This window comes from Salinisphaera shabanensis E1L3A, from assembly GCF_000215955.2.
Taxonomy (GTDB): domain Bacteria; phylum Pseudomonadota; class Gammaproteobacteria; order Nevskiales; family Salinisphaeraceae; genus Salinisphaera; species Salinisphaera shabanensis.
In genome coordinates this window covers 1-57,671 of the sequence record NZ_AFNV02000007.1, presented here as the reverse complement: position 1 = coordinate 57,671, position 57,671 = coordinate 1, and the positions used below count along the sequence as shown (strand labels likewise).

Below are 57,671 nucleotides of genomic sequence, written 5' to 3'. Positions count from 1 at the left end.
CGCGCAACCGCGATACCGACGAGATCGGCCAGATAGAGGCCGGCGCCGAATGTCGCCAGCTGTACCGCCCCGACGAAGCCGAGAACCGCACCGATGAGCAGATTCACCACGGTAACGACCGGCAACGAGGCGGCGCCAGTTTCGCGAATGAGCGCCATGAAATCGACCCAGCGCGCCTGTGCCTTGCCGACGGCAAGCTTGGGCGTGGCCGCAAAGGCGTTGCCGATCAGCTCGGCCGTATCCGCAACCGACGCGACGCGCCGACCGCCGCGTTTGCCCAGCCTATTAAGCCAGTGGGTGCGCGCAGGCGTGCGTTCCTCGGCCTGCGCCGGGCGTGCCAGCGTAACCAGGGCGTGCACACTCTCGGGCAGACCTTCGTAATGAACATCCACGGCACGCGTGCGCAACTGCTCGTTGACGCCATACACGACCGCGGCGACCCGCGGGTGCGCACTCGCCAGTTCCGTCCCATCGATGACCACGGGTGCGGCGTCGTGCGTGCGCGCACCAAGCACTTCCGCAACGATCCGCTGCGTGGTCGGCAGCTGCGCCGACGCGCCCCAGTCGCCCGCGAGTACGAGCGCGACCCCGTCGGGGCGCGCTTCAATACGATACAAAGTCGAGATGGGCGACGCGGGTTGCGGCACGAAGGCTCGATAGCGAAACGAAGAGGTTTCCTATTCTGACACGTTGCGCGCGTCAGGTTGCGCGCTATCGTTTTTCTGCGGTGCGTAAGAGTCACGCACCGCTTCCAAACCATCGTTCAAGGAATCGCTGTTTTCGGTCCAACCGCCGCCGAGGGCCTTGAAAAGGTCCGCCGTCGCGGTAAAGCGATCACGAATCGCCTCGGCCAGATCCAGTTGCGCGGTAAACAGCTGACGCTGCGCATCGAGAACGTCGAAAAACGCGGTCCGGCCGACGTCGTAACGAATCTGAGCCAGTTCCACGGTTTCGCCATATGCATCAACCTGGCGTTGCACCGACTCCACGCGCTCATCCGTGAGGTTCACGGCAACCAGTGCATCGCGCACCTCGGAAAACGCCTGCCGCAGGGTCTGACGGTACTGGATTTCGGCTGCGTCCTTCTGCGCGATCGCGGTTTCGTAGTTCGCCTGCCGGCGTCCGAAGTCCAGAATCGGCGCGGAAATCGTGCCGGCGATGCTCTGGGTTTCTGAATACGGCTCGAACAGGTCGTCCACATCGATCGCCTCGGTGCCGATCATGGCGGTGAGGTCAAAGGTCGGGAAGAACTGCGCCTTCGCCACGCCGATACTCGCGTTCGCCGCGATTAGCTGCGCCTCGGCGGCCCGGATATCCGGCCGTCGCTCGACCAGCAGCGATGGAATCACCACCGGCAGGTCGTTGGGCAGATGCATATCCTCGAACGAACCGTCGTTGATTTCGGGGCCGGCCAGAATCTCGCTGGGCGTGCGACCGGTCAGAATCGCCAGCGCCGAACGCAGTTCGCTGGCTTGCTGCCTAAGTGGCGGCATCTGCGATCGTGCGGTTTCGAGCAACGACCGTGTCTGTAGCAGCGTGAGCTTGTCGATCGCGCCGTATTTGTAGCGTTGCTGATCAAGTTCGAGGCCGCGCTCGCGCGTGGCAATGGTTTCCTGCGTGACCCGAATCTGGCGCTCGAGCGCGCGTAGCGACATGTAGTTGGTCACCACGTCACTGACCACGCCCAGACGAATCGAGTCCTGGGTATAGGCCGAAGAGAGCAGTGCGGCGCGGGCCTGCTCGCTGGCACGACGCAGGCCGCCGAACACGTCGAGCTCATAGCTCAGCGTCGCGGCGACCGAGAAATAGTCCGAGCGCCGACCGGCGCTCGGTGTACCCGAAGAGCCGCCGGCGCCCGCGCCGACGCCGCTACTGCCGGAACCCGCGCCCCCCTGGCCGATGTAGCTGCTTTTCTGACGGGCGGCCTGGGCCTGTGCCGAGATACTCGGGTAGAGGTCGGCGTTGGTCAGCCCCAGCTGTGCACGCGCCTCGCGAAAGCGTGCGGCCTGCAGCGCAACGTCGAGGTTGTCGTCCAGCGCGTCGTCGATCAGCTCGTTGAGCACCGGATCGCGATACCGCGTCCACCAGTACGCCAGTTCCTGGCGCTGGCTCTTGCTCAGCAGCGTCGAGTCGAACGCCGAATCCGGCAGGTCGATATCAGGGCGCTGATAATCCGGGCCGAGCGTACAGGCCGACAGGCCCGCCACCGCGAGCAGCAGAAGGGCCTTACGCATGGGGATTGCCTTCATCATCTTTTCTTTTGTTGAGCAAACGTCCGGCCCGCGCCGAGCCGCGCTCGACCAGATCATAGAACAGCGGCACGAATAGAATGGCAAAGAACGTAGCCGCCAGCATGCCACCAACCACAGCCGTACCGATGGCATTACGGCTATTCGCCGACGCGCCAGTGGCCAGCGCCAGCGGTACACAGCCGAGAATGAAGGCCAGCGACGTCATCACGATTGGGCGAAAACGCAATTTGGCTGCTTCAAAGGCAGCGGCCGCAGGCGACTTGCCCTCTTCGCGCGACATAACCGCGAACTCCACGATCAGAATCGCGTTCTTGGCGGCCAGACCGATCAGCACCAGCAAACCCACCGAGAAGTAGAGGTTGTTATCGATACCCCGAAACCAGACAGCCACGAAGGCGCCCAGTGCGGCGAATGGCACCGCGGTGATCACCGCCAGCGGCAGCGTCCATTTCTCGTACTGGGCCGCCAGAATCAGGAACACCATGATCATGCCGAACAGCACGGCGATCCCGCCCGATCCGGCTGCGGTTTCTTCCTGATAGGCGGTGCCCGTGAAACTCAGCTGGTAATTGTTGCCGCCGAGCACATCGGCCACGACCTGCTGGATGGCCGCGTTCGCCTGGCCCGAACTATAGCCCGGCGCCGGCGAGCCCATGATCTTGGCCGCCGGGAAGATATTGAAACGCTCTACCACGTCGGCTGCAAGCCTGCGTTCATGGCTCACTAGCGAGCTCACTGGAATCATGTCGCCGGTGGTATCCGAACGGACGAATACCTTGGCCAGATCCTCCGGCTTTTCGCGATACGGCGCATCAGACTGGATATTGACCTGCCAGTTCCGCCCCAGATAGGTGAACTGGTTCACGTACAGCGAACCGAAAGTCGCCTGGAGGGTGGCAAACAGATCGTTGATCGGCACGCCCAGCGTCTTGGCTTTTTCGCGATCCACATCCAGTCGGTAGCGCGGCACGTTGGTCGTGAGGGTGGTGCGCACCTGCGACAGCTCGGGGCGTTTATTGGCCTCGGCCACCACCTTGCCGGCGGCCTCACGAATTTCGTTGAAGCTGTCGCCGGATTTGCTCTGCAAGTAGCCCTCAAAACCACCGGTCGTCGACAAGCCGATGATGGGCGGCGGGTTGAAGGCTATGATCTGGGCATCCGGGATCTGCGCGCCAAGGCCGAATGTCTGGCCTACGAGCGAAAATGAATCCTGTCCTTGGCCACCGCGCTCGTCCCAGTCCTTGAGCGTCAGGAAGGCGATACCGGCATAGGTACGTTGAGCGCCAGCCAGAAAGTCGTAACCGGCGACACCGACGATATCCTCGACCGCCGGCATGGCCTTGAGACTTTTGCTAATCACCTCATCGCGGACTTCTTCGGTACGTTGCAATGAAGCCGCCGGCGGCAGGGTATAGGTCGTGAAGATATAGCCCTGATCCTCCTGCGGCAGCAGACCGCCCGGCACCTGGGTGGACATGAACCAGGTCGCTACCAGCACGCCCACGAACAGCACCAGACCGAGAATCGCCCGGCGCAGCAGCAGATCGACGCCCCATAGATAGGCACCGGTCGCCTTTTTGAACATCTGGTTGAACTTGCGAAAGAACCAGTTGGGCGTTTTCTTGCGCGGCTTGAGAAACACCGCACACAGGGCCGGGGTCAGCGTGAGTGCGACCAGCCCCGAGAAGGCCACCGACACCGCGATGGTAATCGCGAACTGTCGATACATCTGGCCAGACAAACCGCCCAGAAAGCCGACCGGCACGAATACGGCCGCCAGTACCAGCACCACCGCGATCACCGGGCCACTGACCTCCTCCATGGCCTTGATCGCCGCATCCTTGGGCGACTTGCCCTCCTCCTCCATGATGCGTTCGACGTTCTCGATCACGATGATGGCGTCGTCCACGACAATACCGATCGCGAGAATCAGGCCGAACAGCGTGAGCAGGTTGATGGAAAAGCCGAGCGCATACATGCCCGCGAAGGTGCCGATCACCGACACCGGAATTGCGAGCAAGGGAATCAGCGTGGCGCGTACGTTCTGCAGGAACAGGAATACCACGAGCACGACCAGGATGATCGCCTCGATGAACGTCTGTTCCACGTCCGAAATGGAGGCATCGACGAATTTGGTCGTATCGAATGGAATCTCGTATTCCATGCCGTTGGGCAGATCCTTGCCCAACTCTTTCATCCGCGCGCGGATACGCTCCACGGTCGCCAGCGAGTTGGCGCCCGGCGCCAGATACACCAAGAACGGAACCGCCGGATTGCCCGAGAACGAACCACTGGTGCTATAACTCTGCGCGCCCAGTTCGACGCGTGAGACATCACCCAGGCGCAGCACCTGGCCGTTATCCTCGGTCCGCAGGATGATGTTCTTGAACTGCTCCGCGTTGGAGAAACGCCCCTCGGTACTGGCGGTGTATGTGAACGCGATTTCGTTGTCGTTGGGCATGGCACCGAAGCTGCCCGCCGCAAACTGCGAGTTCTGCTCCTGAAGCGCTGCCTGCACATCAGCCGGAGTGAGCTGATAACGCGCCATCTTGCTCGGATTGAGCCAGATGCGCATGGAATAATCCTGCGAACCGAACAGCCGCGCATCGCCCACGCCTTCGACACGCTTGAGTGCGTCGATGACGTTAACCAGCGCATAGTTACTGATATACGTGGTATCGAAGGTCTGATCGGGCGAGAACAGCGTGAGCACGGTGAGAATGTTGCTCGAGCGCTTGTCGACCTGCACGCCGGTGTTGCGCACCGTCTGCGGCAGCTGGGACAGCGCCGACTGCACGCGGTTGTTGACGTTGATGGTGTTCTGATCGGGATCGGTACCGATCGCGAACGATACCGAGATCTGCAGCGTGCCCGCGTCCGACGCCGTCGACGTCATGTAGAGCATGTCCTGGACGCCGTTGATCTCCTGCTCGAGCGGCGCGGCCACGGTCTCCGCGATATCCTCGGCACTGGCGCCCGGATAGGTCGCCTGGACCACCACTTCGGGTGGTACGACGTCCGGATACTGGGCAATGGGCAGCCCGCGCATGGCCATCAGGCCCGCGAGCGTGATCACGATCGAGAGAACGGTGGCGAATACCGGCCGTTCGATAAAGAAACGAGAAATCATGGTTAGCTGCCCCGACCGACGTTGGCGGCGTAGGCGTCATCGGTGCGATACGTCGGGCGCGTGCGCGTGTGCGAGCGCGGTTTGTCGATCTGCTGCAACGGCTCGCGCGGGCTCAGACGAAGTGCGCGCCCCTCGACCCCGGCCACCGCCTTGTCGGACGGCTGGCTCTCGGCCGAGGCCGATTCGCCGACCGGTTCCTGTTGCGCGTTGTTGCCATCGGCGCCGGCCTCGTTCTTGCCACCCGCGCTTTCATTGCCCTGGTCGGACTTGACCTTGACCGCCGCACCCGGCTTGAGCTGTCCCAGACCCGAGACGATGACCTGCTCGCCGCCGGACAGGCCGGATTCCACGAGCCGGCCTTCCTCGACGGAGGGACCCAGTTTCACTTTCACCGCCTTGGCCTTGCCGTCGTCACCCACGATGAAGACCTGGGTCTGCTGCTCGCCGTCGGACACCGCCACATTCGGCACGACGACGGCGTTATGACGTGTATCCAGGCGGATGCGCGCGCGCACGTAACGGCCCGGCATCAACCCGTTGTTCGTGTTCTCGACCACCGCGCGCAGCTGCACCGTACCGGTTTCCGGATTGATCGTGCTCTGGGTGAAATCCACCACGCCCTTGGCCGGGAACTCGTCACCGTTGGGCAGGATGATCGTGGCTTCGCGGGTTCGTTCGCTCGTACTCTGCGCCCCCATGGCCGCCATCGCCTTGTTACGTGCGATGGCGTCGTCTTCGGGCAGTGCGAACAGCACCTGCACCGGATCCAGCTGGGTGATGGTCGTAAGCTGAGTCCCATTGCTGACCAGTGCACCCTCGTCCACATCGCGCAGACTGGTCACACCCGTCAGCGGCGCCTTCACCTTGGTATAGCCCAGGTCGATCTGCGCGGCATCGAGATTGGCTTCAGCCTGCTGGACCGACGCCCTCGCGGTTTCGAGCTGCGAGAGCGAATCATCGCGCTCGGCCTCGCTGACCGCGTCGACATCATAGAGACGACGTACACGGCCCCAATTACGCTGCGCCTGGTTCAAGCTTGCCTTGGCGCTCGACAGTTCAGCCTTGCGCTGGTTGACCACGGCCTGGAACGGGCGTGGGTCAATCGTGAACAGCATGTCGCCTTCGTTGACGATTTCGCCTTCGTTATAGAAGCGTTTTTCCAGAATGCCCTCGACCCGCGCACGTACTTCGACCGTACGCCGCCCGCGTACGCGGCCCGGATACTCCGACATGATATCCACGCTATGCGGAATCACGGTGTGTACGTCCACCGGCATCGGGGGCTGTTGCTGCTGGCCCTGTTGGCCTTGCTGCCCGCCGGCACCATCGCCACCGCCGCCACAGGCAGAAAGTGCGACTGCGAATACGACCATCAAAGAGACACGCAAGCCGTTTGAGACACGGCGCGCATGCGCGGGGAAAGGGTGGTGCATAGAACTATTCCCGAGGAGGTCGGAAGAAATAGGTGAATCTACCATTAACTATACATACATTCGCGTATGTATGTAACCGAATTTTCCGGTATGCTTTCGATACCAGCACGAGCGAATGACCAGGCGATGGCACGACGCACCAAAAATGAATCCGCGCAGACGCGAGAGACTATACTCGACGCCGCGGAGATCGAGATGCAGGCACGCGGCGTGTCCCAAACCTCGCTCGATAGAATCGCGCGTCGTGCCCAGGTCACCCGGGGCGCAATCTACTGGCATTTCTCCGACAAACGCGCCCTGCTCGAGGCCATGGTCTCGCGCACTCATCTGCCGCTGCGCGATCTGCGCCAGTGCCTGAGCCAGCATATTCCGGGCAACGAGCCGCTATGGCTGGTTCGAGAAATGATGCGTCATGGCCTGGAACGCCTGGGTCATGATGCCCGCCATCGCCGCGTATGCCATATCGTGATGCATCGCTGTGAAGTCACCGATCATGGTCACCCGGCAGACGAACTCATGCGCGCGATGTTCGAGGATGCACGAGACGTGCTGCTCTCGCTATGTAACGAGATCGACCAACTCGGCCACCTGCACCCGCAATTGTCGGTACGCGATGCCACCGATGTCGTCATGGCTTTTATGGCCGGTCATTATGAATGCGTGTTGCGTCATCCGGAGACCTACGCGGCAGATCGCGACTGGGCGCCCCTGGTCGATGCCGCGCTCCGGGGTCTGATCGACGAAGCCGCCAGCGCGACGCTACAGCGGCACGCTGCCATGGCCAGGCCGGATACGGCGATCGTCGAATAATCCGGCGTTAAAATAGCTGACTATGCGGGCTGTTCTTCAGCACCGCACCCGATGATGGCCGGCACACGCCGTCCTTCATTCGATAAGGCTCAGCGGCTGACAGCTACGGCGAATACGCGCGGCGCGCATTCCGTTCTATTAAGCCGCGTGGTCAACGATTTTCATGCCGGGCTAAGTCGTTCAGCGGTGGTTCGTTGTGCGTGATTCCATCGCATTGCGCCGTGTTTGATCCGGGTACGCCAGTGGCGGCCTCGGAGCAACCGGCACGCTCGGCGCTCGCCGAGGCACGACATAGACCGGCGCAATCGGCCGATCGCGTACGAAGAAACCGTACGTTGTTTCGGGCTCGATCACGATACGCCGCTGCGGCCCCAGAAAGCGCGGACCTTTGGACAACAGGAACAGATCGATCACGGCCTTGAAGCGGGCCAGATACTCGCGCGTCTCGGCACGCAGCGGCTGACGCCGATCTTCCTGCGGTCGGATATAGGCCACGGCCTCGGCACCGTTGTAACGGGCAATGAAAAGCGCGCGGTAGTCATGATAGCGCTGCGAAATGATCACGAACCGATCAAGTCCGAACACGCGCTGTGCGCGCACGACCGAATCGAGCGTACGGAAACCCGCGAAATCGAAGGTCAGCGCATCGTCCGGCACGCCCAGACGACGCAGCGCCTGATACATCTTGCGCGGCTCGTTGTATGTGCGATCCGGGTTGGCGCCAGACAGCAGCAAATGACGCACGTGGCCGGCAGCGTAGAGTTCGGCCGCGGCCATCATCCGATGGGTGAACAGCAGATTGCGATTGCCATAACGCGTAAACGGGCTCGTGCCCAACACAACGCCGACATCGTGCACGCCCAGCCGGCCCATATCGTCCACGATGAGTTCGCGCGTGGCTGATACTACCCAGGCATTGGCCCCCATGATCAGCAACAGCACGCAGCCGGTCGCACTTAAAGCGAGCTTGAGGATACGACGAGCAACGCCGCGGCTGAACAATGGCGATAGAGATAAAACGGTCATCACGGCGATGGCGGCGCAGGACGCTGGGCAGGATAGCGTGAAAACGATACGGGCATCGCAGCTGAACCGCGACGACCGAGATCACGTCTCAGTCCGCCAGCCGGTCGATCGCCGTCTCGAGCCCATCCAGGGTCATCGTATACATACGATCATCCATGAGTTCACGCGTCATCTGAATCGACGGCGTGTAATCCCAGCGCTGGCGCGGCTCCGGATTGAGCCACACCGCGTTGGGAAAGCTATCGAGCAGCCGCTGCAGCCATACCGCGCCGGCTTCGGCGTTCCAATGCTCGACCGAACCGCCGGGATAGGCAATTTCGTAAGGGCTCATGGTCGCGTCGCCGACAAAGATGGCTTTGTAATCGGACGTGTAGGTATGACACACATCCCAGGTCGAGTGCTGCTGGGTGCGCCGGCGCCGGTTATCGCGCCACAGCCCCTCGTAGGGAAAATTGTGGAAGTAGTAGTACTCGAGATGTTTGAACTCGGCGCGTGCAGCCGAGAACAGCGACTCCACGGTCGCGACATGATCGTCCATTGACCCGCCGACATCGAAGAAGATCAGCAGCTTCACGGCGTTGCGCCGCTCGGGGCGCATATGCAGATCCAGATGGCCGGCGTTCTTGGCGGTCGCACGAATCGTGCGCTCCATATCGAGTTCTTCGTCCGCGCCTTCGCGGGCGAAACGACGTAGCTTGCGTAGCGCCATCTTGATATTGCGGGTGCCGATTTCCTGGGCGCCGTCGAGGTTCGCGAACTCGCGCTTGTCCCATACCTTGACGGCACGGCGATGCCGCGAACCGTCCTGGCCGATACGAATGCCTTCCGGGTTGTAACCATAGGCGCCGAACGGCGAGGTGCCGGCCGTACCGATCCACTTGCTTCCGCCTTCGTGGCGCTCACCCTGCTCTTCGAGCCGCTTCTTGAGCGTCTCCATGAGCTTGTCCCAGCCACCCATGGCCTCGATCTGTGCCTTCTGTTCGTCGGACAGCTCGAGCTGCTTCATCTTCTCGAGCCATTCGTCCGGAATATCGGTGGTCAGATCCTCTGTCGCCGCCTGGATACCGTCGAAGTAGTGGCCGAAGACCTGATCGAAGCGATCGAACTTGGTTTCGTCCTTGATCAGCGTCGCCCGCGACAGGTAATAGAAGTTCTCAACGCTCATGCCGCCGACGTGATGATCCAGCGCCTCCAACAGCGTCAGATACTCCGTCACCGACGGCTTGAGCCCGGCGTCGCGTAGTTCGTAGAAAAATTCGATCAGCATGGCAGTGCGCGAATTGCGACGCGCGCAGCTGTTAACCGCGACGCGTCATGAACGCGAGGCGCTCGAACAGGTGGACGTCCTGTTCGTTCTTGAGCAGCGCGCCGTGAAGCGGCGGCAACGCATCGCGGGCATTCTTGGAATGCAGCGCTTCGGCCGGAATATCTTCGGCCAGCAGCAGTTTCAACCAGTCCAGCAGCTCCGATGTCGACGGCTTTTTCTTGATGCCGGGTACGTCGCGCACGTCGAAGAACAGATCCATCGCGTCGGATAGCAGGTTCTTCTTGATATCCGGGAAATGGACATCGACGATGTCGCGCATCGTGTCCTTGTCCGGAAACGAGATGAAGTGAAAGAAGCAGCGGCGCAGAAAAGCGTCCGGCAGTTCCTTTTCATTGTTCGAGGTGATGATGATGATCGGGCGGTGCGCCGCTTCGATCGTCTGATGCGTTTCGTAGACATCGAAGGCCATGCGATCGATCTCACGCAACAAATCGTTCGGGAACTCGATATCGGCCTTGTCGATTTCGTCGATCAACAGCACCGGCTGCGTATCGCAGGTGAAGCATTCCCATAGCGGGCCGGGCACGATGTAATTGCCGATATCGTGGACCTTCTCGTCGCCGAGCTGCGAATCACGCAAACGTGACACCGCGTCGTACTCGTACAGGCCTTGCTGGGCCTTCGTGGTCGACTTGATATGCCACTGGAAGAACGGCTTGTCGAGTGCGACCGCAACTTCTTCGGCCAGCATCGTCTTGCCGGTGCCGGGTTCGCCCTTGATCAGCAACGGGCGCTGCAGTGTGGCCGCCGCATTGACGGCGAGCTTGAGGTCGTCCGTGGCGACGTAGCGGTCGGTCCCGGTGAATTGGGTGGTCATAGGCGTGGGTCGCGAGTTGGAGTTCGTATCGATCGCCGGGGCGGCGAAAACGCCAGTGTCGTGGAAATGAAACGGCTTTTCAATTCCGCACGACCGCCATAGCGCTGCCGTGTCGCCGGGCGACAGTGCCCGGCCACCTGTTCCGAACGCGGGCTAGCCGGCAGCGCGTTGTTCGAGCACGGCGATCGCCGGCAAGGTCTTGCCTTCGAGAAATTCGAGGAAGGCACCCCCACCAGTGGAGATATAGGAAACATCGTCTTCAATACGATATTTCTCGATCGCCGCGAGCGTATCGCCGCCGCCGGCGATCGAAAACGCCTTGCTGCGCGCAATCGCTCGCGCGAGCACATGGGTGCCGCCCCCGAACTGATCGATTTCGAAAACGCCGATCGGGCCGTTCCATACGATGGTGCCGGCATTCTCCATGATCGCCGCGATCCGGTCGCGGCTCTCCGGGCCGAAATCGAGAATCATCTCGTCGTTTTCGAGTTCGGTCACGGGGCGAACTTCCGGATGGGCCTCGGGCGAGACTTCCGTCGCGGCCACCACGTCCGTCGGCAACGGAATTTCACCACCTCGGCTGCGAATCTCGCGGTCAATCAGACGTGCAGCGCTCACCAGATCCGGCTCGTGCAGCGATGCGCCGACATTATGGCCGGCGGCTGCCAGGAACGTATTGGCAATGCCGCCACCGACGATCAGCTGATCCGCCACGTTGGCCAGGCTTTCAAGCAGCTCCAGCTTGGTCGATACCTTCGACCCGCCGACGATCACCACCAGCGGGCGTGCGGGATCACCCAGAGCGGCCTGAAGCGCCTCGACTTCGGCCGACAGCAACGGCCCGGCACAGGCAACCGGGGCGTAGCGGGCCACGCCTTCGGTCGATGCCTGCGCGCGATGGGCCGTACCGAACGCGTCCATGACGAAGACATCGCACAGAGCGGCCATCTTGCGCGAAAGCGTCTCGTCGTTGGCTTTTTCGCCTACGTTGAAACGCACGTTCTCGCACATGACGATCTCGCCCTCGCCGACCTCCACGCCGTCGAGCCAATCGGTTGCCAACGGCACATCGCGACGCAACAGATCCGACAGATAACGGGCCACCGGCTCGAGACTGTGCTCGCTGTCAGGCTGACCTTCCTTGGGACGGCCGAGGTGCGACATGACCATCACCCGCGCACCGGCATCGAGTGCCGCCTGGATAGTCGGCACCGACGCTTTCAAGCGGCCGGCCGAACTGACCTCGCCGTTGGCGAACGGCACGTTCAGATCCTGACGGATCAGCACGCGCTTGCCGGCGAGATCGACGTCTTGCATCTTGAGCATGTCGGTCATATGCGCTCCTCGGTCTCGTCGCCCTGCTTAACCGGCTTTGGCCAGCGCCAATGCGGTGTCGAGCATACGGTTGGAGAAGCCCCACTCGTTGTCGTACCACGCGCAGACCTTCACGAGCTTGCCACCGGCAACCTTGGTCAACGGCGCATCCACCGTGGACGAAGCCGGATCATGGTTGAAGTCCTGCGAGACCAGCGGCGCTTCACTGTAGGCGAGCACGCCCTTGAGCGGGCCTTCGGCGGCCTTCTTGAGTACGGCGTTGACTTCTTCGACCGTGGTGTCCTTCGATACCTGGGCGGTCAGATCGACCATCGAGACATTGATCGTGGGCACGCGCACGGCAAAGCCGTCGAGCTTGCCGTTGAGTTCCGGCAGAACCAGGCCAACGGCCTTGGCGGCACCGGTGGCGGTCGGGATCATGCTCTGGGTGGCACTGCGCGCACGACGCAGGTCCTTGTGATAGACGTCGGTGAGCACCTGGTCGTTGGTGTACGAGTGGATGGTGTTCATCAGCCCGTATTCGATGCCGAAGGCTTCGTGCAGCGGTTTGACCAGCGGCGCCAGGCAATTGGTGGTACACGAGGCGTTCGAGATGACCTTGTCATCGGCGGAGATGGTGTCGTGGTTGACGCCGTAGACCACCGTGGTGATATCACCGGCCGGGGCCGAGATCAGCACTTTCTTGGCGCCGCCATCGAGATGGGCGCTGGCCTTTTCCTTGCTGGCGAACAGGCCGGTGCATTCCATGACGATATCCACGTCGAGCTCGCCCCAGGGCAGATCGGCCGGGTTACGCTCGGCGAGCACCTTGATCTTGTCGCCGTTGACGACCATGTACTCGCCTTCGATGGAAACCTCGCCCGGGAAACGCCCGTGCGCGGTGTCGTACTGGGTGAGATGCGCATTCGCCTCGGCGTCGCCCAGATCGTTGATCGCCACGATCTCGATCTCGCCGTTGCGGCCGGATTCATACAGCGCACGCAGCACGTTGCGCCCGATACGACCGTAACCGTTGATCCCGACTTTGACTGCCATAGCTACCTCTTTTCTATCGTTCTGGCCGATTTACTGCGGCCAGGAAATACACAAGTTTGAATATAATTTGGTGACTAACCCAACTGGCTGCGCACAGCATCGACCACGCCGTCGACGGTGACGCCCATTTCGGCATAGACCTCGCCCGCCGGCGCGGACGAGCCGAAATCGTTCACGCCAACGACGTGACCGGTCGCGCCCACGAATCGGTACCAGCTATCGCTCACACCGGCTTCGACCGCCACGCGTGCGGTGATCGTTGAAGGCAGAACCGATTCGCGATAGTCCATGCTCTGGGCATTGAAGGCTTCGATACAGGGCATGGACACAACGCGTACACCCACGCCCTCTTCGGCCAGCCGATCGGCAGCCGCGACTGCCAACTCCAGTTCCGAGCCGGTACCGATAACCAGCGCCTTGGCCTCGCCTTCGGGCTCGCGCAACACGTAGCCGCCGCGTGCAATAGCTGCAACCTGGCCCGCATCCCGCGGCTGGTGGTCGACGTCCTGACGCGACAGCGCCAACGCGGTCGGGCCATTTTCGCGCTCGATCGCCGCCTGCCATGCCACCGCAGTCTCGACATCGTCGCCCGGACGCCACACATGCAGATTCGGTATCAAACGCAGGCTGGCGATATGTTCGACCGACTGATGGGTCGGGCCGTCTTCGCCCAGGCCGATCGAGTCGTGGGTATAGACCAGCACGTTGCGCGAACGCATGAGCGCGGCCATACGCACCGCGTTGCGGGCATAGTCCGAAAACGTCAGGAACGTTGCACCGAAAGGCGTGAAACCGCCGTGCAGGCTCAGCCCGTTGGTGATCGCGGTCATGGCGAACTCGCGTACGCCGTAATAGACATAGTTGCCGCTGTAGTCGTTCGCGGTAATCGGCACGTGACCTTTGAAGTCGGTGCCGTTGGAGCCGGACAGATCGGCCGAGCCGCCGATGAGTTCGGGCAACAGCGCAGCATAGGCTTCGATCGCTGCCTTGGACGACTTACGCGTGGCTGTACGCTTGCCTTCAGCCTGTACCTTTTCGATGAAAGCGCGACACTGGGCCGGCCAGTCACGTGGCATCTGCCCGGCCAGGCGGCGCTCGAACTCTGCCATATCGTCGGCATGTTTCGATGCATAGGCCGCGCGGGCGTCCTGCCAGTTCTTCTCGGCGGTGGCGCCCTTGTCGTGCTTGTCCCAGGCGGCATAGATGTCGTCCGGCACGGCAAAGCGTGTTTCATCGCTCCAGCCGATCTGCTTGCGCGCCGCGGCGATTTCTTCATCGCCGAGTGCCGCGCCGTGCACGCCGGCAGTGCCCTGCTTGTTGGGCGAACCCCAGCCGATCACCGTCTTGCAGCAGATCAAGGTGGGCTTGCCGGTTTCCTGGCGGGCGGTTTCGATCGCGGTCTTGATCTCGTCGGCTTCGTGGCCGTCGACGTTACGGATGACCTGCCAACCGTAGGCTTCGAAACGCGCCGGGGTATCGTCGGTGAACCAGCCACGGGTTTCGCCGTCGATCGAGATACCGTTGTCGTCGTAGAACACCACGAGCTTGCCCAGCCCCAGCGTGCCGGCGAGCGAACAGGCTTCGTGAGAGATGCCTTCCATGAGGCAGCCGTCGCCTGCGAAACACCAGGTGTAGTGATCCACAAGCGTGGCGTCGGCATGATTGAAACGCGCGGCGAGCGCGGCTTCGCCGAGCGCCATGCCGACCGCATTGGCCAGACCCTGGCCCAGCGGCCCAGTCGTGGTTTCCACGCCCGGGGTCATGAAGTTCTCTGGATGGCCCGGCGTCTTCGAATGCAGCTGACGAAAATTCTTGATGTCGTCCAGCGATAGGTCATAGCCGGTCAAATGCAGCACTGCATACTGCAACATCGAGCCATGGCCGTTGGACAGAATAAAGCGGTCGCGATCGACCCAATCCGGATTGCCCGGATTGATCTTTATATAGTCGTTGAACAGGACTTCGGCGATATCGGCCATGCCCATCGGCATGCCGGGATGGCCAGAGTTTGCCTGCTGGACGGCGTCCATCGACAGAATACGGATGGCATTGGCGAGATCACGGCGTGCAGGCATCGATAATCCTATGACGCGGCTTGACAAAGGCCGTGCATTGTCTATTAAAGCGCTCAAGCGGGCAACACGCGATTAGTTCATAGCAGCCCTCCCTCGCCGCCGCGACATCACCGCTTCGCATGAGCACAGCATGCGCAAATCGCGCGTGCTCACGCGCCGACGACGCTTGTCATGGTCCGTTGATGAACAGATCGGCGAAAGCGAAATCCGGGCAAACCGTCATCCATAAAAACTATTATTATCATTATTTTGGGCCATTTTTCCCAATTAAAAGCTCGACCGATACGAAGAATTTCCCCTGGATAAAAGACAAGAACGAGTCGTCATACACACGGGCCGGCCTATTCGTTGTGCTCGCGTCAAATCCAAGGGTATCGAAATTACCGTGCCATTCCGCCCGTGCTGGACCGGCGGAATAACGCACGCCGACGATGCCCTCTTTTATCGGTCGTGCGACCGGTGCAACGAAAATTGGAGGGATAAGGGTCATGTCAGATCAAAGCGAAGAAACAAAACAGAACGGCTCGGTCGAGATCATCAGCGGTACGACCGGCGAGCCCATCAGCAATTCACGGCGACGCTTTCTTGCCAATGCCGGCATGTTTTCTGCAGGCCTGGTCGGCAGCTCGCTGCTCGCCGCCTGCAGCGACAACGACGGCTTTGCCAACGCTCAGGACGATAGCGATGACGGCATCAGCGATGCTGCCGTGCTGCAGTTCGCGCTCAACCTCGAATATCTGGAAGCCGAATATTATCTGCGTGCCGTAACCGGCAACGGCCTGATGGATGACGATATCAATGGCGGCAACATGGCCGTGGGATCGGTGACTGGCGGTCGAGCAGTCACCTTCACGACAGAGCCTCTGATCGGGCGTTATGCTGCAGAAATTGCGTCCGACGAACTCGATCATGTCCAATTCCTGCGTGGCGGGCTCGGAGACGGCGTAATTGCACGCCCGCCGATCAATTTCACCGATGCATTCAACTCGGCCGCACAAGCAGCCGGCCTGAGTGCTTTCGACCCCTTTGCCGACCCGGTCAGCTTCCTCATCGGCGCGTTCATCTTCGAAGACGTAGGCGTGACGGCTTACAAGGGCGGCGCCCGCTTTCTGAGCAACCCGGATTTCCTGACCGCCGCCGCCGGCATCCTGTCGGTGGAGGGCTATCACGCCGGACTGGTCCGCACGATCCTTACACAGCGCCAGGACGAGCCCTATCTCGATACCGGCCTCACCGTGGGCCAGGTGGTCAACGCAATTTCCGGGGCGCGCGACGACCTGGACGGCAGCGAGGCCCTGGATCAGGGCATCGGCAACACCCAGACCACGGTGTCGATCTACGGCACGTCGTACTCGGCGTCCAATATCGTGCCCACCGACGATAATGGCATCACCTTCAGCCGCACCCCGCAGCAGGTCCATAACATCGTATACCTCACGCCAATGGCGCAGCCCGGCGGCGGCACGGTCGGCAGCAGCAACGGCGGCGGTTTCTTCCCGGATGGCACGCGAGGCACGCTGACCGCGAGCGCGGCGAGTGCTGATAACTCGAGTGACGATGGGTAAGCAACAGCCTCGTTAGCTCAGACACAGAAACCCCGGCAATCGTCGGGGTTTCTTTTGTATGAGATACGCACAAGCCGAACACACTTGCGCCGCGCACAAACCCGCGACCATGTCTCGGCTCATCGTACTCGAGGTCATAAGGGTCAGCGCGGATACGGATAGTACTTACCGCTCATATCGATACCATCACGCGACTGCGATTCGAACACTACGCGCGCGTTTAATGATTGAAAGCCACCCCATTGCAGCCGTGCTCGGCGCGCTGTTTGTATTGATCGTCGCTTATGACGGTGCGCGTACGACGTTGTCGGCCTCTACATCCGGGCCGCTCACCCGTCGCCTGAGTGCTGCCTTATGGCGCGTGCTGCTGTTCGTGCATAGGCTCAGCCCTCGCCACGGCATGCTCGAACGCGCCGGCACCTGGATTACGCTGACCCTGATTCTGAGCTGGGTGCTGATCGCCTGGCTGGGCTGGGGGTTGTTATTCCTTGCCAGCCCCGATGCCGTACTGAACTCCACGACGAAAATTCCCGCCAGCCTGATAGAACGGATCTACTTCGCCGGCTTTACACTGACTACGCTCGGCGTCGGCGATTTCGTGCCAGGTAACGGGTGGGCTCGTATTCTGACAGTGGTGGCATCAGCCAACGGCCTGCTGCTGTTCACGATGTCGATCACCTATGCGATTCCGATCATCTCGGCGGCGACCGAAAAGCGCCAACTCGCCCTTACCATAAACACCCTGGGTGAAAGTCCGTTCGATATCTGTCGGACCACCGTCGGCAGTGGCGACTTCGCCACGCTCGCGTCACAACTCGAACAGATCGGCTCCGCGATTGCCGACGCCGGGCAAAAGCATCTGGCGTACCCAATCCTCCACTACTTTCACAGCGCCGACACCATGACGGCGCTACCGCTTGCCCTTGCGCGTCTGGATCAGACGCTGACGATCATCGATAGCGCCCATCAGAGCCTACCCGACGACACGCGTGCGCGTATCGCCATTACACGGCGCAACATCGCGCATTTTCTCGGTACGCTGGAAAGCGCGTTCATTCGGCCCAGCGCCCGGAATCCGCACATACCGGCACTCGACGATTTCATCGCCTTCGACTTCTTTGGCGCCCCCGCGCAAGCCGTACGCGAGCAACTCATGCATACGGACCATCAGAAACTTCTGCATGCCTACGTGCGCGACGACGGCTGGCGCTGGGAAGCGGTCTGGCACGCCGATAACGCCGACGAAGCAGCGACTGGCGACCCCGACGAACGGCGTTAAACGGGCTTGAGTTCAGCCAGACGTTCGGCGCCGGCCACAAGCGTGGCGTCGCTCTTGGCAAAACACAGACGCAATAAGCGTATATCCGGCGAGGTTTCGAAGAACGGGCTCAGCGGCACACCGGCCACGCCTACTTCTCGTACAAGCCACTGAGAAAATGTCGCATCGTCGACATCCCGAATCGGCGAGTAGTCGACAAGCTGAAAATAGCCGCCCGGAACGTCGCGTAATATCAGCGGCGTATCAGCCAGAAGCGCACGAAAACGATCACGCTTGGCCTGATAGAAATCCGCCAGCTGCAGGTGGTGTTGTGGTTCGCTCGCAAGCATCTCGGCCAGCGCCCATTGGGCCGGCGCGAAGGTGGCAAACGTCAGGTATTGGTGCACCTTGCGCAGCTCGGCGGTCAACGGCGGCGGCGCCACGCAATAGCCAATCTTCCAGCCGGTGCAATGATAGGTTTTGCCGAACGAGCTGATCACGAAGCTGCGCGCGGCCAGTTCGTCGTGCCGTGCCACGCTTTGATGCGCGTGGCCGTCGAAAACGATGTGTTCGTAGACCTCATCCGACAACACGATGATCGGCGTATCGCGCAGCAACTCCGCCAGGCGATCGAGATCTACCGCATCTAGAACGGCGCCGGTCGGGTTGTGTGGCGAGTTGACGATCAGCATGCGTGTACGCGGGCTGATGGCTTCGGCAACACGTTGCCAGTCGACAGCAAAATCCGGCTGCCGAAGCGGCACGCGAATGGCGGTCGCGTTCTGCAACTCGATGGCAGGCACATAACAGTCGTACGCCGGATCGAGCACGATGACCTCATCGCCCGCGCTTACGGTGGCCGCGATCGCGGCGAATATCGCCTCAGTGGCCCCTGAGGTGACCGTGACTTCGGTGTCCGGATTGGTGTTCCGCCCGTACATGGCAGCGGTCTTGTGCGCGATCTGCTCGCGCAGCGCGCCGACGCCGATACCGGGTGGATACTGGTTTCGACCATCGGCAACCGCGCGTGCCAGCGCGTCGCGCAATTGCGCCGGCGGTTCGAAGTCGGGAAACCCCTGCCCCAGATTCACGGCGTTGTGTTTCGCCGCGAGTTCGCTCATCACGCTGAAGATGGTGGTGCCCACGGCAGGCAGTTTGCTGGCGAGTTGCATGCGCATGATCGAGGTCTTTCAAACAAGGCGGAATAGTAGGGCCTGTGGCGACTTCCTGCGAACCAATGGCGAACCGATCTGACGGGACCTGCGTGATCGGCTATACTCGCCACCGTCTTCAGGGCGGGGTGTAATTCCCCACCGGCGGTATGTCGTACTCGACGAGCCCGCGAGCGCCTCGATTCATCGTCGAGGGTCAGCAGATCTGGTGCGATGCCAGAGCCGACGGTTAGAGTCCGGATGAAAGAAGACGCACGGCGGCCACCGCATAGGTGCACGCCTTTCGCGCCTGTCGCCCTGAAACGTTGACTCAGCCAAGAGGACGTTTCATGCCCCAACACGATTTCAACAACCACCCGCGCCTGGCCGCAGCGATCGCCGCGTTCCAGGCAGGCGACCCGGTGCTGCTGCTCGACGACGCGGATCGCGAAAACGAAGCCGACATCGTTGCCGCCGCCGACAATCTCAAGACCGAAACCATGGTCCGCATGATCCGTAACGGCAGCGGCATCGTCTGCCTGTGCCTGGATCAGGCCAGCGCCGATGCGCTCGAACTCGAGCCCATGGTGCGCGACAACCAGGCACGCCACGGCACCGGCTTCACGGTTTCGATCGAAGCCGCCGAGGGCGTGACCACCGGAGTCTCGGCTATCGATCGCGTACGCACGATCCAGGCCGCGCTTGAGTCAGTCGACGGGCCGCGCCGTATCGTCAGTCCCGGGCATGTGTTTCCGCTGCGCGCACGCGCCGGTGGCGTGCTGGAGCGCCGTGGTCATACCGAAGGCTCGCTCGACCTGGCCATTCTGGCCGGTCTGCGCCCGGCATCGGTTCTGTGCGAATTGATGAACGATGACGGCACAATGGCAGGAAACGACGATATCCAGCGCTATGCAGAGGCCCATAACCTGCCGGTTCTGACCATCGAGGAAATAGCGGCTTACCGCGCGACGCGCACTGCGCGCTGCGCCTAAGGAAGTTCCTCTGCGATCTGCTCAGATGACGACAACAGCGCGCCGGGCTATCCTTTGACCATGACTAGTGCTCCCAAGACATCCGACGACGGCGCCGATACCGATACAGCGCCCCAGGAATTCTCGATCGATGCGCTGGCGCGCGAGACCGGCAGCACGGTGCGCAACATCCGCGCCTACCAGGATCGCGGGTTGCTGCCACCGCCAGAACGCCGGGGTCGCAAAGGCATTTATAACGATGCGCATCTGTCACGTCTTCGCATCATCAATCGCCTGCTCGAGCGCGGCTATACGCTGGCCAACATCGGCGAGCTGATTGGAAGCTGGGAGCGCGGCAACGATATCGGCAGCCTGTTGGGGCTCGAAACGGCCGTCGCCAGCCCCTGGACAGACGAAGTCCCCGACTACGTCACGATGCCGCAGTTGCTCAAGAAGTTTGGCGGCCAGTTCTCGCGTTCGGCGCTTAAAAAAGCGATCGAACTGGATGTGATTCGTCCCGAGGGCATGCGCTATCGCGTGCCCAGTCCGCGCATGCTGCATGCAGGCGCAGAACTGGTTGCGGTCGGCATTCCACTCGAAGAAATGCTCGACGTCGTGGCCTACCTGCGCCGCAACGTCGAACAGGCCGCCGATGAAATGGTGCGCCTGGTCGCCATGCATGTATTCGATCGCTATGGCGAAGGGCAACTGCCCCCGAAAGAGGACATGCCGGAACTCGCCGATATCGTGTGGCGCTTTCGTCCACTCGTGGAAATGGCAGTACTGCCGGAAGTCGCGCGTGCAATGGGCCAGGCAGCCGACCGCCACCTGGGCGACCGTCTCGCCTTGCTGATGGAACATCTGCACGACGCGCGCTAACGCTCGCGCGCCGCGCTTGAAGCGCGGTAGTCGATTGGCACCGGCTTGCCAATTCGGTCGATCGATAATCCTGTCCCAATAGCACGCCAAGCGAACCGATAAAACGGCGCCGACGGTTTCGCCGTGTGCGTTCGTGCCGTCATTGCGGCACCGCAACATCAAAGTTGCGCTTCCTTGATCTTTGTGACACCGTTTGATGTAACGATTACATCGAATATGGCCAATGACCAATCACGACAACAACGCCGAGCACTCTGGGGCGCCTGCCCTGGTGCGTGGTGACGGCGTCGATCTGGCCTGTTACGCCGACGGGCCTACCGATGCGCCTGTACTCGTATTCGTGCATGGCTACCCTGACAACCACGGCGTGTGGGACCGCATCGTCGCCAAACTCGCTACAGATTATCGCTGTATACGCTACGACGTACGCGGTGCCGGTCGTTCGAGCCGGCCGTCAAGCACAAGCGCCTATACGCTCGATCATCTAGCGGCCGATCTCGCGGCGGTGATCGACTGGGCCAGCCCGGCCGCGCCTGTTCACCTGATCGGCCACGACTGGGGCTCGATCCAGAGCTGGGAAGCGGCAACCGATCCAGCGCTGTCGGACCGTATCGACAGCTTCACTTCCATTTCCGGGCCGTGCCTGGACCACGTCGGCTACTGGCTTCGTCAGCAGTGGCATACCGATCGCGCCGGCCTGCTCAAGCAGCTGCGCAAGTCCTGGTACGTGTTTGCGTTCCATCTGCCGGGGCTGCCCTCGCTGCTTTGGTACGCAGGCCTCGGCCGCCGCTGGCCGTCGATCGTGGCACGCATGGAAGGCATGACACTGCCCGAAAACCCGAGCCAGGCGCGCGACGGCGCAACCGGCATCGCGCTGTATCGCGCCAACATCGTCGCTCGGCTACGCGCACCGCGTAAGCGCCGCGCACAGATGCCAGTACAGGTGATCGTGCCCGCGCGCGATCCGTTCGTCGGGCCCGGCTTCGTGGCCGGCCTCGACCGGTGGGTAAAGACGCTCACCGTGAAAAAGATCGACGCAGCGCACTGGGCGATCCAGAGCGAGGCCGAGACGATCGCAACGCATTGCCGCCATTTCGTCGATGCCATTCACGCCGAAACGGCACCACAGCGCACCCGGAATCCGTCTTCTCCGGAACCCGCGCAAACCAGCGCTTGAGGAGGTTCTCATGAGCCAGACCACAGCCGACCTGCAGCAGCAATTCAGTGGCTATAGCGGCCCGGTCATGCCCGAGCGGCGCGATCTGCATTTCCTGCCGCCGGGCGATCGTATCTGCGACTGGCATCAGGCCGGGCCCAACGTGACCCAGTTCATGAATGCGCTGAGCCTGTTCTTTCCCGCCGGCGAGCGCATGTTCATCGATGCCGTACGCGCCTATCGCGACGAGATTCCCGACCCCGATCTGCGCAAGGCCGCGACCGCGTTCATCGGTCAGGAAGCGATGCATTCGCGCGAACATATCGAATACAACCAGCTCATGGACGCGGCCGGTCTGCCGGCCAGCGAGCTGGATGCCCAGGTATGGGCGCATACCGAATACGTAAAAAAGCACAGCTCGAAAGTCACGCCGCTGCTGATGACGATCGCGCTCGAACATTTCACCGCGCTCATGGGCGATACGTTGCTGCGCTATCCCGAACAGATGGCCGGCTCACAGGAAGACTACGAGCGCATGTGGCGCTGGCACGCGCTTGAAGAAGTCGAGCACAAGGCCGTGGCGTATGACGTTTACGAAAAATGCGTCGGCCGCGGGCCCAAGGCGTATGCCATGCGCAGCGCCATCATGCTCACTACCACGGCCACCTTCTGGCCGCATGTGATGCTGTTCTATCGCCGCTTGGCTGCGGCCGACCCGGCATGCGTGAAAGCCGGCTGGCGCGGACATCTGCACTTGGCGAACTTCATGCTCGGCCGCCCCGGCTATCTACGCAAGCTCTTGCCCGAGTATCTCGCCTATTTCAAATACAGCTTCCACCCCTGGCAGCAGAACAACGCCGATCTGCTGGCTGAAATCGACCAATTGGTAGACGACGCCGAAGCCGCTTACGCGAGCCACACCGCTTAATCGATTGCTTTGAATACGCCGTTTTGCACGGCATACCGACCCCGATCACGGAGGACACCATGAGCAAGAACGCATCTGATGTCGTAAAGAACAAACCGAGTGCTGCAGAACGCGAGTTCCCGCATAGCGAGAACGTCGCGGTCATGCCCGAGCGTCGCGACCTGCATTTCCTGCCGCCTGGCGACCGCATCAACGACTGGCACAAGGAAGGCCCGAACGTGACCCAGTTCATGAACGCGTTGAGCCTGCTGTTCCCGGCCGGCGAGCGTATGTTCATCGATGCGATACGCAGCTATCGCGACGAGATTCCGGACCCGGATCTCAAGAAGGCAGCAACGGCCTTCATCGGCCAGGAAGCGATGCACTCACGCGAGCACATCGAATACAACGAACTGATGGAACAAGCCGGCCTGCCCGCGCACAAGCTCGATCAGTTCACCTGGAACCTGCTCGACTGGATCAAGCAGAACACGCCGAAATCGCTACCGCTGGCGGCGACCATCGCGCTTGAGCACTACACTGCGTTGATGGGCGACATGCTTCTACGCTATCCGGAAATGATGCAGGGCTCGCAGGAAGATTTCGAACGCATGTGGCGCTGGCACGCGCTCGAGGAAGTTGAGCACAAGGCCGTGGCGTATGACGTTTACGAAAAATGCATCGGTCGTGGTCCGCGCAACTGGGCAGAACGCACATTCGCGATGACGCTCGCCACCACCCTCTTCTGGCCGATTTTGCTCAGCTTCTACTGGCAGATGAGCCGGGCCGACGAAAACTGCCGCAAGCAGGGCTGGAAAGGCCACTTGAAGTTGCTCAACTTCACCCTGGGCAAGCCCGGCTTCATTCGGCGCATGATCCCGGAATGGCTAAGCTATTTTCAGTACAGCTTCCACCCGTGGCAGCAGAACAACGCCGATCTGCTGGCCGAGCTCGACGAACTGGTCGACGACGCGGAGGCAGCCTACGCGACACATCACTGATTACGAAACAGTCGATGACGTACAACGGCGCGGTCACGACCGCGCCGTTTTTTTATCTGCCAGTCAAACGTTTTCGGCGCCCTGCTGCGCTTGCCTCGCCATGGCCACATACAACGCGAGGCTGGATTCCACGACGACATCGAGCGGCTCGCGATAACGATTGAGCGTCCAGTACATCGCGATATGAATCGTCGAGCCCACAAGGCCGGTCGACAGGACCCCGGCATCGGTACCGCTGTCTTGACCGAGCACGAAGATGTTGCTCACCAGTGTCTGCAGCGTCCGCGTGAAATTCTGTGTGGTTTCGCGGTAGAGCCGATCGATCTCGCCACTGATGCCGAAAATCTCGATCAAGAGTATTCGGGCGGTACCCGGCTGGTGATACATGGTTTCGAAAAAAACCCGCAGCCCGGCGCGGGCGGTGGCGTCCGCGTCGCTCGGCGCGCTATCGATTGCCGCGACGACTTCTTCTTCGAGCCGTTGCACGAGCGTTCGATAGACCTCGGCGAAAAGCGCTTCGCTGTTTCTAAACGACTCATAGAAGTAGCGTTCGGTCAGCCCGGCCTCGCGACAAAGCGACTTGACCGTCGCGCCGCGAAAACCCTCGCGGCCATAGACCGCGATGCCCGCATCGATGAGTTGCGCGCGTCGTTTGCTACGGCGTTCGTCGAGACTGCGACCGCCATACGCCCGCCCGTTAGGGCTGGCGCGGGATGAAGAAGATTCGTCGCTCATCTGTGCATATTGACATTATTTATTGTCAAACGTAATCTGACATTACATATTGTCAGTTCTGCTGGCAACACGACAGTGCGCCCCAGCCGCCCCGAGATCGATCGCGGCACGCTACTTGGAGAGGCGGGAAAAGACCGTCACCGGCCGCTACGCAAAGGAAACCGCATGAAGGATTTGAACAACAAGGTCGTCGTCATCACCGGCGCAGGTTCCGGAATCGGGCGCAGCTTGGCCAAACTCTGTGCGAAGCGTGGCGCAAGACTCGCCCTGTGCGACGTCGATACGGCCGGCCTGGAACAAACCCGCAGCGAATGCGCGAATGCGAAGGTGCTAACCGGCGTTGTGGACGTGTCCGATCGTGCGGCGGTCGAGACGTTTCGCGACGAGGTCGTTGCCGAATACGGCCAGGTGGATCTGGTCGTCAACAACGCAGGCGTCGCCCATTCGCAAACCATCGAAGACACGACTTACGACGATTTCGAATGGATCATGGGGATCAACTTCTGGGGCGTGGTGCACGGCACCAAGGCCTTTTTGCCCGAACTCAAGAAGCACAGTGGTAGCGCGCTGGTGAACGTGTCGAGCGTATTCGGCCTGATCAGCGTGCCCACCCAGGGCACATACAACGCAACCAAGTTCGCCGTGCGCGGGTTTACCGAGGCGCTTCGTCACGAAACCGCGGATAGCGACCTGCACGTGATGTGCGTACATCCGGGCGGCATCAAGACGGGCATTGCCCATTCCGCCCGTTTTTATGTGGGCCCGGACGGCGGCAACGACCAGGGCAAGGCCGCCGGGGATTTCGTCAACAAGATGGCGCGCACGACGCCCGATCAGGCTGCAAGCAAGATTTTGAGCGACCTGGGCAAACGCAAGGGCCGATGCCTGATCGGCGTTGATGCCCAGGTTATCTCGGCAATCTCACGGCTGGTACCGGTCAACTACTGGCGGGTAATGGGCCGGCTGCTGCCCAGCTGAACAAAGCCGGGGGATAAAAAAGGCCGCACAACCATCTTGTGCGGCCTTTTTCGTGCGCGAACGCCGGCTGCGATCAGATCGCGGCCGTGGTCACGAAACGCGTTTCCAGATAAGACTCGATCGCTTCGCTGCCGCCTTCCGAGCCGTAGCCGGAATCCTTCACGCCGCCGAACGGTGTTTCCGGCAAGGCCAGGCCCAGATGGTTGATCGAGATCATACCGGCCTCGATTTCCTGACCGATCCGATGCGCTGTCTTCATGGATGAGGTGAAGGCATAAGCCGCCAGGCCGTAAGGCAACCGGTTGGCCTCGGCAATCGCCTCGTCGGTGTCCTTGAAGGTATTGATGACCGCGACCGGCCCGAACGGCTCTTCGTTCATGATCTTCATGTCATGGGTGAGCCCACTCAGCACCGTCGGCTCGAAGAAGTACCCCGGCCGGTCCGCCGTCTTGCCGCCGAGATGGACTTCGGCGCCGCGCTGCTTGGCATCGTCGATCATATCGCCCACGGCCGTCGGACGCCGGTCGTGTACCAGCGGACCCATGCGGGTATCTTCTTCCAGACCGTTGCCGATCTTGATCGCCTTGGCCGCGGCCACGAACTGCTCGACAAACTGTTCATAGGCGCCCTCCTGAACCAGAAAACGCGTCGGCGAGATACACACCTGGCCTGCGTTCATGAACTTGCCGATGCTCGACATCTTCACCGCGGTTTTCATGTCGGCATCGTCGAACACGAGCGTCGGCGCGTGGCCACCCAGCTCCATGGTGTTGCGTTTCATATGCGCGCCAGCCAGTGCGGCCAGCTGCTTGCCCACGGCGGTCGAACCGGTAAACGAGATCTTGCGGATGACCGGATGCGGAATCAGGTATTCCGAGATTTCCGACGGCACACCATAGACCAGATTGACCACGCCCGCGGGTACGCCGGCATCCACATAGCACCGCAGTAACTCGGCCACCGAAGCCGGTGTGTCTTCCGGGCCCTTCAGAATGATCGAACAACCCGCGGCCAGCGCGATGGACACCTTGCGCACAGCCTGATTCAGCGGGAAATTCCACGGCGTGAAGGCAGCTACCGGGCCGACCGGATGCTTGGCTGCAATCTGCTGCACATTATCGGCCCGTGCCGGAATCACCCGGCCGTAAATACGCTTGGCTTCTTCGGCGAACCAGTCGAGCGTGCCTGCCGCACCGAGGGTTTCGCCGCGCGCTTCGCCCAGCGGCTTGCCCTGCTCGATAGTCATCAGGCGGGCGATATCGTCAGCGCGCTCGCGCAGCAGATTGGCCGCTTTGTTGAGTATGGCCGCGCGCTTGACCGCGGGCACCGTACGCCAGTGTTTGAAGCCGGCGTCCGCGGCTTCAAGCGCTGCATCCAGATCGGCCTGTCGCGCATGCGCGTGTTCGCCGATGACCTCGCCGGTAGCCGGGTTGATCACGGGCAGCGTTTCGCCGCCCGCGGCCGCACGCCACTCGCCGTTGATCAGCAGCGATACGGTGGGATAGGCCTTCTCGTTATCAGACATCAGTACTCCTCTTTTTCATTATCGAACGCCGCAAACCATATACCGAGTAAACCGTTGTTGTCGCTCATGGTGGCCGTGCATGGGCGGGCAAACGCGTCTTGCCAATACCGCGCGCAAAAAAAACGCCGGTCGCTATGCGAACCGGCGTTCTTTCAACTGCCAATCGAACGGGCCAAGGGCTCGATCGATTCATGGCCAAGCCGCTATCGAATCAGGCGGCTTTCCATTTGATGCTGCAGCCCTGGCTGGGCACCTGAACGTCTTCAGGAATCATGTCGCCTTCGAGCAGCGCATCAAGCGAGGCGCGCAGTTCAGCACCGGTGATGGCCACGCCGTTTTTCGGACGCGACTCGTCGAACTGGCCGCGATAGGCACATTTGCCATCGCTATCGAATACGAAGAAATCGGGCGTGCAAACCGCATCGTAGGCCTTGGCTACGCCTTGGCTTTCATCATAGAGATACGGGAACGCGAACTCGCGGCTCTCGGCAAACACCTGCATCTGCTCGGGGCCATCTTCCGGGCGCTCGGCGATATCGTTTGACGAGATGGCGACGAAGCCAATGCCTTGCGGCTGGTAGTGGTTGGCCACCGCCACGATCTCATCAATGATATGCAGCACGTACGGGCAATGATTACAGATGAACATCACCACTGTGCCTTGCTCGCCGGCGACGTCGTTAAACGAAACCGTCTGGCCGGAAACCGTATCCGGCAGCGAAAAATCGGGCGCCTTCTTGCCCAGCGGCATCATCGTCGAGTCAGTAAGCGACATGAGCGATCCTTGTTTGTAAATGCTGGTTGGCAGTTTATCCACTGTGTCCGGGCAACCCAAACCAGGCGCTCGCTATACACCGCTTTCACGCCCCCGATGTCAGTTGCGCCTAGAGCAATCGCTCGTTATCCGCGCCAAGCGTCGGACTGGGCGAAAGCGCCTCGCGGGGCGCGTCGTCGAAACGCAACGGGCACCCCAGCGCTTCGCCCTGCTGCATCGCGCGTGCCTGCACCTGGGGATGCGCGAGTGCTTCTTCGAGCGTCAGCACCGGTGTGGTACAGGCATCCGCATCGGCTAGCAGCGCCACCCATGAATCGCGACTGCGCGTGCGAAACAGGGCTGCCAGGCCCCAGTGAACCGGCCGCGTCAGATAGCGTGCGCGACGGGGATCGGCCAAGGCGGCATTGATGCGATCGGCCCATCCCGACGTCTTATTGGCGCGCGCGGTTTTGGGCTTGCTTGAACCGGGCGGTTTCGGCGACCGGGATTTTGGGCTGCCGACCGGGGACAATCGTTCAAGCAACCGTGCGAAGAACTTCGGCTCAAGCGCCCCGACCGCCAGGTAACGCCCGTCGCGGCACTTATAGACGCGGTAGTTGGGCAACGCGCCGGTGAGCGTATCGGCCCCGCGCGGTTGCGTCTGCCCGAACTGCTGGCGCGTAGCCATCGCCACCGATTGCAACGCGAGCGAACCATCGAGCATGGCGGCATCAACAAAGCTGCCCTGGCCGCTGGCGCGTGCCCCAATGACCGCCGATAGCACGCCCACCGCGCAGGTCAGCGCCCCACCCGCCAGATCGGCGATCTGGACATTCGATATCGCCGGCGCCGCACCCGCGTTGCCGACCTGATCGAGCACGCCCGACAACGACAGATAATTCAGATCATGCCCGGCCGCCTGCGCTAATGGTCCCGTCTGGCCATAACCGGTCAGCGCGGCATAAACGAGTTTGGGATTAAGCGCGCGCAATGTTTCATAACCACAGCCGAGCCGCTCCATCACGCCGGGCCGAAACGACTCGATCACCACGTCCGCATCGGCCACCAGGCGCTTGAACGCTGCCACGTCGCCCGGGTCGCGCAAATCCAGCGTGACCGATGCCTTGCCGCGGTTGACCTGCTCGAACAACGCCGGCGAGAGCGTGCGCGCATAGTCGCCGCCGTTCGGCTCTTCGATCTTGATGACCTCGGCGCCGAGTTGTGCCAGCAACTGCGTGGCATGCGGCCCCGGCAGCAACCGGGTCAGATCGAGCACCCGTACGCCGGCCAGTAGCGAGTTGCCCGATTGGCTCATGTCAGCGTCTTCCGTCATGGCTGGTGCGCTCTGTCTATGGGATCAAGTCAGCCGCTCGGCTTTTGCATCACCTCAAGCGGCATGCCGGCGATCGTCTCGGGTGGCCTGAACGGCCCGGTCGAAGAATTCGCTTTCGCTGAACACGTCGACATCGATCGCAGCCATGCGAGACTGGCGTGCCGCAGCGACCTGGTTGGCCTCATCGGCATTCAGCACACCGGCCTTTCGTGCGGCGTCGGTCAGGCTGTCGGGATCGCCCGCCGGCAGACGACCGTCCTTCTGTGCCGCCTTGATGCGATCGACCAGCGGTGCGGCTTCGCTGACACGATGAAAGGCCTCGAAAAGACGTCCGACGCCGGAGTCGGTGTTCTCCGGCATGAAGATATCGGCATTGAGTCGTTCGCTCTGGGCATCCATGCGCTGTGAAACCGCCGCACAGGCGACGGCCATACGATCGTCCGGCAAACGCGCCAGGCGATTCACGCGCAGCAGGGGCAATGCGACCCAGCGCAGCAGTTTGCCGAGTGGCCCTTCGAAGTTTTCGTAAATGCCTTCGAACGCGTCCTGCACCTTGGCCAGACTCAGCCGCAGCGCATAGTCGACGAGCACACGATCTTCCGCCTGGCGGCCTTCGGCCTCAAAGCGCTTGAGCGTGGAAAAGCCCATGAGCATCCACGCCAGTGCATCCGCATAGCGGCCGGTGAGATTGCCGCGCATCTTGAGCTTCCCGCCCACGAAGAACAGCGCCAGATCGGTAAACAGCGCAAAACGCGATGCCGCCCAGCCGAGTTTCTTGTAGTAGCGCCGGGTGTGCTTGTCGACATCCGGCACGCGCACGAACAAGCCGCGAGTCAGACCGTGACCGAGCGTACGGCCCATGTTGGCGACAAAGTGGCCGATCCAGCCGCGCATGCCCTTCGAAAATGCGGCTGAATCATCGTTTTCGACGGCGCGCACCACTTCCAGCGCATGCGGATGACAACGAATCGCCCCCTGGCCGAAGACCATGAGGGTGCGCGTCATGATGTTGGCGCCTTCGACCGTGATTGCGACCGGCGCGCTGCAATAACCGCGGCCGATGATGTTTTTCGGCCCCTGCATGACGCCCGCGCCCGAAAACACATCCATGGCATCGGTCGCACACTGGCGTGCCAGCTCGGTGGTATAGGCCTTGAGCACGCCCGACACCACGGGCGGGTTGATGCCGTCATCGACCGCGCTACAGCCGAGCACACGCGTGCCCTCGGTCATATAAGCCAACGCGTTGAGACGGCCGATAGGCGTTGCCACACCTTCCATACGACCAATCGCCAAACCGAACTGCTGGCGTACCATCGAGTACGCGCCGGTGGCCGCAGCAATCGTGCGCATGCCGCCAATCGCCGAAGCCGGCAACGACACCATGCGCCCGCCCGCGAGGCTTTCCATGAGCATGCGCCAGCCCCCGCCTGCCTGGTCGCGCCCACCGAGAATATTGTCGGCATTGACCACCACGTTCTCGCCAATCAGCGGGCCATTTGGGAACGCTTCGCCGATAGGCTCGTGGCGATCGCCCTGCTTGAGGCCGGGCGTGCCGGCATGGATGAGCACCACGGTAATGCCCGGCGCTTCGCCCTTGCCCAGCAGGTTGTCCGGGTCACGCAGCCGGCAGGCCAGCGATATGAGATTGGCGACCGGCCCCAGGGTGATATAGCGCTTGGCGAAATTCAGCCGTAGCGATACGTCGCCGTTGTCGTCGCGAAATGCCTCGGCGTCGGCCGTGATCGAGGCGGCATCCGAACCGGCGGTGGGTTCGGTCAGCCCGAAACACGGCAGATAGTCGCCGCGCGCGAGCCGCGGCAGATAATGCTCCTTCTGATCGTCGGTGCCGTACTCGACCAGCAGTTCAGCCGCGCCCAGTGTGTTGGGAATGACCACATAGGTCGACAGAATCGCGGAGTGCGGCGTGACCTTGGCCATGACCGCCGAGCGCGCCAGCGTCGAGAAACCCTTGCCGCCGTACGCCTTGGGGATGATCAGCCCGAAAAAGCCCTGTTCGGCCATGAAGTCGAGGATGTCGTCCGGCACGCGCCGGCTCAGGGCAATCTCATTGCAGTCGGCCCGCGAGAGCAGCTCGTTGACCGGCCCGTCCATGAACGCCTGTTCTTCGGCGCTGAGCCGGCCGTAGCGGGCGTCCAGCATGCGCTTGAAATCCGGATGCCCGGAAAAGAATTCGCCGTCGATCCACACATCGCCGGCTTCCAACGCCTGGCGCTCTGTATCGGAAATACGCGGCAAAACGTTGTTGGCCTGCATCCAGTGCATGAGTTTTTCGAACATGGCTTGGCTCCGGGTCGGTATTGAGCAACAAATCGCGCACGGGGCGCAGGCTCGTTATTCAGGGTGTCTCATTGACGGACGAGGCCGCCCGCCGAGAGACGTAGGGGAAAATGACGAACAGGCGATCTTCACGGGTAGAACCGTCGATGCGATTCGGCTTGTGCCTTCGCCATGGTCTTGAGCAACGGCGCCGGTTCGAACCGGGCGCCATGGCGCTCGGCAAGCGCTTGCAAACGGTCGACGACCCGGCCCACGCCGAAGGTATCGACATAGCGAAACGGTCCGCCGGTAAATGGCAGAAAACCAAGGCCGAAGATCGCGCCGATATCACCTTGCATGGGGTCATCGATTATTTGTTCGGACAGGCAATGGGCCGCCTCGTTGACGAACAACAGCGTGCAACGCTCGACGATCTCGGCCGCGCTCGGCGCCCGCACGCCTTGGCGGTCATCCGCGAGCAGCGTGGCCAGCTCCGGATTGACTGGCCGCTTCGCGCCCTTCTTGCGCTTGGCCGTGTAATCGTAGAAACCCTTGCCGGATTTACGGCCGAGATAGCCCGCATCGATCATCTTGGCCGACGCATCAGGTGCGGCCATGCGCGGACCAAACGCGGCTTCGAGAATCGGACCGACCTTCACACCGACATCCACGCCCACTTCATCGAGCAATGTCAGCGGGCCAACCGGGAAACCGTAGTCCACCAACGCTTCGTCGATGGCTCGAACACTGGCGCCCTCGGCCAGCAAACGGGCGGCCTCGTTCAGATACGGTGACAGCGCGCGCGTCGTATAAAAGCCAGGTCCGTCGCGGACCACGATTACCGTCTTGCCTTGAGCCTTGCCGAAGGCGACCGCTGTGGCGATCGTTTCCTTCGATGTCTTGTCGGTTGCGATGATTTCGAGCAGCGGCATCTTCTCGACCGGCGAGAAATAATGCAGGCCGATCACGTTCTCGGGCCGTTTGGCGCGCGCGGCGATATCCGAAATCGGTAGCGACGATGTATTGGTCGCGAAAATGCAATCGGGGTTGCCCTGCGCATCGGCTGCGGCTTCCACGTCGGCGAGCATGGCCTGCTTGAGTTCGAGGTCTTCGAACACCGCTTCGATGACGATATCGGCAGCGCCGATGCCGCTGTAGTCGGTCGTCGCGGTCACCTGATACAGATAGCGATCGGCGGCCGCGCGCGTCATCGCCTTGTTGTGCACACGCTTGTCGTAAAAGGCCCGCACATGCTGCATGCCGCGGGCGAGCCCCTCGTTGCTGACATCCTTCAGACGAACCGGCAAGCCGGCCTTGTCGACGGTCACCGTTGCGATACCTGCGCCCATCAGACCCGCGCCCAGCACCCCAACCTGATGCACGTCGCGCGGCTTTACATTCCTGCCTACGAAGGTCGCTTTCTTCAGCGATTCCGTGGCGTGATAGACATGACGCAACGCTTTCGACACGGGCCCCATGGCCAGCTCGCCAAACGCCTTGGCTTCAACCGCGAAGCCGGCTTTCACGCCTTGCGCGTAACCCGTCGCGACGACCCCGATAATGCGCTCCGGCGCCGGGTAATGCCCGTGCGTCTTGGCACGCAGGGTCTTGCGCGCCTGGTCGAACAGCACACGGCGCCCGGCGGGGTTGTCCTCGAGTGCCGCGTTCGTGAGCCCGCCCACACCGGCGCGCATACGGCCTTGCGCACGCTGAATCAGCGAAGCCGATGCGGTGGACGAACGCTTGCCCGCGATTCGGGCCTGGCGAATGGCTTCCATGAGCAACGCTTCGGGCGCCACGACCTGATCGATGAGCCCGATCTTCTTCGCTTGCGCTGGGCGCAGCTTTCGCCCGGTGAGCATGAGATCGAGGCCAGTGGCGATACCCACAAGCCGTGGCAGACGCTGGGTGCCACCGGCCGCGGGTAGCAGACCAAGCATCACCTCCGGCAGGCCGAGCGCGGTCGCCGGCGTTTCGGCTGCGATACGCACATCACAGGCCAACGCCATTTCCAGACCACCACCGAGACAGCTGCCCTCGATCGCGGCGACCACCGGCACATGCAGTTTTGACAAACGAGAGAAGCCCGCCTGCCCCCGCAAAGACAACGCCTCGACCTCGCCGGCACTCTTAACCTGCTCGAAGAGGCCGATGTCCGCGCCCGCCAGAAACGAGCCCGGCTTGTTCGAGATCAGTACTACGCCAATCACTTCGGTGTCGTGCTCGATGGTTTCCAGCACATGATCGAAGGCATCCGCGAAATCGGCCTGGATCGTGTTCTGGCGTGCGCCGGGCACGCCGAAACGCAGGACAACGATGCCGTCCTCGCGTTTTTCCAGTTGGAAAAGTTCGTCGCGCCCTTGAGTAGGCGCCGCTGGCCGGGCTGTCGTGGTGTTATTACTCATAGGACCTGTGCTTGAAATCGGATCGGTTCGGGGGTGGCCGTAGCGCTCAGTCGCGTTCCAGAATCATGGCCGCGCCAATGCCGCCGGCCGCGCAGGCGGTGGTCATCGCCAGACCGCCGCCGCGGCGTTTGAGCTCGTGGGCGGTCTGAATAAGGATGCGTGCGCCGGTCGCGCCAAACGGGTGGCCGAATGCGATCGAGCCGCCGTTCACATTAAGAATGTCGCGATCGATCGTGCCCAGCGGCGCCTGCCCGGTCATGTCCGGAAGATAGGTCTTCGATTCCATGCCGCGAATATTGGCTTCGACCTGTGCCGCAAACGCCTCGTGCATATCGATCAACGTGAGATCGGATAACGACAGCCCGGCCCGCTCCAGCGCTAGCGGGGCCGCCAGAACCGGCCCCATCAACAGATCGCGCTCCGGCGTTTTCGCGGCAAAGGCATAGCCGCGGATATAGGCCAGCGGCTCGTAGCCGAGCGCCTTGGCACGCTCTTCGCTCATCAGAATCATCGCGGCCGCGCCATCGGTGAGTGGGCTCGAGTTAGCCGCGGTCACACTGCCATTGGCGCGATCGAATATAGGCTTGAGCCGGTCGTAGCCGGTGCGTTCGCTATTCGTTCGTACCAGGTTGTCGTCGCTCACCGGCACGGTTTTGCCGTTGTTGGCGACGAACGCAGTCATACGTTGCGCGTCCAGTCGGCCGTCGGCCAGCGCAGCGGCGGCGTTGGTATGCGAGGCATGCGCCAGGTCATCCTGCTCGGCGCGGGTGACGCCCCAGGTCTTGGCCATCTGCTCGGCCGACTCGCCCATGGTCTTGCCGGTTGAATATTCGGTAATCGAGGGCTTGCGCGGGATCAGGTCTTTCGGACGCAGCCGTGTGAGTATCTTCAGGCGGTCGCCGTTGGTCTTGGCCTGCGATGCGTCGCGCAGGGCATCGGCCAGACGCTTGGATAGCGGCACGGAGATATCCGACGTCGAATCCGTACCGCCGGTCATCACCACGTTTGCGTTACCCAACGCGATGGCCTCGGCGCCACTGGCCGCGGTCTGAAAGCTGGTGGCACAGGCTCGGGTGATCGAATAGGCGTCGGTACGCGCATCCATGCCCGAGGCGAGCACGATTTCACGGGCAATGAACGGCGCCTCCGGCTTCATGACGGTCATACCGAAGATGGCCTGCTCGATGTCGCCGGCAGCCAGACCGGTACGCGCCAACACTTCGGCCGCCGCCATCGCGCCTAGATCCACTGCGTCCTGATCGCGGAACGCAGTAGCGATACGCGTGAACGGAGTCCGCACTCCCGCCACGACGGCAATGCGGCCGTTCGGGCCGTTCAGACCCGCCGATCGCTTGCTCGCTACAGAGGTTTTCTTGCGCGCCTTGGTGGCTACCGCGCCGTTTTGTTCTGCCATGAATTCATCTCGATAACGCGAAACTGTAAATTTGGTTACACTCTAAGAGTGACGGATACGTTGCTGCTACGAGCGTTATTCTTAGTCGCTTACATTGAATGATGTCAATTAAACCGAGGCACGATAGCCGATTACATTTATATGTGTAATTTAATGTTCACTCTCAAACCGGCCTTTTTATGAGCATTTCTCCTTTGCCGACCGGCTCTTCGCGGCAAAAACCCAGCGCGGCTGCCCGCGCACGCATCGAGAATGCCGCGCTGGATCTGTTTGCCGAACGCCCATTTCACGAGGTGCGGCTTGACGAGATCGCGCGGGCTGCACGTGCTTCGCTACAGACCATCTATCGCCACTACGGCGATAAGCAGGCCTTGCTCGATGCCTGTGTACTTCATTGGGCGAACGCACTGGCCGCACGCATGACCGATCATCTTGCCGGCATAGAGACGTACAAGGATCGGCTGCGCAAAGTGTTCTGGGTGGTACTCGACTTTTTCGAACAGCATCAGAAGGTCGCACGCATGATTCTCGGCTCGGTGTACCCGGGTGCCATGCGCTATGACGTGACCGACCAGCAGCGACGGCTGACCAATCTGTTTCTCGAAGTGCTCGCCGAAGGGCGCGAACGCGGCATTCTCAACGATCAGGTCAGCGAAGCGATCCTGCTCGACTACTTCTATGGCGTATTGGCACGCCTGATTCAGATGCAGAGCATGCGACGACAGGAACCGCCGCTCAGCGCCCAAGTCAACGTGCTGTTTGAGATGCTCTGGCGGGCGATTGCGAAGCCCTGAGCGGCTTTTGGAGAGAATAACGCCTGTTCGGCTAGCGGTTGCGCTCAGTTGCCGGCGTAAGAACGGCGGTGGACTGCGGCGCTTGGATGGGCAACAAACCAAGACTCGCCATCCCAATAACCCACACCTGCTTCTTTATTGGCGATTACCGAGAATGTTCGCGCACCCGGCGCATCCGACGGTGTATTTAATTCAGGGCTCCAGAAAGCGATTGGCAAAAGGCTTCTTAGCCCTTATCACGAATTCCGTATACGTTGCCCCGATCACGTATTGGCTGCACATGCCCGCAAGGCTTCAATATCGCCTGACACGATTTTCGCCAAATGCTCACTGATCCTCTCGACGGGCCAATCCCACCACGCGATTTCGTTCAGGATGTCGACTGTCTCTGCTGGGAAACGCCGCTTGACGGGCGTTGCAGGATTACCGCCAACATGGTGTATGGCGGCACATCAGACACCACGACAGCACGTGAGGACACGATAGCGCCATTGCCGATCTTTACTCCGGGCATGATGAGCGATTCGTAGCCGAGCCAGACATCATTGCCGATGACAGTGTCGCCTTTGTAAGGCAGATCATCTGCTGCAACTGCCGACGATGGGCATTTTGATCGCTGACAGCCAGGTTGCAAGCAGCAACCTGCCCCAGCCGCGGCATCAGTCGCGAGAACGCGACCGTTTAGTCATTACGCATCCACCGTTCGTGAAATTCAGGCTCATAGCGAATTGCTCGATAATCCTCGTTCACGAAGCGGGCCATCTGTTTCTTGTACTGCGTGGCGAAGCCCGGATACATGGTGGCGTTGAAGCCGTCTTCGGTGAGATACCAGCTCGCGCAACCCGAGTTCCAGTTGGTTTTGGCCAGGCGTTTCTGCAGTTGGGCGTTGTGTTTGGCCTGGGCGTCTTCTCTTACATCGAGCGCGCGCAGGTCGTATTCGAGGATCGTCTGGATGCCCTGCACGATGTAGTCGATCTGCGGCTCCATATAAGAGAGCGCAGAATTGTGGCCGGGCCCGGAGTTGGGGCCGAGCGCCATGAACAGGTTCGGGTAGCCCGCAACGTTCACGCTTTTATAGGCCATGGCGCCACGCGACCATTCGTCGTCGAGCCGGCGACCGTCCACGCCGGTAATCGGAAACGGCGCGGCCGCCTTGGACACGGCGAAGCCGGTGGCGAAGACGATACAGTCCACCTGATGCTCGATGCCTTCAACGCTGCGGATCCCCTTTTCGCAAATCTTGTCGATCGGCCAGGTATAGAGCTTGACGTTGTCGCGCATGAGCGCGGGGTAATAGTCGTTGGAGACGAGCAGACGCTTGCAGCCGATACGGTATTGCGGCGTGAGCTGGCGGCGCACCCAGGCATCCGGCACCTGATGACGCAGAAACGCCTTGGCCACGCCTTCGAGTAGGCGTGTGACCGGCGTGTTCCATATCACGCCCGTGGCCATCGCCTCATGCGCATAGAACAAGGCGTTTCGAAACGCGGTCTGGCTGGCGGGCAGCTTTTCGAAGAGTGTTTTGTTCCAGTCGGGCGCGGCGTAGCCCGGCCGGGGCAGAATCCAGGCCGGCGTGCGCTGAAAGACTTTTAGGAAATCCACCCGCTCGGCCAGTGCCGGTACGATCTGGATCGCGCTGGCGCCGGTGCCGATTACGGCAACGCGCTTGCCGGCGAAATCGTAGCTGTGCTCCCAACGCGCGCTGTGGATCGTCTTGCCGCCGAAGGTGTCGATGCCCGGGATATTGGGCAGCGCCGGATTGGCCAGCGGGCCCTGGGCCGACACCACACAACGGGCATGGACGTTCTTCTTGCCGGCCACGCGAATCGTCCAGACGCCGCGGGCCTCGTCGAACGTCATGCCGGTCACGGTGTGCCGGAAACGCATCAAGGCACGCAGCTCGAAACGGTCGACCAAGTGGTGGATATAGTCGAGTATCTCGGCGCTGCCGGAATAGCCGCGCGACCAGTTCGGGTTCTGGGCGAACGAGAACGAATACAGGTTGGAGGGAATATCGCAGGCAGCGCCGGGATAGGTGTTGTCCCGCCAGGTGCCGCCGACGTCGTCGCCGCGTTCGAGGATGGCGATATCGCTAATGCCCTGCTCGCGAAGACGGATCGCCGTACCGAGGCCGGAAAAACCGGCGCCAATGATCGCGACATCCAGCACGGGCGCTTGGCGCGCTGCCGGTGTCTTGCGCGCGCGCCGAGACGCTGATGCGGCCTGTTTCGACGCCGCATGACCGTTGACCGCGCTCATGCCGCGGTCTTGTAGGTGAGTTCCTTCACCCAGGTCGGCACCGGCCGCAGCAGCGCGCGCGGGTAGTAGTCGGTGAGCTTGACCATGGCATCGACCGGCACGTGATAGAGCTTGTTGCCGCGGTCGGCAACGAGGCGGCCGTGGCGGCTGATCAACTGGAACCAGGGATTGCGGCGCCCATCCGCCGTGCGCCCGCCGATACGCTCGTACTTGTTCATGGCCTTGTAGAGCTTTTCTTCCGGCAGGCCCATGGCAGCAACGTTGTCGCGCATACGTGACAACAACGGTAGATACGTGGCAATACCGACGATCAGACGGGGATTGAGCACCGTGCCCATGAAATTGAGACCCAGCCGATAGGCCTTGCCGTGGCCCTGCATCTCCAGCACGTGAAAACCCACGCCCAGATGGCGCGATTCGTCGTCGTTGATGCGTTTGAAAGCATCGTGACAAACCGGGTCGTCGACCTGTTCCAGAAGGAACGTGCAGAGCGCGCCGTCCAACGCGACCTCGAGCATGGGGATCACCGAGCCGAGGACCTCGAGCGGCATCCGGTCCGACTGCGTATCCAGCCAGTCGATCACCAGTCGTAAATTGATATTCGGCAACGGAATTTCGTCTTCCTCGAGCATGCCCCAGCGACGCATCAGCGCCATCTCGGCATTGGCGTGGCGCTGCTCCTCGGCATGGAAGTAGGTATACATTTCTTTCAGCATCGGGTCTTCAGCCTTGCGCGCCATGGCGGCAAAGCCGCGCGCGCCCACGTGCTCGATCCACATCAGATCGGACATGAAGGCCTTGAGCTTGGGCCATTGTTCGTCGGTGATCAGTTCGGCGCCGGGGGCATCCCAGTCGATGTCGGCCAGCGCCCACTGGCTGGCCTTGACCTTGGCCAGCATTTTTTCCAGATCGATGTCCATGAGAATCTCCTCTCAGCCCGGGTTATTCGGAAGCGGACGCGCGGGCCTTGCCCGATGCGTCGTTGGCGGCAAAACGATTGATGAAACCCAGGCCCTTCGTGTAGCCGGCGGGTAGAAGGCGCTTGAGACGCCACACCACACGCGCATCGAACTGCGGCAACACATAGAGATGGCCGCGGTCGAGCCCGGCGAGCGCGCTCTTGACCACGCTTTCGGCCGACACGCCGCCCCAGCGCATCAGGTTGTCGGCGATCTTCGACGACGAGGCGCTGATGCGCCCCGCTTTCATGATGTTGGTCTGCACGAAGGTCGGACACAGCGCGGTCACGCGAATTGGCGTGTCGGCCAGTTCGGCGGCAAGGGTCTCGGTGACCGCCAGCACGGCGGCCTTGCTGGCGTTGTAGGCGCCCATACGCGGTGCGGCCGCAAAGCTGGCCGTGGACGCCACGTTGATGATGCCGCCCCGCCCGGCTTCGCGAAGCATGGGCGCGAATACGTGGCAGCCGTGGATCACGCCCCACATATTGATATCGAGCACCCAGCGCCAGTCGTCCATGCTCATCTCGCCGATGGCATGCCCGCCCGCGCCAACGCCTGCATTGTTGATGACCAGATCGGGCGCCCCGCCGAACCATTCGGTGGCCGTCTGGGCGAGCCGCGCGACATCGTCCAGTCGGGTCACGTCGCAGACCGTTGCCAGCGCGCGGCCACCCGCTGCTTCGATACGTGCCGCGGTCGCCTCGGCCAGGGCCTTGTCGATATCGGAACACACCACGGCCCCGCCGCGTGCCGCCAGAGCCACGGCAAAAGCCTCGCCGATGCCGCTGCCTGCACCCGTAATCACGGCCTGTGCGCCGTGGGAAAGTCGCTTCGATCGGAACATGGGCTACCTCGGCTGATTTGTTTCTTTTGTTACTGTGCCATTGCTTGATGTCACATTAGCCAGCACCGATGGCAAACGCAATCGCGCAGATCGATGCGCCCCACCACCGTTGCCAACGTGTGCCATCGGAACTGAGCAGGCGCGCTTGCCGCCCTCGTGTTCGATTAAGACGTTTAGCCGCATGCGCAATATGAAAAGCTCACCGACAACCCGATGTCACAACAGCGTTATTTGTATAGTCCGCCGACGCTATGCCCTACATGGCGCCAAGCCACGGCAGATGCCGAGCTGCAACTGATCGCGGCAGAGCGCCCGCCTGGCGGTTTGTCATGGCAACCGTGATTTCGCTTGCGTATACTCTTATCCGTTCATCCGGATAGAGAGATAACGTCTTATGAGCCGATACCTGTTCACCTCCGAGTCCGTCACAGGCGGCCATCCTGACAAACTGGCCGATCAGGTCTCCGACGCCATCCTCGATGCCTACCTGGCTCAGGATCCAAGCGCTCGTGTGGCCTGCGAAACCGCGACCAAGACCGGACTCGTGATGGTCTTCGGCGAGATCAAGACCGACGAAAAGAAGAACGTGAACGTGCCGGTCGAAAAGATCGTGCGCGATACCGTGCGCAGCATCGGCTACACCAGCTCCGAAATGGGCTTCGATGCCGATAGCTGCGCCGTGATGAACGTGCTTGGCGAACAGTCGGCCGATATCAATCAGGGCGTGGATCGCGGCGATCCGCGAGAACAGGGTGCCGGCGATCAGGGCCTGATGTTCGGCTATGCCTGCGACGAAACCGACGTGCTCATGCCGGCGCCGATTACCTATGCACACCGTCTGGCCCGCCGGCAATCCGAGCTGATGAAATCCGGCCAGCTCGACTGGCTGCGCCCGGATGCGAAATCGCAGGTCACCTTCGAATACGAAGACGGCAAGCCGGTCGCGATCAACGCCGTTGTGCTCTCGACCCAGCACGATCCGAGCATCTCGCAGGCCGACCTCAAGGAAGCCGTGCACGAAGAAATCATCAAGCCGGTGATCGGCGGATGGCTCACCGACAATCCCACCATCCATATCAACCCGACCGGCAAGTTCGAAGTGGGTGGCCCGCTGGGCGATGCCGGCCTGACCGGCCGTAAGATTATCGTCGACACCTACGGCGGTATGGCGCGTCACGGTGGCGGTGCATTCTCGGGCAAGGATCCGTCCAAGGTCGATCGCAGTGCCGCCTATGCCGCGCGCTATGTGGCCAAGAACGTGGTCAAAGCCGGGCTGGCGTCGAAATGCGAAGTCGCAGTGTCGTATGCCATCGGCGTGGCCGAGCCGACCTCGATCTGGGTCGAGACCTTCGGCACCGGCAAGGTCGAAGATGAACGTCTCACCCAGCTGATTCGCGAGCATTTCGACCTGCGCCCCTACGGCATCCTCACGATGCTCGACCTTCAGCGCCCGATCTATGCGCCGACCGCCGCCTACGGGCACTTCGGCCGCGAAGACATCGACCTGCCGTGGGAGCGCACGGACAAGGCCGAAGCGCTGGCCAAGGACGCCGGCCTGCAGGCTGCATAAAACCCGCACCCCACTGTCGAGCCGTGCATGGCGTTTTGTAGCTCGCCGGCTCGAACTTCACGAAATTAATAGGAATCGAACATGAGCACCCCCGCAGAAAAGATCGACCAGGATTATGTCGTCGCCGATATCTCGCTTGCCCCCTGGGGCCGGCGGGAAATCGAAATCGCCGAAACCGAAATGCCGGGCCTGGTCGCCCTGCGCGAAGAGTTCGGCGAATCGCAGCCACTCAAGGGCGCGCGTATCGCGGGCTCCCTGCATATGACCATTCAGACCGCGGTTTTGATCGAAACCCTGGTTGCCCTCGGCGCGGAAGTACGCTGGGCCTCCTGTAACGTGTTCTCGACCCAGGACCATGCCGCGGCAGCCATTGCCGAAGCCGGCGTGCCGGTCTATGCCTTCAAGGGCGAGTCGGCCGAGGAATACTGGGAATATGCCCACGCCATCATGGACTGGCACGACGGCGGCCTGCCCAATCTGATTCTCGACGACGGCGGCGATGCCACCACCCTGGCCACCTTCGGCGTAAAAGCCACGCAGGACCCGTCGCTGCTCGACAACCCGAGCTCGAACGAAGAAAAAGCGCTGTTCAAGGTGATGAAGAAGCGTCTGGCCGAACAGCCGGATTTCTATACCAAGCTCGGCGAGGCGATCACCGGTGTTTCTGAAGAAACCACCACGGGCGTACATCGTCTGTATCACCTGGCCAAGGAAGGCGGCCTGACCTTCCCGGCGATCAACGTCAACGACTCGGTCACCAAATCCAAGTTCGACAACCTTTATGGCTGTCGTGAGTCGCTGGTCGACGGTATCAAGCGTGCCACCGACGTCATGATCGCCGGCAAGGTGGCCATCGTCTGCGGCTATGGCGACGTCGGCAAGGGCTCGGTGCAGTCGCTGCGCGGCCTGGGTGCGACGGTTTGCGTAACCGAAATCGACCCGATCAACGCCCTGCAGGCCGCCATGGAAGGCCTGCGCGTTGTGGACCTGGAAGACCCGGGCGTGGTCGAACAGGCGGACATCTTCGTGACCGCCACCGGCAACTATCACGTGCTCAACCACGATCACCTCAAGCGCATGAAGAACGAGGCGATCGTGTGCAACATAGGTCACTTCGACAACGAGATCGACGTCGCCTCGCTCGAGCAGTACGAGTGGGAAGAGATCAAGCCGCAGGTCGACCACATCACCTTCCCCGACGGCAAGAAAATCATTCTGCTGGCTGAAGGTCGTCTGGTGAATCTCGGCTGTGCCACCGGCCACCCGAGCTATGTGATGTCGAACTCGTTCACCAACCAGGTGTTGGCCCAGATCGAGCTCTGGCAGCATCGCGACCGCTACGAGAACAAGGTCTATGTGCTACCCAAGCATCTCGACGAAAAAGTCGCGGCGCTGCATCTGGCACGCGTGAACGCCAAGCTGACCAAGCTCACCCCGGAACAGGCAGATTATCTCGGTGTGCCGGCCGACGGTCCGTTCAAGCCGGATCACTATCGCTACTAAACGCTAGCGACCGGACAACCCGGGCCAAGAGCAGACCCGGCCTGCCGATTACGCGGGTCGGGTCTTTTCATGTCACGGCAGACTGGCCACGGCCGACGGATCGAGCATCGACAGTGGACGTATGGGCATGACGCACGTATCGCAAAACTCTTTCAGTATCGAATTCTTCCCGCCCAAGGGGCCGAAAGGCGCAGCCCGTCTGGACAAGGCGCGCACGCGTCTCGCCACGCTGGGGCCGGACTTTTTCTCGGTCACGTTCGGCGCTGGGGGCACCACCCGCTCGGGCACGCTGGAAACCGTCAATCGCACGATGGAAACCACCGGTATTCCCACGGCGCCGCATTTGTCCTGTATCGAAGGCACGCACGATTCGATCAACGAATTGCTGGACAGCTACAAGGCCGCCGGCGTCGAACGGATCGTCGCCCTGCGTGGCGACATGCCCGAGGGTATGGAAAAGCCCGGCGTGTTCAGCTATGCCAACGAACTCGTCGCGCATATCAAGCAGCGCCACGGCAACGATTTCCATATCGAGGTGGGCTGCTACCCCGAATATCACCCGCAGGCGAACTCGCCGGCCGACGACATCGACAACTTCGTGCGCAAGGTTCAGGCCGGCGCGGATTCGGCGATGACGCAATATTTCTATAACGCCGACGCGTATTTCAACTTCGTCGAGGAAGTCGCGGCTCAGAACATCGATATCCCGATCGTGCCCGGTATCATGCCGATCGTCGATTTCGGCCAGGTATCGCGTTTTTCAGCGATGTGCGGGGCGGATATCCCGCGCTGGATACGCCAGAAGATGGAAGGCTACGGCGACGACAAGGCCTCGGTACAGGCATTCGGGCGCGAAGTCGTAGCGCGTATGTGCGAACAGCTGCTCGCCGGCGGCGCGCCAGGGCTGCATTTCTACAGTCTCAACAAGGCACAACCGACGATGGATTTGTGGCAAGACCTGGGCCTGCCGACACCGAGTAGCCGTACTGCCGAGGCGGGCTGAACACGCCCGCCTATATCACGTTATAGCGAACTGTTTTTGCGCTTCAGGCTTCGTTGAGCTCGTCGCGCATGGCATCGTTGAAACGCGCGGTCAGCCGCGCGAACTCTTTGCGCTCGGCCTCGGTCCAGTCCAGGAAGCCTTTCTCCACCCGCTCGAGCCGACGGTCACGCACACGTGCTGCCGCATCCCGGCCCGCTTCGGTAATGGTCACGAAGCCGCCGCGGCGATCGTCCGGATTATCGAGCTTGTCGACCAGACCGGCCTGCTTCATCGCTGCAACCTGGCGCGTCACCGTCGACGCGTCGAGATTGACCTGCTCGGCCAACGCGCCAACCGATTGCCGGTCCTTGCGTTCCAGCAGGATCAGCAACAGATAATGCGCACGCTCCAGGCCGAAATTGAACCGCCGCCGGGCGGCTTCGAGGCGACGCACCAGAAAGGCGAGTTCATATTCCAGCGCTTCCACGGAGGGGCAGGTCATAGGCAGGTGATTACCCAACGATTCGTCTTGCTGTTCTGTCCTGCGGATCATGGTGACTCTTCAGCCTTGGTTGAGAACCCGATTGAGATCAGTCGTGATTACGAGCACGAACACATGCATCTTACACGATAGGTATAAAACCGCATTTTACTCACATCGATTCCCTGCTGTCCGAGAAAAATTCGGCTGCGACACACGCGTACATCGCACGTCGGTTACTCTTTCGCATTGTATATCGGAAAAGGAGTTGCGATGCGCGGCTGTTTTCTGGACGCGGGATCGATGGGCGACGCCCTCAACTGGGATGAGCTGAACGGGGCGATCAACGACTGGCAGTGGTATCACAACACCACACGCGAACAAGTCGGTGACCGTATCGCCGGCATGGATATCGTCATCACCAACAAGGTCGTACTCGACGCGGCCGTACTCGAGGCCGCGGATAACCTCAAGCTTATCTGCGTGGCCGCAACCGGCTTCAACAACGTGGATACGCAAGCCGCGGCGCACTGCGATATACCGGTCGTCAACGTGACCGGCTATGCCACGCCGGCCGTCTCCCAGCACGTGCTGGCGCTCATGCTGGCGCACGCCACGCGCTGGGCCAGCTACGATACCGCGGTCAAGCGCGGCGACTGGGCTGCCAGTGAATTCTTTTGCCTGCTCGATTACCCGATCGAAGAGCTCGCGGGCCAGACGCTCGGCCTGATCGGGCACGGCGAACTCGGGCAGGCCGTCGCGCGACTGGCCGAGGCCTTCGGCATGACGGTTCTGGTTGGCGAGCGCCCCGGCGCCCGTGAAATACGTGAGGGCCGCGTAGCGATCGACGAGCTGCTCGAACGCTCGGACATGATCAGTCTGCACTGCCCGCTCACCGACGATACCCGGCACCTTATCGATGCCGACGCCCTGGCGCGGATGAAAAACAGCGCATTTCTGATCAATACCGCGCGCGGCGCGATCGTCGACACACAGGCCCTGATCGCGGCGCTCGAAGCCGGCGAGATCGGCGGCGCCGCGTTGGACGTGCTCGACCAGGAGCCGCCGCCAGCCGATCATCCGTTGCTCGATCCGGCGATACCGAACCTGATCGTGACGCCGCATAGCGCCTGGGGCAGCCGTGGTGCGCGCCAGCGCATGCTTGAAGGCGTGGCCGCCAATATCCACGCATTTATCGATGGCGGAATCCGCAACCAGGTGAACTAGGACATTCCGAAATGCGGCCGATTGCTGCTAGCGATCGGCCGCTTTCTGCCAGATAAGCAGGCGGTTGTCGCTCGGCATGGCGATATCGGCTACGCGTGACAAGCACAGCGGCTCGCCCAGCGCATCCAACGCTTCGATTTCACGCAGCCCCATCGCGGGATCGCGATCGCGCAGTGCAGCGTCGAACGCCGCGTTACCGGTTTCCGGCGGTTTGCCGCGCCGCAGGAACGGACCATAAAGACAGAGACGGCCGGCCGGGCGCAGTACGCGCGCCGCACCGCTGAAAAGCGCTTCGACCGCTGTCCAATCCATGATGTGGGCGACATTGGCGCCGAACACCGCGTCGTACGGACCCGCTGGCCATGCAGCCCGCACATCCAGCGCCAACGGCCGGGGCAGATTCTGTTCGGACCTGTCGGCCAGTGCCGCCACCAGCCGCCGGTAATGCCCGGGCGCTTCGCTGCTCTGCCAGACGCAATGCGGGAGACGTTCGACGGCGTATCGCGCGTGCGTTGCATCGCCCGCCCCGACCTCGAGCACATCGCGCGCATGCGCGAGGTGCTCGACCAGCGCATCGAAAATCGGCTCTTTATTACGCTGTGCGGCGCTGTTGTCGCCGATACGCGCACTCATCGTTTATACGCCAGGGTCAGACCATCACCGATCGGTATCAGGCTCATATCCACCCGATCATCCGCGTGTACGTGCCGATTGAATGCACGTATCGCCTGGGTATCAGTGCTTTCGTCATCGGGGTCGATAACACGACCGTGCCAGAGACTGTTATCGGCCATGATCAACCCGCCGGCATGCACCAACGCCAGGGCACGCTCGTAATAGTCGATATAGCCTGCCTTGTCGGCATCGATAAACACGAAGTCGTAGGCACCCGCCATACCCGCCGCAACCTCAGCGTCCAGTGTCGCCAGCGCGTCGCCCAGCTTGAGTTCGATGCGATCGGCCAGCCCGGCCGCCGCCCAGTCGCGACGCGCCCGCTCGGTGATTTCGGGGTCGTTGTCGCAGGCCAGCAGCCGCCCCTCGGTCGGCAGGCTTTGAGCAACCCAGAGACTGGAATAGCCGGCATAGACGCCAATTTCGATTCCGCGACGCGCGCCGGCGAGCTTTAGCAGCAAAGCCATGAATTGCCCTTGCTCCGGGTCGACCTGCAGATCGGCGTTGGCCTCGGCCGCCGTGGTCCGCCGGTTGGCGACCATAATCTCCGTCTCACGCAGACTGACATGGCGCAGATAAGCAAGCAGTTCCTTGTCGATCATCGCCTCATACCTGTATGTGTTCACAATGACGGCTCTTGTTATTGCGAGCCATGCCGGCAGGATAACGCCGACTCCGAGAGGAATGGCGAATGCGTATCACACTTCAAATCATCCACCTCACCGATCTACACCTGCGTGCCGACGCCGATGCCCGGCTTCACGGCTGGCTCGTGGAAGACGCATTTCAGCGCGTACTCGCCGCGGCGCTCGAAGCGTTGCCACGCCCCGACGCGATCGTACTCGGCGGAGATTTAGTCGACGACGAAAGCGTACGCGGTTACAAACGACTTGATAGCACCCTCGCCCGCCTGCCCTGCCCGGTGTTAGCCATGGCCGGCAATCACGACGATCCGCTGCGCATGGCCCAGACACTCGAACATGCGGTTGTGCACGAGCGTCTGCGCGTCGGTGAATGGCAGCTGATGGCGCTGGATAGCCATATCAATGGTAGCGAAGCGGGAGAACTCGGCGGCCAGCAACTCGAACGCCTGGACGGCTGGCTCGCCGAGAACACAGCACCGACGTTGATATTCGTGCACCACCCGCCGATCGACGTAGGCGCCGCCTGGATCGATGCGATCGGCCTGCATGATCGCGACGCGCTCGAACGGGTCGTCGCCGGCCGCGCGCATGTAAAGGCAGTGCTTTGCGGACACGCACATCAGGCCGCGGAACTCGATTTCGCCGACCGCCCCTGTCTTGTCACGCCGAGCACGATGCGCCAATTCGCACCTGGCGCGCACTCGTTTACTGACGACCCGGCGCGGGCACCGGGGTATCGCCTGATCGAAATCGCAGCGGATCAATCATTTGAAACCACGGTCAAACGTGTCCGATCCGCGACCGCCGCTTGTGGATAAATCTGGGGATGAAATGGGGACGCGCGGCGCTATCGGTCAAACCTCAGCCCGGAACCCGAGAAATCGCGAGGAAATACTTGATTTAACCAATATAATCATAATGTTACAGATCAACCAAAAGTGACGTAATGCGTCATAACAAACCGATGCGTGAACCACAAGCGGGTTGACACTGTGCATAACCCCTACCGTAGAGCAGACAATCCCTGAGCTGTTTTCGCTAAACGCTTGAGCTTAAACACGAAAGCTTAGAAATACACAGGACTTGTGGATAAGCCTGTGGAAACCATGATGCCGAACCGTCTTAAGCGGCGTGTTTTCAGCGCTTTCCCCAAACCGGCGATTTTGTAACCATACGGAAACAATACTGTGAAATCATACACTTAACCTAATACCGCCATTGCGTAAATCTACCGACTAAAAAAATTTCGCAAGTCGCCCCGCCGCGTTTTTTTCCGTTGTGCATAAGACAACGGCGAACCGCGCAAGTGTTAGACTTCGCGCCATGAAACGACCCAATATTCTGGTGATTGCCGGGCACGATCCGAGTGGTGGCGCCGGGATCCAGGCCGATATCGAGTCCGCTGCCGCCCAAGGCGTGCACGCGGCAACGGTCATCACGCTGCTGACCTGCCAGGACACCACCAACGTTCATGGCGTGGAAGCCGTAACGACCGAGTTCTTTGCGCGCTGCCTGGACACCGCCGTCGCCGACATGCATTTCGATGCCATCAAGCTCGGGGTGATCGCCAACGTCGAACAGGTAACATGCATCGCCGCCCTGCTCGATCGGTTACCGGGCACGCCGCTGGTTATCGACCCGGTACTCGTTGCAGCCGGGGGTGGCACGCTAGCCGACGATAGTGTCGGCAAAGCATTGCACGACCAGCTCTTCGATCGTGCTCAGGTGATTACACCCAACGCTCGCGAAGCACGCGCTCTGTGCCATGGCGAAACCGATCTGGATCGCTGCGGCAAGGCGTTGAGCACCCATGCTGCAAGCGTACTGATCACCGGCGGCGACGAAGCCAGTGCCCAGGTCGTCAATCGTCGGTACACCGCCGGCGAATCGGTCGAACACTACGAATGGCCGCGTCTGGACGGCGTATTCCACGGCTCGGGCTGCACGCTGGCGAGCGCGATCGCGGCCCAGCTCGCCCTCGGTCATGAAACCGGCGAGGCATTGCGCCGGGGTCAGCAATACACTTGGGAAACACTCGATCGCGCCTTTGCGGCCGGCCGCGGCCAGCGCATTCCGTCACGAATTATTGCGCCCGCGTCGTGACTGCGCGCGGTCTATACGCGATCTATGATCGCACTACACTGGCCACCGACGCCCTCGATCGGGTAGAAGCCGTCCTCGCCGGCGGCGCCTGCTGGCTGCAGTATCGAGATAAGCGGGATACCGGTATCGATGCCGGGCTGCTCGGCGAACTGCGCGCGCTCACGCGCACCTATGGCGCCCAGCTGATCGTGAACGACGATTGGCAGCTCGCCCAGGCAGTCGCCGCTGATGGCGTACATATGGGCCAGAGCGACGGCAGCGTCGCCACCGCGCGTGCTGCGTTGGGCACGGGTGCCATCATCGGCGTGAGTTGTTCCGGCGAAATCGAGCTGGCGCGCCGGGGCATCGAGCAAGGCGCAAGCTATGTCAGCTTTGGGCGATTTTTCGACTCGCACACGAAACCCGATGCGCCGGGCGCCGATCCGAGCGTGTTGGCGCAGGCGCGCGCCCTGGGCGTGCCGGTGGTGGCCATCGGTGGCATCGACATAGACAACGCAGGCGATATCATCACTGCCGGCGCCGATCTGATCGCGGTCTCCGGCGCGCTCTTTCATGCCCCGGACAGCGGCGCTGCCGCGCGCGCTCTGTGCGCGCTGTTCGAGGATACCGGCTCGCATGCCGGCGCCTAGAATCTTATTCGACTTTTCGCAGGAGTATTTCGATGAACGCATCCGAGACCTCACAGTGGCAACGCCCGGGTCCGCGTTCGGCTGAACTGTTCGAACGCGCCTCACGGGTGACACCCGGCGGCGTCAATTCGCCGGTACGGGCCTTTGCCGGTGTGGGTGGCACGCCCGCTTTCATCGAACGCGCCAAAGGCGCTTATATCTACGATGTCGACGGCAACGAATATGTCGACTATGTCGGCTCGTTCGGGCCCATGATTCTGGGCCATGCCCATCCCGACGTGATCGACGCGGTGCAGAAACAGGCCGCGAAGGGTCTGTCCTTCGGCGCTCCGACCGGGCTCGAGACCGAGCTGGCCGAACTGGTCTGCTCGATGGTCGACTCGATCGAATCCGTACGCATGGTCAACTCCGGTACCGAAGCGTCGATGACCGCCCTGCGGCTCGCGCGTGGCTATACCGGCCGCAAGAAGATTCTCAAGTTCAAGGGCAACTATCACGGCCATGTCGATGCCCTGCTCGTCGACGCGGGCTCGGGCGCACTCACGCTGGGTATTCCTGGCTCGCCCGGCGTACCCCAGGCCGTGGTCGAAGACACCCTCTCGGCAACCTATAACGACCTGGACTCGGTCGTGCAGGCGTTCGATACGCACGGCGACGATATCGCCTGTGTGATGGTCGAGCCGGTGGCCGGGAATATGAACTGCGTGCCGCCGACCGAAGGGTTTCTCGACGGCCTGCGGGAGCTGTGCGATCAGCACGGCGCGCTATTGATCTTCGACGAGGTGATGACGGGCTTTCGCGTCCACCCGGGCTGTGCCCAGGCGTATTACGGCGTCAAACCGGATGTGACCGCGCTCGGCAAGATCGTGGGCGGCGGCATGCCCGTGGGTGCAGTCGGCGGCTCTGCCGAGATCATGGAGACGCTCGCCCCGACCGGCCCGGTGTATCAGGCCGGTACGTTGAGCGGGCACCCGTTGGGCATGGCAGCCGGTATCGCCACGCTTTCGCGCGTCAAGGGCGGCGCCGTACACGATGCGATCGCCCCGCAACTCGACAAGCTGCTCGCCGGGCTCGACGAGCGCGCGGCCAAACACGGCGTGCCGTTCATGACCCAGCGTGTGGGCGCGATGTTCGGCATGTTCTTTACTGATGCCAAGCAGGTCAGCCGTTTCGACGATGTTGCTGCCTGCGATACCGAGGCGTTCTCCCGCTTCTTTCACGAAATGCTCGATCACGGCGTCTACCTTGCGCCCTCGGCATTCGAGGCGGCGTTCATCTCGCAGGCGCACGACGACGTGGCGATCGCACGTACGCTGGATGCTGCCGACGCGGCATTCGCAGCGCTCTCACGCGACTAGGGCGACAGGGCGTTGATGTTGCGTACCAGCGCCGCGGTCGCGCCCATCAATCGCGCCGGACACGGCGCGAGACGACGTGTCGGCGTGGCGCACGATGGCACCGCGCGATTTCGGATCGCGAGGTCGATGGCTCGGCCTCAAGGGACAAGGGCGGTTTTGCTGCACTTACGGGGCACAGGCGGCGTACGTAGAACGGCTACGTGGCGCTCGCTGTGCCACGCCCTGCCGCTAAACGCACCTTGGCCCAGCCTCGCACGCCACACCGACAGGCCCTGACGCATGGGGCACGACCTGTTCGCGGCCCTCCTGGCCTGGGTCGACGCCCATCCGCTGGCCGCACTTGCACTGGTATTTGCGATCGCCCTGGGCGAATCGCTCTTTCTATTCGGCCTGCTGGTGCCGGGCGCGCTGTTCATGTTCGCCTTCGGCGCACTGATCGGCGCCAACCTGCTGCCAATCGGCGCGACCTTCGTGGCAGCGATTATCGGAACCCTGATCGGCGATGGCGCCAGCTTCGTGCTGGGTCGGCGCTATCGCGGCCACGTGTCGTCGCTGCCCGGCTTCGCGCGCGCGCCTGTGCTGGTCGCCCGCGGTGAGCGGTTCCTGGCCGATCACGGCGGCAAGGCCATCATCATGGGCCGGCTGATCGGCGCACTGCGCCCGATCATGCCGACGGTGGCCGGCGCCGCCGGACTATCGACCACGCGCTTCGTGATCATGGACCTGATCGCGACCGCGATCTGGGCGCCCTGCTATATCCTGCCGGGCGTGGTGTTTGGCGCATCGCTGGATCTTGCCGCCCAAGTGGCGACCCGGCTCGCCATTCTGCTGGTCGCGGTGGTCGCGATCGTCTGGATCACGACCGTGAGTGTGCGTTTCGTGCTCGTGGCCGGGCGGGTCGCACTGCATCGCTATGCAGGACGCCTGCTTGCCTGGAGCCGGCGCCATCGCCGACTGGGCCTGCTTGGCCCGGCCCTGGCCGATCCGCGCCAACCCGAAATCCCGGCACTGGCAGTCGGTGCAGGGCTGCTGATGCTGGCCACGGCCCTGGCTTATCTGGTGATGTGGGGCTGGCAGCGCCCGGTCTATCCCGGTCATTTCGATGCGCTGGCGTTCTATATCGTCCAGAGCCTGCAAACACCGATATCGGATCAGATCGCGTTCGCCATCGCGCAGATGGGTTCGCCGCTGATCTACCTGCCCTTTGCCGTGGTTCTCGCTGCCGTACTTGCGGTGATGGGCAACTGGCGCGCCGCGACGCACTGGATGGTAGCGCTGGGTTTTTCTGCCCTGGTTGCGCTGGGCCTGCGCTGGTGGCTGGCCATCCCTGCGCCCAGCGGTTACTTCCACGGCGATGCCACCGACCCGCTGTTTCTCGCCGGCGGCGGCCAGGATCTCATTCTCTGTGCCACGGTTTATGGCATGGCGGGCCTGATGATCGCCGCCGGCCAGCCGCTTACGGCGCGGCCCTACTACCATTCGATCACCGTCGCCGGCGTCGTGCTTATCGCGCTCGCACGACTTTATCTGGGTCTGGACTGGGCCAGCGATCTGCTCATCGGCCTGGCGATCGCTTTCGTCTGGCTCAACATGCTCGTGCTCAGCTATCGCCGCCAGCGTCCGGCGCGCGTACACGGTGCGCCGGTGCTGGCGGTGCTGGCCGGCTTTGCAATGGTCGCAGTGGTGGCCGGCATTCTGCCGGATACCACGTATCGGGCCTGGGCACAGGCCGAAGCAAAGCGCACGCCGAGCATTATCGATCATTGGGCGGACCATGGCTACCGTGAGCTCGACACGCGCATCAAGGATATCGCCGGGCGCGCCAGCGCGCCGTTGAATGTCCAGGCCGCCGCCCACGCGCCCCAGCTGAAACAGATGCTTGCCGAAGCAGGCTGGCATCCCGCACCTGCGCTGGGCGTCAGTCAGCCGTTGCACTGGCTGGTAAGTGACAGCGATATCCGCCAGCTCGCCGTGCTGCCGCGTATTCACGATGGTCGCCAGCCGACGTTGACTCTGGTGCATGCTGTCGCGCCCCCCGAGGCCGAGCATATGCGCCGGGTGCTGCGACTATGGCCCACTGGGCAGGTGCGCGCGTCCGATCGCAGTCCGCTCTGGGTCGGCATGACCGATGTCCAGAAGATCGCGCATCGTTTTCATTTATTGGCGACAGCGGCGGATCAACGCCAATACCCGGCGGCGCAGGCCGCGCTCGTCGCGGATCTCAAGGCCGCGGGCGTGGATTTACGTCTGGTCGAAAACGATCGCGGCTCGATCGTACTGATCAACGCGCCCCAGGCCACGGGCGATGCTAAAGTAGCGCCCGATCCGCGACGCGGGCACCGGCGCTGAGCCGGCGCCGCGCGGCGCGCTTTCGTCCACGTTCAATATCGCAAGCAGCGCATTCTCCATGGCCAACGTCGATCCCAAGGCGCGCAAGTCGTCCAAGCTCAAGCAACCCGGGTTTTTCACCCGTATGCGAGCCAGCCTCAACAAGGGCGACTCGTGGCTGACCTACGACCTGCGCAATCTGTTGCCGGGCGAAACCGTCGATCAGGATGCGCTCGACGAACTCGAAACCCAGCTACTGCTTGCCGACGTCGGCGTTGAAGCCACCGGCCAGGTCATGAATCGACTCCAGGTGATGTTTGATGGCGGCCGCCTGCGTACGGGCAAGGACCTGGGCAAGGCGCTACGCGAACACCTCGGCGCGATTCTTACGCCGTGTGAGGAACCGTTGACCATTCCCGAGCACACGCGCCCGTTCGTGATCCTCATGGTGGGCGTGAACGGCGTCGGCAAGACCACCACCATCGGCAAACTGGCCAAGAAATTTCAGGACGCCGGTCAATCGGTCATGCTTGCTGCCGGCGATACCTTTCGTGCGGCCGCGGTCGAACAGCTTCAGGGCTGGGGCGAACGCAATCACGTACCGGTGGTCGCCCAGGGCAGCGGCGCCGATTCGGCTTCGGTGGTATTCGACGCGTACTCGCGCGCCAAGGCGCGCGGTATCGATGTTCTGATTGCCGACACGGCCGGGCGCCTGCATACCCAGGGCCATCTCATGGATGAGCTCAAGAAAATCAAGCGCGTGCTCGGCAAGCAGGACGAATATGCGCCGCATGAGGTCATGCTCGTGGTGGACGCGACCACCGGCGGTAACGCGCTTCAGCAGGCGGTGGCGTTTAACGAAGCCGTGGGCCTGACCGGTATCACCATCACCAAGCTCGACGGCACCGCCTCCGGGGGTATCGTGTTCGCCATCGCCAAGCGTCTCGGCCTGCCGTTGCGTTTTATCGGCATCGGCGAGAAAGTCGAGGATCTGGGCGTGTTCGAATCCGAGCATTTCATGGACGCGCTGTTCGATCGCAGCAAGTAACGCGGCCCGTTTTTGCCCATGACCGATATCGTCGCCTTCAAGAATGTGATCAAGCGCTATCCGGGCGGCAAGATCGCGCTCGACGGCGTGTCGCTGCATCTCGAGCGCGGCGAGATGGCGTTTCTGACCGGCCATTCCGGCGCAGGCAAATCGACGCTGATGAAGCTCATCGGCCTGATCGAGCGACCCACGCGCGGGCAGGTCGTGATCAACGGCACCAATCTCGCCGCGGTGAAGCGACGCCAGATTCCACGCTACCGTCAACGCTTGGGTCTGATCTTCCAGAACTACAACCTGCTGTTCGACCGTACCGTGTTCGACAATGTCGCCCTGCCGCTGGTGATTCGTGGCCTGGGGCATGCGGATATCGCCCGCCGCGTACGCGCCGCACTCGATACGGTCGGCCTGCTCTCGCTCGAGCGCAAATTCCCGATTACGCTGTCGGGCGGCGAGCAACAGCGGGTGGGGATCGCGCGTGCTGTCGTCGACCGCCCGTATCTGCTACTGGCCGACGAGCCGACGGGCAATCTCGATCCGGCCTTGTCGGCCGATATCATGCGGCTTTTCATGCGGCTTAACGAAGCGGGCACGAGCATCATGATCGCCACTCATGCTATCGATCTGGTCGAACGCATGGGCCATCGCCGGATTCGTCTGGATCACGGTCATCTGGAGAACGGCTGAGATATGGCACGCAGCAGCGACAAACCGACACGCAGCGCGGCCCAGAACAACCGTCGGCGCACCCTGCCGAGCACGCTCGCCGCGCCAGCGCAGGGCTGGCTCAGTTCACATGCGCGCTGTTTGATCGAAAGCCTGGGCCGGTTACATCGGCGTTGGCTGGCCAGCCTGCTGACCGCTACGGTCATCGGCATTGCACTGGCACTGCCGGCCGGGCTGTATGTCCTGATGAGCAATCTCGACACGCTATCGCAAAGCTGGCATCGAGCCGTACAGGCATCGCTGTATCTGCAGGATGACCTCTCGGTAAACCAAGGCCAGGCATTGGCTGAACGGCTCGGCGAGCGCGACGAGGTCGATAGCAGTACGTATATTTCCGCTCAGGCCGGGCTGGAACAATTTCGCCAATCGTCCGGGTTTGGCGCCGCGCTGGACGCGCTCGAAGACAATCCGCTACCGGCCGTGATCACAATCGCTCCACACTCGGATATGTCGCGCGCGGAAATCGGCGCCCTGCTCGTATCGCTCGAGGACGAACCCGGTGTCGCTCGCGCCGAGCTCGATCAGGCGTGGCTCGAACGTCTGTACGCGATTCTTTCCGTGATCGAGCGCTCGGCATGGGTGATCGGTTTGCTGCTGTCGGCCGCGGTGCTCTTCATCGTCGGCAACACGATTCGGCTGGACATCGAAAACCGACGCGAAGAAATCGAGGTAATGAAGCTGCTGGGCGCATCCGATGCGTTTATCCGCCGCCCGTTCCTGTATAGCGGCTTCTGGTACGGACTGATCGGTGCCGTGCTTGCACTTGTGTTGCTGGGCTTGTGTTTTATCGCGCTGGCCGAGCCTTTGGGTGCACTCACGCGCTCCTACAACGGCGCGCTGGCCATGCACGGGCTCGGGTTCCAAGGCGTTTTAATGCTGCTCGGTATCGGTGTGGCGTTGGGCTGGTTGGGCTGTGTGCTCACAGTGAATCGCCGCCTGGCTGCAATCGAGCCGCGATAATCCGACTGAATTAGCGATAGAAGGAACCTAACGTTTCGGCGAATGTCTTAACGTCATTACTATCATTACTGCATCAACAGGCGCTAATTTTTGGTAGACTGGCTGCAATAGGCAGAAGTCCCAAGGAGGCTTTGCACATGGCTAACGATATCTCTCTTTCTCCCGCTAAAATGAACCTGCCGACGCTTGCGTCCGGCAGCATCGATTCCTATCTGCAGGCGGTGTCGAGCATTCCTGTCCTGGAAGTCGACGACGAGCAGCAGCTCGCACGCAAGCTGCGTGACGACGGTGATATCCAGGCAGCGCAAAAGCTGATCCTGTCCAACCTGCGTTTCGTCGTACACGTCGCCCGTGGTTACTCGGGCTACGGTCTGCCCTTGGCCGATCTCGTACAGGAAGGCAACATCGGACTGATGAAAGCGGTCAAACGCTTCGATCCCGATGTCGGCGTACGTCTTATCTCGTTCGCAGTGCACTGGATTCGTGCTGAAATTCACGAATTCATCCTGCGTAACTGGCGCATCGTCAAGGTCGCGACAACCAAGGCTCAGCGCAAGTTGTTCTTCAACCTGCGCAGTTCCAAGAAGCGCCTGGGCTGGATGAACGACAAGGAAGTCAACGCCGTGGCGGGTGATCTGGGCGTCAAGCCGGAAACGGTGCTGCAGATGGAGCGTCGCCTGTCGGGCGGTGATACGTCGTACAACGCCCTGCCGTCGGCGAACGATGAAGACAGCTACGCACCCGAGGACTATCTTTCCGCCGACGACGGCTATGATCCGGCCTCGGATGTGGAAAATGGCGACTGGGAGACCTACCAGCACGCCAATCTGTCGCGGGCAATGACCGAATTGGACGATCGCAGCCGCGATATTCTCGAAAGCCGCTGGCTACGAGAAGATGGCAAGATCGGCCTGCAGGAGCTTGGCGACAAGTACAAGGTGTCGGCCGAACGTATTCGCCAGCTGGAAGTAGCCGCGATCAAGAAACTGCGCGGTGCGATGGTTACCGCGGCCTAGTTGTGTAAACCCACCAGGT

At 61.8% G+C, this 57,671-nt stretch carries 47 protein-coding genes, 1 pseudogene and 1 riboswitch (1 of these 49 running past the window's edge); of the genes and pseudogenes, 23 read left to right on the top strand and 25 right to left on the bottom strand.

The window, feature by feature from the left end:
- The 4 genes in view from SSPSH_RS05735 to SSPSH_RS05720 are tightly spaced (at most 30 nt apart) and all read right to left on the bottom strand, a layout consistent with a single transcriptional unit that may run on beyond the window.
- Positions 1 to 647: the 5' portion of an MlaE family ABC transporter permease gene (locus SSPSH_RS05735; RefSeq protein WP_006915013.1), read on the bottom strand. The gene continues 496 nt to the left of window position 1, outside the view; only the first 647 of its 1,143 coding nucleotides appear in the window; its start codon is at positions 645 to 647; the stop codon falls past the left edge of the window.
- A 30-nt stretch (positions 648 to 677) separates the two neighbouring features.
- Positions 678 to 2,234, bottom strand: a complete 1,557-nt coding sequence (locus SSPSH_RS05730; RefSeq protein ID WP_006915011.1) for an efflux transporter outer membrane subunit — start codon at positions 2,232 to 2,234, stop codon at positions 678 to 680.
- Complete coding sequence (locus SSPSH_RS05725) at positions 2,227 to 5,382, bottom strand: efflux RND transporter permease subunit (protein ID WP_006915010.1); 3,156 nt, start codon at positions 5,380 to 5,382, stop codon at positions 2,227 to 2,229. Before SSPSH_RS05725 ends, SSPSH_RS05730 begins: the two co-directional genes overlap by 8 nt.
- A gap of 2 nt (positions 5,383 to 5,384) precedes the next feature.
- Entirely contained in the window at positions 5,385 to 6,815 is a 1,431-nt protein-coding gene (locus SSPSH_RS05720) for an efflux RND transporter periplasmic adaptor subunit (RefSeq protein ID WP_021031472.1), read from the bottom strand.
- Positions 6,816 to 6,881: 66 nt separating this feature from the next.
- Here SSPSH_RS05720 and SSPSH_RS17790 point away from each other — a divergent pair, with 66 nt between their 5' ends.
- The gene (locus tag SSPSH_RS17790; RefSeq protein ID WP_021031471.1) at positions 6,882 to 7,625 is read left to right on the top strand and encodes a TetR family transcriptional regulator; all 744 of its coding nucleotides are present in this window, start codon (positions 6,882 to 6,884) and stop codon (positions 7,623 to 7,625) included.
- 180 nt (positions 7,626 to 7,805) lie between these two features.
- Here the strand turns inward: SSPSH_RS17790 and SSPSH_RS05710 are convergent, their stop codons facing one another.
- The 6 genes from SSPSH_RS05710 to tkt form a co-directional block, all read right to left on the bottom strand.
- Positions 7,806 to 8,651, bottom strand: a complete 846-nt coding sequence (locus SSPSH_RS05710; RefSeq protein ID WP_021031470.1) for a SanA/YdcF family protein — start codon at positions 8,649 to 8,651, stop codon at positions 7,806 to 7,808.
- An 88-nt stretch (positions 8,652 to 8,739) separates the two neighbouring features.
- A complete protein-coding gene (locus SSPSH_RS05705) occupies positions 8,740 to 9,918 on the bottom strand; it encodes a vWA domain-containing protein (RefSeq protein ID WP_006915006.1) in 1,179 nt (392 codons plus the stop codon).
- A gap of 31 nt (positions 9,919 to 9,949) precedes the next feature.
- Entirely contained in the window at positions 9,950 to 10,795 is an 846-nt protein-coding gene (locus SSPSH_RS05700) for an AAA family ATPase (protein WP_006915005.1), read from the bottom strand.
- A 153-nt stretch (positions 10,796 to 10,948) separates the two neighbouring features.
- Positions 10,949 to 12,130 carry a phosphoglycerate kinase gene (locus SSPSH_RS05695; protein WP_006915004.1) on the bottom strand — a complete coding sequence of 394 codons (1,182 nt, stop codon included), beginning with the start codon at positions 12,128 to 12,130 and terminating at the stop codon, positions 10,949 to 10,951.
- Positions 12,131 to 12,157: 27 nt separating this feature from the next.
- The gene (gap, locus tag SSPSH_RS05690; protein WP_006915003.1) at positions 12,158 to 13,165 is read right to left on the bottom strand and encodes a type I glyceraldehyde-3-phosphate dehydrogenase; all 1,008 of its coding nucleotides are present in this window, start codon (positions 13,163 to 13,165) and stop codon (positions 12,158 to 12,160) included.
- A gap of 74 nt (positions 13,166 to 13,239) precedes the next feature.
- Positions 13,240 to 15,240, bottom strand: coding sequence for a transketolase (tkt, locus tag SSPSH_RS05685; protein ID WP_006915002.1), 2,001 nt, complete (start codon positions 15,238 to 15,240; stop codon positions 13,240 to 13,242).
- Positions 15,241 to 15,839: 599 nt separating this feature from the next.
- Between tkt and SSPSH_RS05680 the strand changes: the two genes are divergently transcribed.
- Positions 15,840 to 16,805, top strand: coding sequence for a ferritin-like domain-containing protein (locus SSPSH_RS05680; protein WP_420852594.1), 966 nt, complete (start codon positions 15,840 to 15,842; stop codon positions 16,803 to 16,805).
- A 223-nt stretch (positions 16,806 to 17,028) separates the two neighbouring features.
- On the top strand, positions 17,029 to 18,084 hold the full coding sequence (locus SSPSH_RS05675) for a potassium channel family protein (RefSeq protein ID WP_006915000.1): 1,056 nt from the start codon (positions 17,029 to 17,031) through the stop codon (positions 18,082 to 18,084).
- Here SSPSH_RS05675 and SSPSH_RS05670 read toward each other — a convergent pair.
- Positions 18,081 to 19,235, bottom strand: a complete 1,155-nt coding sequence (locus SSPSH_RS05670; RefSeq protein ID WP_040607588.1) for a methionine aminotransferase — start codon at positions 19,233 to 19,235, stop codon at positions 18,081 to 18,083. The two genes, SSPSH_RS05675 and SSPSH_RS05670, sit on opposite strands and share 4 nt — an antisense overlap.
- Before the next feature lie 110 nt (positions 19,236 to 19,345).
- Positions 19,346 to 19,491, top strand: a riboswitch (FMN riboswitch).
- Positions 19,492 to 19,564: 73 nt separating this feature from the next.
- Here SSPSH_RS05670 and ribB point away from each other — a divergent pair.
- The 5 genes from ribB to SSPSH_RS05645 all read left to right on the top strand — a co-directional run bounded on the left by ribB (position 19,565) and on the right by SSPSH_RS05645 (position 24,128).
- Complete coding sequence (gene ribB / locus SSPSH_RS05665) at positions 19,565 to 20,206, top strand: 3,4-dihydroxy-2-butanone-4-phosphate synthase (protein ID WP_006914998.1); 642 nt, start codon at positions 19,565 to 19,567, stop codon at positions 20,204 to 20,206.
- A gap of 60 nt (positions 20,207 to 20,266) precedes the next feature.
- Entirely contained in the window at positions 20,267 to 21,064 is a 798-nt protein-coding gene (locus SSPSH_RS05660; RefSeq protein ID WP_006914997.1) for a MerR family transcriptional regulator, read from the top strand.
- A gap of 223 nt (positions 21,065 to 21,287) precedes the next feature.
- Positions 21,288 to 22,241 carry an alpha/beta fold hydrolase gene (locus SSPSH_RS05655; RefSeq protein WP_006914996.1) on the top strand — a complete coding sequence of 318 codons (954 nt, stop codon included), beginning with the start codon at positions 21,288 to 21,290 and terminating at the stop codon, positions 22,239 to 22,241.
- Between the two features lie 10 nt (positions 22,242 to 22,251).
- The gene (locus tag SSPSH_RS05650; protein ID WP_006914995.1) at positions 22,252 to 23,148 is read left to right on the top strand and encodes a metal-dependent hydrolase; all 897 of its coding nucleotides are present in this window, start codon (positions 22,252 to 22,254) and stop codon (positions 23,146 to 23,148) included.
- Positions 23,149 to 23,207: 59 nt separating this feature from the next.
- Positions 23,208 to 24,128 carry a metal-dependent hydrolase gene (locus SSPSH_RS05645; RefSeq protein WP_006914994.1) on the top strand — a complete coding sequence of 307 codons (921 nt, stop codon included), beginning with the start codon at positions 23,208 to 23,210 and terminating at the stop codon, positions 24,126 to 24,128.
- A 63-nt stretch (positions 24,129 to 24,191) separates the two neighbouring features.
- Here SSPSH_RS05645 and SSPSH_RS05640 read toward each other — a convergent pair whose 3' ends face one another.
- Positions 24,192 to 24,863, bottom strand: a complete 672-nt coding sequence (locus tag SSPSH_RS05640; RefSeq protein ID WP_006914993.1) for a TetR/AcrR family transcriptional regulator — start codon at positions 24,861 to 24,863, stop codon at positions 24,192 to 24,194.
- Between the two features lie 165 nt (positions 24,864 to 25,028).
- On the opposite strand from SSPSH_RS05640, the gene SSPSH_RS05635 reads away from it, so the two are divergent.
- On the top strand, positions 25,029 to 25,841 hold the full coding sequence (locus SSPSH_RS05635; RefSeq protein WP_006914992.1) for an SDR family NAD(P)-dependent oxidoreductase: 813 nt from the start codon (positions 25,029 to 25,031) through the stop codon (positions 25,839 to 25,841).
- 73 nt (positions 25,842 to 25,914) lie between these two features.
- Here the strand turns inward: SSPSH_RS05635 and SSPSH_RS05630 are convergent, their stop codons facing one another.
- The 6 genes from SSPSH_RS05630 to fadI form a co-directional block, all read right to left on the bottom strand.
- A complete protein-coding gene (locus tag SSPSH_RS05630) occupies positions 25,915 to 27,366 on the bottom strand; it encodes an NAD-dependent succinate-semialdehyde dehydrogenase (protein ID WP_006914991.1) in 1,452 nt (483 codons plus the stop codon).
- A 211-nt stretch (positions 27,367 to 27,577) separates the two neighbouring features.
- On the bottom strand, positions 27,578 to 28,141 hold the full coding sequence (locus SSPSH_RS05625) for a thioredoxin family protein (protein WP_006914990.1): 564 nt from the start codon (positions 28,139 to 28,141) through the stop codon (positions 27,578 to 27,580).
- 109 nt (positions 28,142 to 28,250) lie between these two features.
- Entirely contained in the window at positions 28,251 to 29,435 is a 1,185-nt protein-coding gene (locus tag SSPSH_RS05620; protein WP_169729871.1) for a CaiB/BaiF CoA transferase family protein, read from the bottom strand.
- 72 nt (positions 29,436 to 29,507) lie between these two features.
- A complete protein-coding gene (locus SSPSH_RS05615; RefSeq protein WP_275450704.1) occupies positions 29,508 to 31,775 on the bottom strand; it encodes an acyl-CoA dehydrogenase in 2,268 nt (755 codons plus the stop codon).
- A gap of 107 nt (positions 31,776 to 31,882) precedes the next feature.
- Positions 31,883 to 34,138, bottom strand: coding sequence for a fatty acid oxidation complex subunit alpha FadJ (gene fadJ / locus SSPSH_RS05610; protein WP_006914987.1), 2,256 nt, complete (start codon positions 34,136 to 34,138; stop codon positions 31,883 to 31,885).
- A gap of 46 nt (positions 34,139 to 34,184) precedes the next feature.
- The gene (gene fadI / locus SSPSH_RS05605) at positions 34,185 to 35,552 is read right to left on the bottom strand and encodes an acetyl-CoA C-acyltransferase FadI (protein ID WP_006914986.1); all 1,368 of its coding nucleotides are present in this window, start codon (positions 35,550 to 35,552) and stop codon (positions 34,185 to 34,187) included.
- A gap of 179 nt (positions 35,553 to 35,731) precedes the next feature.
- Here fadI and SSPSH_RS05600 point away from each other — a divergent pair, with 179 nt between their 5' ends.
- Positions 35,732 to 36,346, top strand: a complete 615-nt coding sequence (locus tag SSPSH_RS05600) for a TetR/AcrR family transcriptional regulator (RefSeq protein WP_021031469.1) — start codon at positions 35,732 to 35,734, stop codon at positions 36,344 to 36,346.
- 263 nt (positions 36,347 to 36,609) lie between these two features.
- Here the strand turns inward: SSPSH_RS05600 and SSPSH_RS19835 are convergent.
- The 4 genes and pseudogenes from SSPSH_RS19835 to SSPSH_RS05580 form a co-directional block, all read right to left on the bottom strand.
- A pseudogene (locus SSPSH_RS19835) lies at positions 36,610 to 36,941 on the bottom strand (CatB-related O-acetyltransferase); the annotation flags it as partial.
- Between the two features lie 86 nt (positions 36,942 to 37,027).
- Positions 37,028 to 38,605 carry a flavin-containing monooxygenase gene (locus SSPSH_RS05590; protein ID WP_006914983.1) on the bottom strand — a complete coding sequence of 526 codons (1,578 nt, stop codon included), beginning with the start codon at positions 38,603 to 38,605 and terminating at the stop codon, positions 37,028 to 37,030.
- A complete protein-coding gene (locus SSPSH_RS05585) occupies positions 38,602 to 39,525 on the bottom strand; it encodes a ferritin family protein (protein ID WP_006914982.1) in 924 nt (307 codons plus the stop codon). The genes SSPSH_RS05590 and SSPSH_RS05585 overlap by 4 nt, the downstream gene beginning before the upstream one ends.
- Positions 39,526 to 39,547: 22 nt before the next feature.
- A complete protein-coding gene (locus SSPSH_RS05580) occupies positions 39,548 to 40,408 on the bottom strand; it encodes an SDR family NAD(P)-dependent oxidoreductase (protein WP_006914981.1) in 861 nt (286 codons plus the stop codon).
- Between the two features lie 394 nt (positions 40,409 to 40,802).
- On the opposite strand from SSPSH_RS05580, the gene metK reads away from it, so the two are divergent.
- The 3 genes from metK to metF all read left to right on the top strand — a co-directional run bounded on the left by metK (position 40,803) and on the right by metF (position 44,484).
- The gene (gene metK / locus SSPSH_RS05575) at positions 40,803 to 41,978 is read left to right on the top strand and encodes a methionine adenosyltransferase (RefSeq protein ID WP_006914980.1); all 1,176 of its coding nucleotides are present in this window, start codon (positions 40,803 to 40,805) and stop codon (positions 41,976 to 41,978) included.
- Positions 41,979 to 42,059: 81 nt separating this feature from the next.
- Complete coding sequence (gene ahcY / locus SSPSH_RS05570; RefSeq protein ID WP_006914979.1) at positions 42,060 to 43,481, top strand: adenosylhomocysteinase; 1,422 nt, start codon at positions 42,060 to 42,062, stop codon at positions 43,479 to 43,481.
- A gap of 121 nt (positions 43,482 to 43,602) precedes the next feature.
- Positions 43,603 to 44,484, top strand: a complete 882-nt coding sequence (metF, locus tag SSPSH_RS05565) for a methylenetetrahydrofolate reductase [NAD(P)H] (protein ID WP_006914978.1) — start codon at positions 43,603 to 43,605, stop codon at positions 44,482 to 44,484.
- A gap of 43 nt (positions 44,485 to 44,527) precedes the next feature.
- Here the strand turns inward: metF and SSPSH_RS05560 are convergent, their stop codons facing one another.
- Positions 44,528 to 45,016, bottom strand: coding sequence for a MarR family winged helix-turn-helix transcriptional regulator (locus tag SSPSH_RS05560; protein WP_021031467.1), 489 nt, complete (start codon positions 45,014 to 45,016; stop codon positions 44,528 to 44,530).
- A gap of 201 nt (positions 45,017 to 45,217) precedes the next feature.
- On the opposite strand from SSPSH_RS05560, the gene SSPSH_RS05555 reads away from it, so the two are divergent.
- Positions 45,218 to 46,171, top strand: a complete 954-nt coding sequence (locus SSPSH_RS05555) for a 2-hydroxyacid dehydrogenase (protein ID WP_006914976.1) — start codon at positions 45,218 to 45,220, stop codon at positions 46,169 to 46,171.
- Between the two features lie 27 nt (positions 46,172 to 46,198).
- Here the strand turns inward: SSPSH_RS05555 and SSPSH_RS05550 are convergent, their stop codons facing one another.
- Positions 46,199 to 46,804, bottom strand: a complete 606-nt coding sequence (locus tag SSPSH_RS05550; RefSeq protein WP_006914975.1) for a DUF938 domain-containing protein — start codon at positions 46,802 to 46,804, stop codon at positions 46,199 to 46,201.
- Complete coding sequence (locus SSPSH_RS05545) at positions 46,801 to 47,445, bottom strand: O-methyltransferase (protein ID WP_006914974.1); 645 nt, start codon at positions 47,443 to 47,445, stop codon at positions 46,801 to 46,803. The genes SSPSH_RS05550 and SSPSH_RS05545 overlap by 4 nt, the downstream gene beginning before the upstream one ends.
- A gap of 89 nt (positions 47,446 to 47,534) precedes the next feature.
- Here SSPSH_RS05545 and SSPSH_RS05540 point away from each other — a divergent pair, with 89 nt between their 5' ends.
- The 9 genes from SSPSH_RS05540 (at position 47,535) to rpoH (ending at position 57,652) form a co-directional block, all read left to right on the top strand.
- Positions 47,535 to 48,305: a metallophosphoesterase gene (locus tag SSPSH_RS05540; protein ID WP_006914973.1), complete on the top strand. Its 771-nt coding sequence runs from the start codon at positions 47,535 to 47,537 to the stop codon at positions 48,303 to 48,305.
- A 505-nt stretch (positions 48,306 to 48,810) separates the two neighbouring features.
- The gene (gene thiD, locus SSPSH_RS05535) at positions 48,811 to 49,590 is read left to right on the top strand and encodes a bifunctional hydroxymethylpyrimidine kinase/phosphomethylpyrimidine kinase (RefSeq protein ID WP_006914972.1); all 780 of its coding nucleotides are present in this window, start codon (positions 48,811 to 48,813) and stop codon (positions 49,588 to 49,590) included.
- A complete protein-coding gene (gene thiE, locus SSPSH_RS05530; protein WP_006914971.1) occupies positions 49,587 to 50,219 on the top strand; it encodes a thiamine phosphate synthase in 633 nt (210 codons plus the stop codon). Before thiD ends, thiE begins: the two co-directional genes overlap by 4 nt.
- Before the next feature lie 32 nt (positions 50,220 to 50,251).
- A complete protein-coding gene (hemL, locus tag SSPSH_RS05525; protein WP_006914970.1) occupies positions 50,252 to 51,577 on the top strand; it encodes a glutamate-1-semialdehyde 2,1-aminomutase in 1,326 nt (441 codons plus the stop codon).
- Between the two features lie 279 nt (positions 51,578 to 51,856).
- Positions 51,857 to 53,926 carry a VTT domain-containing protein gene (locus SSPSH_RS05520; RefSeq protein WP_006914969.1) on the top strand — a complete coding sequence of 690 codons (2,070 nt, stop codon included), beginning with the start codon at positions 51,857 to 51,859 and terminating at the stop codon, positions 53,924 to 53,926.
- A 58-nt stretch (positions 53,927 to 53,984) separates the two neighbouring features.
- A complete protein-coding gene (ftsY, locus tag SSPSH_RS05515) occupies positions 53,985 to 54,953 on the top strand; it encodes a signal recognition particle-docking protein FtsY (RefSeq protein WP_006914968.1) in 969 nt (322 codons plus the stop codon).
- Positions 54,954 to 54,971: 18 nt separating this feature from the next.
- Positions 54,972 to 55,637 (top strand): cell division ATP-binding protein FtsE, encoded by a 666-nt coding sequence (ftsE, locus tag SSPSH_RS05510; protein WP_006914967.1) that lies wholly within the window; start codon positions 54,972 to 54,974, stop codon positions 55,635 to 55,637.
- A gap of 3 nt (positions 55,638 to 55,640) precedes the next feature.
- Entirely contained in the window at positions 55,641 to 56,636 is a 996-nt protein-coding gene (gene ftsX, locus SSPSH_RS05505; RefSeq protein WP_006914966.1) for a permease-like cell division protein FtsX, read from the top strand.
- 137 nt (positions 56,637 to 56,773) lie between these two features.
- Positions 56,774 to 57,652, top strand: coding sequence for an RNA polymerase sigma factor RpoH (rpoH, locus tag SSPSH_RS05500; RefSeq protein WP_021031466.1), 879 nt, complete (start codon positions 56,774 to 56,776; stop codon positions 57,650 to 57,652).
- The last annotated feature ends 19 nt before the right edge of the window (positions 57,653 to 57,671 follow it).

Bases quoted from the DNA above. Each gene is read 5' to 3' on its own strand.
- SSPSH_RS05730 (WP_006915011.1), bottom strand. From the start codon at position 2,234: ATGCGTAAGGCCCTTCTGCTGCTCGCGGTGGCGGGCCTGTCGGCCTGT.
- SSPSH_RS05725 (WP_006915010.1), bottom strand. From the start codon at position 5,382: ATGATTTCTCGTTTCTTTATCGAACGGCCGGTATTCGCCACCGTTCTC.
- SSPSH_RS05720 (WP_021031472.1), bottom strand. From the start codon at position 6,815: ATGCACCACCCTTTCCCCGCGCATGCGCGCCGTGTCTCAAACGGCTTG.
- SSPSH_RS17790 (WP_021031471.1), top strand. From the start codon at position 6,882: ATGTATGTAACCGAATTTTCCGGTATGCTTTCGATACCAGCACGAGCG.
- SSPSH_RS05710 (WP_021031470.1), bottom strand. From the start codon at position 8,651: ATGACCGTTTTATCTCTATCGCCATTGTTCAGCCGCGGCGTTGCTCGT.
- SSPSH_RS05705 (WP_006915006.1), bottom strand. From the start codon at position 9,918: ATGCTGATCGAATTTTTCTACGAACTACGCGACGCCGGGCTCAAGCCG.
- SSPSH_RS05700 (WP_006915005.1), bottom strand. From the start codon at position 10,795: ATGACCACCCAATTCACCGGGACCGACCGCTACGTCGCCACGGACGAC.
- SSPSH_RS05695 (WP_006915004.1), bottom strand. From the start codon at position 12,130: ATGACCGACATGCTCAAGATGCAAGACGTCGATCTCGCCGGCAAGCGC.
- gap (WP_006915003.1), bottom strand. From the start codon at position 13,165: ATGGCAGTCAAAGTCGGGATCAACGGTTACGGTCGTATCGGGCGCAAC.
- tkt (WP_006915002.1), bottom strand. From the start codon at position 15,240: ATGCCTGCACGCCGTGATCTCGCCAATGCCATCCGTATTCTGTCGATG.
- SSPSH_RS05680 (WP_420852594.1), top strand. From the start codon at position 15,840: ATGTTTTCTGCAGGCCTGGTCGGCAGCTCGCTGCTCGCCGCCTGCAGC.
- SSPSH_RS05675 (WP_006915000.1), top strand. From the start codon at position 17,029: ATGATTGAAAGCCACCCCATTGCAGCCGTGCTCGGCGCGCTGTTTGTA.
- SSPSH_RS05670 (WP_040607588.1), bottom strand. From the start codon at position 19,235: ATGCAACTCGCCAGCAAACTGCCTGCCGTGGGCACCACCATCTTCAGC.
- ribB (WP_006914998.1), top strand. From the start codon at position 19,565: ATGCCCCAACACGATTTCAACAACCACCCGCGCCTGGCCGCAGCGATC.
- SSPSH_RS05660 (WP_006914997.1), top strand. From the start codon at position 20,267: ATGACTAGTGCTCCCAAGACATCCGACGACGGCGCCGATACCGATACA.
- SSPSH_RS05655 (WP_006914996.1), top strand. From the start codon at position 21,288: ATGACCAATCACGACAACAACGCCGAGCACTCTGGGGCGCCTGCCCTG.
- SSPSH_RS05650 (WP_006914995.1), top strand. From the start codon at position 22,252: ATGAGCCAGACCACAGCCGACCTGCAGCAGCAATTCAGTGGCTATAGC.
- SSPSH_RS05645 (WP_006914994.1), top strand. From the start codon at position 23,208: ATGAGCAAGAACGCATCTGATGTCGTAAAGAACAAACCGAGTGCTGCA.
- SSPSH_RS05640 (WP_006914993.1), bottom strand. From the start codon at position 24,863: ATGAGCGACGAATCTTCTTCATCCCGCGCCAGCCCTAACGGGCGGGCG.
- SSPSH_RS05635 (WP_006914992.1), top strand. From the start codon at position 25,029: ATGAAGGATTTGAACAACAAGGTCGTCGTCATCACCGGCGCAGGTTCC.
- SSPSH_RS05630 (WP_006914991.1), bottom strand. From the start codon at position 27,366: ATGTCTGATAACGAGAAGGCCTATCCCACCGTATCGCTGCTGATCAAC.
- SSPSH_RS05625 (WP_006914990.1), bottom strand. From the start codon at position 28,141: ATGTCGCTTACTGACTCGACGATGATGCCGCTGGGCAAGAAGGCGCCC.
- SSPSH_RS05620 (WP_169729871.1), bottom strand. From the start codon at position 29,435: ATGAGCCAATCGGGCAACTCGCTACTGGCCGGCGTACGGGTGCTCGAT.
- fadJ (WP_006914987.1), bottom strand. From the start codon at position 34,138: ATGAGTAATAACACCACGACAGCCCGGCCAGCGGCGCCTACTCAAGGG.
- fadI (WP_006914986.1), bottom strand. From the start codon at position 35,552: ATGGCAGAACAAAACGGCGCGGTAGCCACCAAGGCGCGCAAGAAAACC.
- SSPSH_RS05600 (WP_021031469.1), top strand. From the start codon at position 35,732: ATGAGCATTTCTCCTTTGCCGACCGGCTCTTCGCGGCAAAAACCCAGC.
- SSPSH_RS05590 (WP_006914983.1), bottom strand. From the start codon at position 38,605: ATGAGCGCGGTCAACGGTCATGCGGCGTCGAAACAGGCCGCATCAGCG.
- SSPSH_RS05585 (WP_006914982.1), bottom strand. From the start codon at position 39,525: ATGGACATCGATCTGGAAAAAATGCTGGCCAAGGTCAAGGCCAGCCAG.
- SSPSH_RS05580 (WP_006914981.1), bottom strand. From the start codon at position 40,408: ATGTTCCGATCGAAGCGACTTTCCCACGGCGCACAGGCCGTGATTACG.
- metK (WP_006914980.1), top strand. From the start codon at position 40,803: ATGAGCCGATACCTGTTCACCTCCGAGTCCGTCACAGGCGGCCATCCT.
- ahcY (WP_006914979.1), top strand. From the start codon at position 42,060: ATGAGCACCCCCGCAGAAAAGATCGACCAGGATTATGTCGTCGCCGAT.
- metF (WP_006914978.1), top strand. From the start codon at position 43,603: ATGGGCATGACGCACGTATCGCAAAACTCTTTCAGTATCGAATTCTTC.
- SSPSH_RS05560 (WP_021031467.1), bottom strand. From the start codon at position 45,016: ATGATCCGCAGGACAGAACAGCAAGACGAATCGTTGGGTAATCACCTG.
- SSPSH_RS05555 (WP_006914976.1), top strand. From the start codon at position 45,218: ATGCGCGGCTGTTTTCTGGACGCGGGATCGATGGGCGACGCCCTCAAC.
- SSPSH_RS05550 (WP_006914975.1), bottom strand. From the start codon at position 46,804: ATGAGTGCGCGTATCGGCGACAACAGCGCCGCACAGCGTAATAAAGAG.
- SSPSH_RS05545 (WP_006914974.1), bottom strand. From the start codon at position 47,445: ATGATCGACAAGGAACTGCTTGCTTATCTGCGCCATGTCAGTCTGCGT.
- SSPSH_RS05540 (WP_006914973.1), top strand. From the start codon at position 47,535: ATGCGTATCACACTTCAAATCATCCACCTCACCGATCTACACCTGCGT.
- thiD (WP_006914972.1), top strand. From the start codon at position 48,811: ATGAAACGACCCAATATTCTGGTGATTGCCGGGCACGATCCGAGTGGT.
- hemL (WP_006914970.1), top strand. From the start codon at position 50,252: ATGAACGCATCCGAGACCTCACAGTGGCAACGCCCGGGTCCGCGTTCG.
- SSPSH_RS05520 (WP_006914969.1), top strand. From the start codon at position 51,857: ATGGGGCACGACCTGTTCGCGGCCCTCCTGGCCTGGGTCGACGCCCAT.
- ftsY (WP_006914968.1), top strand. From the start codon at position 53,985: ATGGCCAACGTCGATCCCAAGGCGCGCAAGTCGTCCAAGCTCAAGCAA.
- ftsE (WP_006914967.1), top strand. From the start codon at position 54,972: ATGACCGATATCGTCGCCTTCAAGAATGTGATCAAGCGCTATCCGGGC.
- ftsX (WP_006914966.1), top strand. From the start codon at position 55,641: ATGGCACGCAGCAGCGACAAACCGACACGCAGCGCGGCCCAGAACAAC.
- rpoH (WP_021031466.1), top strand. From the start codon at position 56,774: ATGGCTAACGATATCTCTCTTTCTCCCGCTAAAATGAACCTGCCGACG.